Origin of the sequence: uncultured Cardiobacterium sp. (assembly GCF_938028825.1) — a bacterium.
Taxonomy (GTDB): Bacteria; Pseudomonadota; Gammaproteobacteria; order Cardiobacteriales; family Cardiobacteriaceae; genus Cardiobacterium.
The window spans coordinates 1-52043 of record NZ_CALIZP010000012.1; the positions used below are offsets into that span (position 1 = coordinate 1).

A 52043-nucleotide genomic window follows, 5' to 3' on the forward strand; every position below is an offset into this window, starting at 1 on the left:
GATAACGCGGCCGCCGGTGTCCTTGATGGTGAGGTTGACTTGTTGTGCCATGTTGCGTTCCTTTTCGTTGGGGATGTGTACCGGCATCTGCCGGTGTGGTGGTATCACGCCGTTCGTGTTGATCCGCTGTCATCATGAACAGGCAATGTTGCGGTAATAACCGCGTATCTTATCGTTTTTTATGCGGGCTTGGCATCACCGGATGCCGAGTTTGTTGAGCGCGGTTTCCTGTTCGACGGTGAGTTCGCCGACCAGCACTTTGCCCCCGCCGCCGGGGATTTCGACGATGTAGGTCGGCATGGCAATGCCGGAGAGGCGGCGGCGCAGTTCGCGCACGATTTTTTTGCCTTCGGCGAGATTGGTGCGGAAGTGGCCGGTGCCGCGCGCGAGGTCGGGATGGTGCAGGTAGTAGGGGACGACGCCCGCATCCAGCAGGTCGTTCATCAAGCGGGCAAGGATGTCCGCGTCGGCATTGACGCCTTTGAGCAGCACGGTTTGTGCATAGAGCAGCGCGCCGTGCGCACGCAGGATACGCAGGGCGGCGCGGGCGTTCGCGGTCAGTTCGGCGCTGTGGTTGACGTGGATGACGATGTGCAGGCTTTGCGGCAGTCCGTCCAGATGGGCGAGCAGCGCGTCGTTGATAGCGGTGGGCTGGACGACGGGGATGCGGCTGTGGATGCGCAGGCGGCGGATATGGGCGAGGCTGCGGTAGGCGGCGGCGCATTGTTGCAGTTTTTTCACGCCGAGCATCAGCGGGTCGCCGCCGCTGTATATGACTTCTTCGACCTCCGGATGCGCGGCGAGGTAGGCGGCGACCGCGTCGATTTCCGCCCGGCGCAGGGCTTTGCCGCGCCGCCCGATGTGTTCTTTGCGGAAGCAGAAGCGGCAGTACACGGCGCAGACCGGCGAGATTTTCCACAGGACGCGGTTCGGGTAGCGGTGTACCAGCGACGGCAGCGGTGAATGCGGCGCATCGCCGATGGGGTCGCCCAGTTCGCCGGCGGCGACAGTGAGTTCGCGTACATCGGGGAAAAATTGCGCCGCGATGGGGTCATCCGGCGCATCGCCGAGCGCGGCCGCCATTTCGTCGCTCAGGGCAAACTGGTATTCGGCGAGCAGGCGGTGCAGGGTGGCGGGAGGCAAGCCGCGCCGCCGCGCCAGTTCTTCCGGGGTCATTCGGCTTTCAGGCGCAGGATGAGCGCCTTGTCGCCGCGCTCGTTGGCGACGGTGTGCAACACGTCGAAGAGTTCGAGGTCTTGCGGCGGTTGCGGGTTGTTCCGCCCCTGGATGTGGATGTAGAGGTCGTCTGCACCAATGTCGTAGTAGCGGGACACGGCGTTGCCCATTTCGGCAAAACCGTCCCCGCCACGGAAAGGTGCGCCGCCGCCGTAGTAGAGTGCGGTCAGGCTGTTGCTGAACACCCGGCCTTTGCCGTTCTGCGCGCGCGCCCATTCGCCCGCTTCGCGCAGGTAGGTCAGCGACGGGCCGAAGGTGATGATGCTGGCCAGCGCATAGGCGACCAGCAGCCAGGTGAGAATCAGCAGGCGCTGCGGCGGGATGCGCCCGCTTTTGACGCGTTGCAGGGCGTAGAACACCACGCCGGAGGCCAGCCACAGCGTCAGCATGGTGATGGGGGTGTAATAGAGGTCGCTTGGCAGCGCGTCGTAATACATGAAGGCCAGCGCCGCCATCACCCAGAAATAGCCGAGCGAGAAGAGGAAGAAGAGGCGCACCCGCCCTTCCAGCACGGTGTTTATCAGGCGGCGCGAAGCGGCGAGGACGGCGAGCAGCACAACCAGCGGCCCCATGATTTTTGCGGCGTTGACGGCTACCAGCAGCAGCGCAATCAAGAATCCCTCAAATATGCTGATGTCGGCGGGGCTGTTGGCATTGATGAAGAAAGACATATCGTGCCGCTTCAAATCGAGATTTTGCATGAAGGCGGGCAGCCACGCCGCGACCGCTTCCCGCCACGGCGGGACCGCCCAGATAACGCAGGCGATCAGGAGGTAATAGGCGAGGAGGAAACTGCCGCGTTCGCACAAACGCTGCCGCCAGCGGCTGCGCCCCGGCCAGAAAAGGAACAGCAGCGGGAAACCGCCTGCCCAGAACGCGGCGGCAGGGACAAACAGCGCCGCCAGCCAGGCGGTCAGCGCCCAGGCGGCAAAAGCGGGATACAGATGCGCGCGGTAATGGGCGAGGAACAGGTACAGCCCCGCGAGCCACAGCACCATCACCGGCTGGAAGGCGCTGACTTGCAGGCGGACGTCGTTGTATTCAGGATTGAAATTGAGCAGCAGGAAGAGCAGCAGCGTCGTCTGCGGGCCGATACCGGTCAGGCGGGCGATGCGGCAGAACAGCCACAGCGACAGCGTCGAAAACAGCGCCATCAGCGCCACCACCGCGTTGTCGTTTGCCTGCAACGGCGCAAGCAGATACTCAAAAAACGATTGCGCTCCATGCGTGCTGCGCCACAGCGTTTGCAGCGACTCGACATCCAGCACGCACCCGCCTTCCAGCCAGATCCAGACAGACGTCAACAGGGCAAACGCGGGAATGCAACCGTTCAACAACAGGGCGGGACGCTGCGCAACATCCCGCAAGAAAACAGATAAACGCGACAACATTCAGATTTCAAACCCAAAAATGCGCTGGCGCTTCGGATAATCCGCCGGATTGCGCACCTGCGTTTCCAGGAACTCGCCGATACGCTGCCCGATACTCTGCGGCTGAAAAATCTTGACGCGGGCGAGGGCGTGCTGCGCCAGACTGGCGAGGCGGTGCGGATTCAGCAAGATCTTGTCAATAATGGGGATCAGCGCATCCTTCTTGTTGAAAAAAATCGTGTCATGCAAATTGCGCCAGCGGTAAATCATGCGGATTTCGTTACCGGGGTCGGGGGTCAGCACCACCGCGCCGCAGGCCATCGCCCAAATCATCGGCGTCGGGTCATAACGGTCGCTTTCCGGAATAAAGACGAACAAATCCTCGCGCCCGACGATGCCGCTGCTCATCTCCGTCCACAGCGCCTCGCGGGCGCGGGCAAGCACATTCAGCTCCATCTTGCCGGCAAGTGCTTTCTGCAACTGCGCCGCCACCTCCCCGCCACCGTCATATACATGGCAGGCAGGCAACTCGCGCACTTTGGCGCGCGCAAAAAAATGTTCGGGATCATAAATCTGCGGAATCCAGAAGACATCATGCCCCTGCCCGCTGTACTCCTGCGCCACGTCTACATCACTGCCGATCCAGCGCAGCCACGGCATCGCGTGAAAATTCGATTTCATCTTGCGCCGCGTTTCCGGCGGATCGAATTCCGGCCGCAGCATCGCCAGATTCGGCAATGTGCGTAAAAAACGCCCCTGCTGATAAATAAAATCGCCGTCGTACATCAAAACGATGCGGTCGTAATGCGGCAGACGGACGAAATGACGAAAAAAATCATCCAGATTGGCACTTTGCTTGCCATCCAGCGCATAAAGATCACAAGTCCCAACCTGCACGCGCAAAGCGGCATAAAGCGCATTGAGATAAGTCGGCGAGTCTTTGGGTGCGAGCAGGAGAACTTTCATTACATTAGAGTGCTTTGTAATTCAATAATTTCAGGGTGAAGCGGGATTCCCCATCCTTGAGTTGTTGTAATTTTACCAAACGGAGGGGATTTTCGGCGAAGTAAATTTTCGTCTGCCGGTTGCCGCTGGTCTGCACAAACACCTTCACCGGCACCGTCCTGCCGCTCTTGCCGTCCTTCCATTTCTCGTCCGGCAACTGCGCCACCTCATAACTGCGGACGCGGTCTTCGTTGACCAGCGTGTACTTGTGTTCGCCGGCGCGCCCGCGCTCCACATCCAGCGTGCTCTGCACCACCAGGGCGAGAATATCGAGCGCCGGTTCATTCGGGTTGACGTGCAGCTCCTTGTTTTGCGAGCCGATCACCGCCTGAATCCGGCCATTCGCCACATCGCTGTAATTGTAATAAACGAACTGGTTTTCCTTGCCCTGCATCTCGCGGCGGTACGAACCGGGAATCACGCGGTCGCCGGCAATACGGCCTTCCGCCTTCTCGTGAATCTGCCCATAACCGAGCATCTTCGCGGCCAGCGACGGATTGCTGGTCGCCTCCACGCGGTAGCCCAAATCATTGAAAAACGCCTCATGCCGCACCCGGCCCGCACCGACCCCGCGAATCGACAAATCATACTCGGCGACGTAACTCTGCAAGGCGCAGGCAAAGGTGGAAACCCACAAAAACAGGGCAGCGATGCCCAGGCGGAAAGAACGGAACATACAACCTCCACAACAAAAAGAAGCGGCGGATTGTGCCACAGACATCCCGCCCCGACACCATACCAAATTCCCATCTTGCGCCGCGCCGCCGCCCGTTGCGCGGCAATCCGGCAACAAAAAAGGCAGACGCCGCCGTCTGCCTTTTTGCTGCATAACGGGCTCATCCCGCCGGTGCCAGCAGCGCCGTCAGCGCCGCGCCGGGGTCATCCGCCTGCATCAGCGCGCCGCCGACGAGGAAGGCGTGAATGTCCGCTGCCTGCATTTCATCAATGTCGGCGCGGGTGTGGATACCGCTTTCGCAAACCAGCAGGTAATCCGGCGGCAGCATGGCCTTGATGCGTTTTGAGGTGTCGAGCGAGACGGAGAAGTCATGCAGGTTGCGGTTGTTGACGCCGATAACGCGCAGCGGCAGTTTGAGTGCGCGCTCGCATTCGGCTTCGTCATGCACTTCGACCAGCACGTCCAGCCCCAGGTCGTGGGCGACGCGGGTGAATTGCGCCAGTTCGGCATCATTCAGGGCAGCGGCAATCAGCAGCACGGCATCAGCGCCGAGCGCGCGCGCTTCGACGATTTGGTATTCGTCAATAATGAAATCCTTGCGCAGCAGCGGCAGGCCGACCGCGCTGCGGATCAGGCGCAGGTAGCGGGCGCTGCCCTGAAAATATTTTTCGTCGGTCAAGACCGAGAGACAGGCTGCGCCCGCCGCCGCGTAGCTTTCGGCAATCGCCACCGGGTCAAAATTGGCGCGGATGACGCCGAGGCTGGGCGAAGCCTTCTTGATTTCGGCAATCACCGCCGTGCCGCCGACCGCGACCCGCGCCAGCAGCGCTTTCATGAAGCCGCGCGGCGCGTCGTTACTGGCGGCGATGTTTGCCACCAGTTGATCCATATCGATGCGCTGTTTCTGCGCCGCCACTTCCTGCCGCTTGTGCGCGAGGATTTCATCCAGAATCGTTGCCATCATTTCGCTCCCTGCAAACGTTGCGAACAGGCGGCGATGCGGTGCAACTGCCGCGTCGCGCTGCCGTCGCGCATCAGGGCGCGGGCGCGTTCCACCCCTGCCGCCAGATCCGGCACCGCCCCGGCGACGAGGAAGATGGCCGCCGCGTTCAGCGCCAGCATATCGAAGCCCACCGCCGGCGCGCCCGTGGCAAAGACCTGCTCAATCAGGGCGAGGCTCTCCGCCGCGTCCCTGACCCGCAGCGCGCTGTGGTCAGCGTGCTTCATGCCGAAATCCTTGGGATCAACCGCATGCTCGAAGATGATGCCGTCGTCGCGCAGTTCGACCACATTGTTCACCGCCGTGACGCTGAATTCGTCCAGCCCGTTTTGCGCATGCACCGCCAGCACCCGCCTGGCGCCGAGCGCGCGCGCCACTTCGACCATCGGCCACAGCCACGCCTTGCTGAACACGCCCAGCACCTGGTACTTGACTCCGGCGGGGTTGGCCAGCGGGCCCAGGACGTTAAACACGGTGCGGATGCCGATGGCGCGGCGCACCGGCACCACATGGCGCATCGCCTGATGGTACGCCTGGGCGAACATGAAGCCGAAACCTGTTTCCGCAATACATGCTTTCACCTGCGCGGGTTCGAGATCCACGACCACACCTGCCTGACGCAAGACATCGGCGCTGCCGGAAGCGCCGCTGGCGGCGACGTTGCCGTGCTTGGCAATCTTCACCCCGCCGGCAGAGGCAATCACCGCTGCCGCTGTCGAGACATTAAAGAGGCTGGCGCCGTCGCCGCCGGTGCCAACGGGATCCACCAGCACGCCCTCGCCCAAATCGGCAGGTTTCGCCAGTTCGCGCATCACCTGCGCCGCGGCTGTCACCTCGCTTGCCGTCTCGCCCTTCATCGCCAGCGCCGTCAAAAAGGCACCAACCGCTGCCGGATCGGCCTCGCCATGCATCAGAGCCAGCATGACGCTGCGCATTAACTCCGGTGGCACATCCTGGCCGTGCACCAGCAAATCAATCGCTTCCTTCAACATAAAAACCTCATTTTTTAACAAATTGCCAATGTCCGGATTGTAGCGCGCCCAAAGACCAATCACCAACCTGCACCCGCACCAAACGCAGCGTCGGCAGGCCGACCGCTGCCGTCATCCGCCGCACCTGGCGGTTACGCCCTTCGCGGATGACGATTTCCAGCCACGAATCCGGCACCGATTTGCGGAACCGCACCGGCGGCTCGCGCGGCCACAGCGCAGGCGGCGTGATGCGGCGCACTTCGGCGGGCAGCGTCTTGCGCGCCGTCTTCGCCTTCTTGTCGCGCAGCCACACCCCGGCGCGTAACTGCGCGAGCGCCGCTTCATCCGCTTCACCTTCCACCTGCACCCAGTAGCGCTTCGCCAGCTTGAAACGCGGGTCGGCGATACGCGCCTGCAAGCGGCCATCGTCAGTGAGCACGACCAGCCCCTCGCTGTCAAAATCCAGCAATCCCGCCGGATAGACGTTCGGCACGTCCACATAATTGGCGAGCGTCGCCCGCCCGGATTTGTCGGTGAACTGGCATAGCACGTTAAACGGCTTATTCAGCAAAATCAGCATCATCCCTCCGCACAAGAAAACGGGCGGCATTGTACGCTGCCGCCCGCCAAGCGGGATAAATCCCGGCCCCGCCAAGCGGCGTATTTTCTGGGGTTTTACGGTTGCACGGCGACGGTCGCGCGTATCAGTTTTTCCGCATTGGCGAGGGTGTTTTCCACCGCGCTGTACGGGGTGTTGCTGCGCGCCACCACTTGCTCGGCGCGGTTCAGCAGCACCCGCACCCCGCCGTCGATGACGGTGATGAGCACTTTCAGCGGCAGTTGCAGGGCGAGGGTCGGGTCGTTTTGCATCAGCAGGGTGCCGATGGCGGGTTTGCCGTAGATGAGGACGGTTGCGGGCTGCATGTCGAGTCCCGCCGCTTGCGCCGCCGCCTGATGGTCGATGCGGGCAAAGAGGGTCATGCCGTGGTCGCGGATGGCGGTTTCGATGGCGGCGACGGTCGCGGCAAAGTCGTAGCGGCTGGGTATGACCAGCGGCGCATCCTGCGCGAGGGAAGCGGCGGTTACGGGCGGCGGGCAAAAGGCATGCCAGATGTTTTTGAGGAAGTCTTTTGTTTTCATGGCCAGAGGTGGTCGAAAGCCGCCCGCAGGCGGCTTTCGGATTCAGTTTTTGAAGCGGGCACTGTTCATGCCGACGTCAATCATCATTTGCAGGCCGATGGCGAAGCAGCGTTCGTCCAGGCCAAATTTGGGGTGATGGTGCGGGTAGTCGAAGTTGGGCGCGCCAGAGCCGATTACAGCGTAGGTGGCGGGGGCGCAGCGGGCAAAGGCGCTGAAGTCTTCGCCGCCCATCATGCCCGGCAGGCTGACGATGTGTTCTGCGCCGAAGCGGGCGGTGGCGAGTTCGCGCACGATGGCGGTTTTCGCCGGATCGTTCCAGGTGACGTCGTAGCCGATTTGGTAGTCGAGTTCGTAGCTCGCGCCGTTTGCCGCGCAGAGGTTTTTGATGAGGTCTTCGATGGCTTTGCGCGCAAACTGGCGGTGTTCTTCGCTGGTGGTGCGGACGCTGCCGACGAGTTCGGCGCTGTCGGGGATGACGTTCTGCGCATACCCGGCACGGAAGACGGTATTGGAGATGACCAGGGCATCGTGCGGCGAGACGCGGCGTGAGACGATGCTTTGCAGCAGGGTGACGAACTGGGCACCGATGACGACGGGGTCAATGCTGCCTTCGGGCATGGCGGCGTGTCCGCCCTTGCCGCGTATGGTGAGGTAGTAGGCGTCGGTGTTGGCGCTGGCCATGCCGTCTTTGATGTCAAGGATGCCAACCGGCGAGGTGGAAAAGAGGTGCTGGCCGTAGATGAAGTCAAAGTCGTCAAAGTAGCCGGTGGCGACCATTTCCCGCGCGCCGCCAGGCAGCTTTTCTTCGGCATGTTGGAAGATGGCGTGGATTTCGCCGCTGAGTTGGTCGTAGTGATCATCAAAATAGCGGCAGGCGGCCATCAGGATAGCGGTGTGGCCGTCGTGACCGCAGGCGTGCATTTTGCCGTCATTCACCGAGCGGAAGGGCAGGTCGTCGCGCTCTTCCTGGATGGGTAGGGCGTCTATGTCGGCGCGCAGGCCGATTTTGGCGCCGGGTTTGCCGGTGGCAAAGACGACGACGACACTGGTCGGGGTCAGGCGTTCGATGCGGCTTGCGTGTTTGAGTTTACCCATTTCTTCGGCAATGAAGCGGCTGGTTTCCACTTCTTCGAAGGAGAGTTCAGGATGCTGGTGCAGGTGACGGCGCCATGCGGTGAGTTGTTGCAGGTATTGTTCCATTGTGGTTTTCCTGGGTTTAGAGGTAAATGAAGCCGCCTGGGCCGAGTTGCCAGTTCATCAGGTACCAGCCGATAAGCAGCAGGGTCCAGAAGATGGTAAAGGCAATGGTGTAGGGCATGAGTGCGGCGATGAGGGTGCCCATGCCGATGTTTTTGCTGTAACGCTGTGCGTAGGAGAGAAGCAGCGGCATGTAGGGCATCATTGGGGTGATGGGGTTGGTGATGGAGTCACCGACACGGTAGATCATTTGGGTGAAGGCAGGGTGGTAGCCAAGCAGCATCATCATCGGCACGAAGATAGGAGCGAGGATAGCCCATTTGGCTGAGGCGCTGCCAATGAGCATGTTGATGCCCGCCGAGAGGGCGATGATGCCGAGGATGAGGGTGATGCCGTTCTGCCCTTCCAGCAGCGCCGCGCCCTTGATGGCGATGATAATGCCGAGGTTGCTCCAGTTGAAGAAGGCGAGCATTTGCGCGGCGAAGAAGACGATGACGATGTAGGTACCCATGTTTGCCATGGAGTCGCCCATCATGCGCGATATGTCTCGCCCGCTTTTGGCGGTGCCGGCGACGAAGGCATAGACCAGGCCGGGGAAGAAGAAGAGCAGGGCAATGATGAAGACAATGCCGTTCATCAGGGGGGATTTTTCGATGAGGCTGCCGGTCGCGGCATTACGCAGCAGTGCGCCTTCCGGCACGGTGAGGATGAGCAGCAGGACGAGCAGGGCAAGCAGGGTGTAGTTCGCGGCGCGCATGGCTTTGCGTTCGTCGGGGCTGACGCTGCCATCATCGTTTGTTACCACGCCGGCTTCCGGGGTGTATTGCCCCATGCGCGGCAGGAGGATTTTGCCCGTTACCCACCAGGCGACCACGAGCAGCAGGAAGGTGGAGGCTGCGATGAAGTAGTAGTTCATCGCGGCATTGAGCGGCACTTTATCGTCAATCAGGGCGGCAGCGGGTTGGGTGAAGGTCAGCGCGAGTACATCGGTGAGGCCGACGGTGAGGTTGGCGGCAAATCCGCCGAGACAGGCGGCGTAGGCGCAGACCATGCCAGCGATGGGGTGATAGCCCATGCGCAGAAAGAGCAGCGCGGCGATCGGCGGCAGGACGATGATGGCGGCATCGGCGGCCATGTTGCCCATGATGCCGACGAAGATGATGACGGGGATGAGCAGGTTGGCGGGGGCGCGGGCGACAGCGACTTTCATCAGCGTTTCGAACCAGCCGGATTTTTCCGCGACGCCGACGCCGATCATGGCAGCGAGGACGACGCCGAGCGGCGGGAAGCTGGCAAAGTTTTTCACCGCGTCTTCGATGATGCGCACGATGTTTTCGCGGTTCAGCAGGTTGACGGCGGTGATGATTTTGCCGTCGGCGGGGTTGGTGGCGGTTACGCCCGCCAGCGCACACAGCCAGGAGGCGATGAGGATGATGGCGCAGAGGATGATGAAGATGAAGACCGGATCGGGCAGTTTGTTGCCCGCCTTTTCCACGCCGTCAAGAAAACGGGTGAAGAGACTGCGCCGGGACGTGCTGGCTGTCATAGGTTACCTCTTTGTTTTTCATGAATTTTATTGGGATGTTACCGCCGGTTCATGCGGACGCGACAGCGTAGCACGCTTTCTGGAGCTGACAAAGGTTTTTTAGTGAAAAAATGATGATTCTTGGATCTTTATGCTTGGTTTCGTTCTTTACGTGGTTTTTTTATTCTGAATTCAGGCAATAAAAGGCTGAATTTGTTTAATGTGGCAAAGCGGTTGGGACTATCCAGCTGAAAACACCGAATATAAAAAAGCCGCCGCAGTAGCGGCGGCAAGCGGCGATTTGCCGCTTATTTCGGCAGGATCAGCATGGTGTAGATGACGACCACGGTGGCGGCGGTGAGCGACGGCACGCTGTTGCGCTTGACGAGCAGCAGCGGCGAGATTTTGGCCGCGCCGGAGACGGCGACCATCACCCCGGAGACGGACGAGAGGCTGTAACCGGTGTTCGAGATTTGCATCATGGGCGCGATGAGGTACACGGGGTTGAAGCCCATTTGCCCCGCCAGTTTCGGCACGAGTTCGACGAAGGCGAAGAAGGCGGCGTTGCCGGAGCCTGTCGCGATGGTCACGAGCAGGGTAACGACGACGAGGATGAGCATGATGAGGTTGACGCCGGTGCCGATGCCCTGGGCGGCGGTGATGAGCGCATTGACGAAGCCGATGCTTTCCAGGCCGTGTGCGAAAACGCCTGCGGCAATGAGCAGCATGACCACGCCGGAGAAACCTTCCGCCATGCCGCGATAGAGCACTTCGAGGCCTTCGTAGGCTTTTTCCGCACTGCGCGCCCGTGCGTATTCGAGCAGGGCGGTGATGAGGACGGTGAGGATGACCAGCCCGCCCAGGCTGATTTCGGCGGCGATGGTGCCGTCGAAGATGAAGAGGCCGATGATGGGCAGGAAGGGCAGGATGGCGTAGCCGGTCGGGGCATCGGTTTTCAGGGCGGCGGCTTCGGCGGTGTCGATGGCGGCTTCCGCGCCGCCCGTGTTTTGCAGCAGCCCTTCGCGGCGGTCGCAGTAGCGCTGCCAGTAGAAGTGGGCGATGGCGGCACAAAGGAGGGCGATGAAGGACATCGGCATCAGGGTTTTGACGGCGAAGCCGATGATGTCCATGTTCGCTTTTTCCGAGGCGTAGATGACGTCGGCGGCGGTGAGCGAGAGGTTGACCATCATGGTGGAGGAGCAGATGGCGGCGGCGGAGGGCACGCTGATGCCGAGGCGGGTCATGATGGGGAAGAGGGTCGCCATGAGGAAGAGGCCGAGGGCGGTCGCCGAGTTGATGGCAATTGACATCAGCGCGCCGAGCAGGAAGCCGCCGGACATGACGGCGTAGGGCGAGTTCACGTAGCGCAGCGGTTTGTAGAGGATGCGGATGACGACGTCGTTCGCGCCTACGTGCGACATGTAGGCGGAAAAGCCGACGAAGATCATGATGAGCATGCCGAGGCCGCCGCCGCGCTCTTTGAAGAGGTCGTAGAGGTAGTTGCAGATGTCGGAAACAGGATGGCCGCTGGGGGCGTCAATGATGGGGTAGCCGCTGGCCAGGGCGATGGCGAGCAGGACGAGGCCGATGCCGAAAAGGATGCCTTTGGCGTTGTAGCCCTTGACGACAAACCAGCCTGCGGCAAAGACGGCAAGGGTGCCGATGGTGAGGCTGTAAGTTGCGCTATGCATGGTGATGCTCCGGTTAGGTGGGAGGCAAGCGGTGTCCCGGACGTTCAGGGGGAAGAGGGATTATCCGCTGACGGGCGGGAAGAAAGACGCATCACGTCGCGCAGGATGGCATTTAGCCGTTCGTGGTAGCTATCCCCCGTGGCGGTGAGCCAGGCGGCAACATCACTATCCAGCCTGAGGGTGATTTCCGTGGTCTGTGGTATGTAGAAACGTCCACGGATACCGCCGGCCGTTGCTTTAAGCGGTGGCGCGTCGCTGTAATCAATCGTGTCATCGGGCAATGCCGCCAGACGGCGCAGATCGACCTTGTCTTTTTCACTGAGCGGCGGGATGCCGTCATACTCAACCGTACTCATAAATCTTCCTTTCATTTTTGTCTGCTCTACGGGCACTGATGATACGGATAAATTCCATATCTTCATCGTCCTGCAGGGTATGGACAACAAGCATAAGGAGTGTACCGCCTGCATACCCGATGGTTTGCCAACGGCGTTCACCATTTTCTATCCGCTCGGGAAAGGAGACGGCAAACGGGTCATTAAACACCTGCGTGGCAACCTCAAAGCTAATGCCATGTTTGCGGCGATTTACAGCAGCCTTGTGCCCATCCCACGAAAATTTACGTCGCATTGTTTCCCGCGCGCAACGGCCAGGCGCAACAGTTGCGCGCGTCCCTTGTCTAATCGCGCTTGGCAAACTCGCGGCTGATGCCGAGGACGACGTTCGCCGCCTGCTCCATCACATCCAGCGAGATAAATTCAAACGGCCCGTGGAAGTTTTCCCCGCCGGTGAAGAGGTTCGGCGTCGGCAGGCCCATGTAGGAAATCTGCGCGCCGTCGGTGCCGCCGCGAATCGGTGCGGTCAGCGGCGTGATGCCGAGATCGCGCATCACTTTTTCCGCAATATCGATGATGTAGCGGTGCGGTTCGACCTTCTCGCGCATGTTGCGGTACTGCTCGCGGATTTCGACCTTGCCGCAGTGTTCGCCGTAATCGCGCTGCATGGCCGCCATCGTGTCTTTGAGCATCGTGCCGAGGGAGGCGAGTTCCTCGCGGGTGAAACTGCGCAGCAGATAGCGCAGGCGGCATTCTTCCAGTGTGCCCTCGAATTTGTAGAGGTGGATGAAGCCTTCGCGCCCTTCGCTTTCTTCCGGGGTGAGGTGCGCAGGCAGGCGGTTGTGAAATTCGCAGGCGCGGGCAAGGCCGTTCACCATCACGCCCTTCGCCGTGCCGGTGTGCACACTGCGGCCATAGAAGGTCACGACGCCTTCGTCGGCGTTGAAGTTTTCGTACTGCAATTCGCCCAGCGGGCCGCCGTCCACGGTATAGGCGACATCCGCGCCGAAGGCCTTGACGTCGAAATGTTTCGGCCCACGCCCGATTTCTTCGTCCGGGGTGAAGGCGACGCGGATTTTTCCGTGCGGGATTTCCGGATGCGCCAGCAGATATTCCACCGCCGAAAGGATGATGGCGATGCCGGACTTGTCATCCGCGCCGAGCAGCGTCGTGCCGTCGCTTGTGACCAGCGTGTGTCCGTGCAGGCCGTCCAGCGCCGGAAATTCTTTGGGCGAAAGCATCTTACCGCTGCCTTTGAGCGGAATATCGCCGCCGCCGTAATTCTCGATCACCTGCGGCTTCACATTCTCGCCGCTGCATTCCGGCGAAGTATCGACGTGCGCCATGAAGCCCAGCACCGGCACTTTCTTGTCGGTGGTGGCGGGCAGGGTGGCAAAAAGATAGCCCTTGTCATCGAGCGAGACTTCCGTCATGCCGAGCGCCGTGACTTCATCGCGCAACAGCTTCAGCAAATCCCACTGCTGCGGCGTGGTCGGCACGGTATCGCTGGCGGCATCGGAAGTGGTATGCACCTTCACATAACGTTGCAGGCGTTCCAGAAGCGGTTTTCTGAGCGGAATCAAAGCAGACATAAAAAACACCTCACAGTTGAAAATTCGCGCAGATTCTAACACATTCACGCTGAATTATGTGGAAGTGTTACCGCACTTTTGGCTAAATCCACAATGCCGCCACGAAAAACCACACAAGCGATGACAGTTCCAATGCGAACCGCTATCATCACCGTCAACCCCAACCGGAGCTCCCCATGAAAACCAACCACTGGCGCATCATCGACCCCGTGCGCGGCCGCATCCGCCTTGCCATGAGCCTCTCCGTCGCCGCATCCGTCCTGACCGTGGCCGGACTGCTGCTGACGGCACACATCCTCAAACACCTGCTCGACGGCGGCACCGCCTGGGGCGAAGCCGCCGCGCTGGTGGCGCTGACGCTGGCCGCCTGGGGCTTGCGCGCCCAATCCTTCCGCGTCTCGCACCTCGCCGCCTTCCGCCTGGAAGAAATCCTGCGCGAACGCCTCGCCGGCCACCTCGCCCGCGTGCCGCTCGGCTACCTGCACGACCACGGCGCGCCGGCGCTGACCAAAATCATGCAGGACGACGTGCGCGACCTGCACAGCTTCGTCGCCGACAGCACCCCGCTCTACGCCCGCAGCTACGCCGCGCCGCTCATCAGCCTCGTCGTGCTTTACCTGATCGACTGGCGGCTGGCACTGGTAGCCACGGCGGTGCTGGCCGTCGGCCTCGTGCTGTTCGGCATCATGATGAGCCAGGTCGGCCCGGCGCATGCCGCCTACAACGCCGCCCGCGAACAGGTCAACACCGCCGTCATCGAATACGTGCAGGCCATGCCGGTGGTGCGCACCTTCGACGGCGGCGCCGCCTCCTTCGGCCGCTACCAGCGCGCGCTCGACCACTACCGCGACGTGCTCATCGGCTGGTATGCCGATGTCGGCGTGCAGGCGCGCGGCGCGCTGGTGCTGCTCAACCCGGTGCCCACCCTGCTCGCGCTCGCCTGGTGCGGCCTCTACTGGTGGCAGGCGGATGCCCTGCCCTTCCCCGTCTGGCTCGCCGTGCTGCTCATCGGCACCGGCATGGCCGACGCACTGATGCCCTACATCGCCCTCATCCACCTGATCGACAAAGCGAAAATCAGCGCCGAACGCATCCTCTCCATTCTCGATGCGCCCGTGCTGCCCGTACACGAACCGCCGCACACGCCCGCCGGCGCCGATGTCGTCTTTGCGCACGTCAGCTTCCGCTACCCCGGCCGCAGCGAAAACGCCCTCACCGACATCAGCTTCACCGCCCCGGCGGGCAGCCTGACCGCGCTGGTGGGCGGCTCCGGCGCGGGCAAATCCACCGTCGCCCGCCTCATCCCGCGCTTCTGGGACGCCGATAGCGGCCACATCCGCATCGGCGGCGCCGACATCCGCCACCTGCCGCCCGAAACCCTGATGGCGCAAGTGGCCTTCGTCTTCCAGGACAACATCCTCTTCAGCGGCAGCATTGCCGACAACATCCGCTTGGGCAGCCCCGCTGTCACCGATGCCGAAGTTGAGGCCGCCGCCCGCGCCGCGCAAATCCACGACACCGTCGCCGCCCTGCCCGACGGCTACCAAACCCGCATCGGCGAACGCGGCGCCACCCTCTCCGGCGGCCAGCAGCAGCGCCTCACCATCGCCCGCGCCATCCTGCAAAACCGCCCCATCCTCATCCTTGACGAAGCCACCGCCTTCGCCGACGCCGAAAACGAAGCCCTGCTGATGCAGGCGCTGCGCGAACTGATGCGCGGCAAAACCGTGCTGATGATCGCCCACCGCCTGCCCACCATCCGCGACGCCGCACAAATCCTCGTCTTCGAGCGCGGGCGGCTGGTGGAATCCGGCAGGCACGACAGCCTCATGGCGCAAAACGGCCGCTACGCCCGCTTGTGGCGGGCGGGCGAACAGGCGCGCGACTGGCGCATCAGCCCGGGACAACGCGCATGAAACACGCACAAAAAAGCCCCGCGAAGCGGGGCGAAGGTAAAGAGAAAATGGAGCCGGTAAAGGGACTTGAACCCATGACCTGCGCGTTACGAATGCGCTGCTCTACCAACTGAGCTATACCGGCGAAACGCGCGCAATCATACACACAAGCCCCCGCCAAGACAACGTCAACGCGGCTTTTGCATCATCCGGCCTGCTCTGTAAAATCCCCCATCTGGCAAACAGACCGAGTATCCCATGACCCCCTTGCAACACCTCCTCGCCCGTTTCCGCGCCGAAAGCCCGACCATCCGCGACCAGGGCACCGCCTTTGAGCGCCTGATGCTGGACTACTTCCAGACTGAGCCGCAATACCGCGACCTATACCATACCGTGCAGCCCTACGCCGTATGGGCAGCCGCCCATCTGGACGAACTGCATCTGGGCAGCACCGGCGACGCGGGTATTGACCTCGTCGCCACCACCCATGACGGCGAATATCACGCCATCCAGTGCAAAAACTACGCCGCTGATCACACCCTGCAAAAAAAAGATATCGACAGCTTTTTCACCGCTTCCGGCAAAACGTATTTCAGTCACCGCATTATCGTTACGACCACCAACCACTGGTCGAAAAACGCTGCTGACGCGCTGCATGGTCAGCAAACCGCCGTCAGCACCATTACCCTGAGCGACCTGGAAGAAAGCAAAATTGATTGGGCTCGCTACCAAAGCGGGCAAACCCCGCCGCTCAAAGACAAGAAAACCCTGCGCCCGCACCAGGAAAAAGCGCTGAGTGACGTGGCGCGCGGCTACGCACGCGGCGAAACGCGCGGCAAACTCATCATGGCCTGCGGTACCGGCAAAACCTTCACCGCCCTGCGCATTGCCGAGCAGGTCGCCGGATGCGGTAAACGCGTCCTCTTCCTCGTCCCCAGCCTCGCCCTGCTCAACCAGACCCTGCGCGAATGGACACAGGACAGCGAACTGCCGCTGCACAACTTCGCCGTCTGTTCCGACAGCAAAATCGGCAAAAAAGAAGAAGACGATGCCGACTTCATCACCCGCAGCGAACTCGCCTACCCCGCCACCACCAGCGCCAAAAGCCTTTACCACGCCACCCAGCGGCGACACGACGACGCACACATGACCGTCACCTACGCCACCTACCATTCCATCGACGTCATTCATCAGGCACAGGCGGCATACGGCCTGCCTGATTTTGACCTCATCATCTGCGACGAAGCGCACCGCACCACCGGCGCCACCTTCGAAGGACAAGAAGAATCCGCCTTCGTCAAAGTGCACGACAACGACACCATCCGGGGTGCAAAACGCCTTTACATGACCGCCACCCCGCGCATCTATGGCGACAAGGCCAAAGAAACCGAGGGCGTCGTGCTCTATTCCATGGACGACAAAACCCACTACGGTGGCACCTTCCACACCCTCAACTTCTCATCCGCCGTCAGCCAGGGATTACTCGTTGATTACAAAGTCATCGTCCTTGCCATCGAAGAAGCGCACATCAACCGCCGCCTGCAAGGCCTGCTCGCCGACGGCCACAACGAACTCAAAGTAGATGATGCCGCCAAAATCGTCGGTTGCTGGAAAGCCCTGTCCAAATACGGCTTGAGTGGCGAAGAAGGTGCGCTGTACGAACCGATGCGCCGCGCCGTTGCCTTCTGCCAGGTCATCGAAAAAAACTACAAAGGCAAAAAACACAAAGTCAGCTCGCGCCTCATCGCCGATAGCTTCAAAGATGTCGTCAAGGCCTACCAGACGGCGGAAAAAGAAGAATGGCAGCGGGACAACCCCGGCCTGCGCCTGCCACCGCAACTCACCATGCTGTGCGACGCCAGACACGTGGACGGTGGCATGAATGCCGTCAAAAAAGAAGCGCGCCTGCAATGGCTGAAAGAAGAAACCGCAGAAAATACCTGCCGCATCCTCTCCAACGTGCGCTGCCTCTCGGAAGGCGTGGACGTGCCCGCGCTGGATGCCGTGCTCTTCCTCACCCCGCGCAACTCGCAGGTGGACGTGGTGCAATCCGTTGGCCGCGTCATGCGTCTCGCTAAAAACAAAAAACGGGGCTACGTTATCCTGCCCGTCGTCATCCCCGCCGGACTCGACCCTGCCGACGCCCTCGACAAAAACGAAAACTACCGCGTTGTCTGGCAAGTGCTGAACGCCCTGCGTGCCCACGATGACCGTTTCGACGCCATGATCAACAAACTGGAATTCAACGGCAAAGACGAACACAAAATGGAAGTCATCGCCATCGCCGACAAAATCCAGCCCAAAACCCAAAGTGGCGGCAAAACTGCCAGAACCCTGCGCGAAAAGCGGGGCAGCTACGACATCGGTAGCCCCGAAACCCCGCCGCCACGTGTTCAGGAAAACCTGCCATTCGAAGTCGGCGAAATCGAGCGCGCCCTCTACGCCAAAATCGTCAAAAAATGCGGCAACCGCCACCACTGGGAAGACTGGGCGGGCGACATCGCCAAAATTGCCAACACCCACATTGACCGCATCCACGCCATCCTGGCCGACCCCGCCAACCACGCCGAAAAAGCCGCCTTCGCCAACTTCGCCGCCGAACTGCGCGACGACCTGAATGGCGACATCAGCGACAACGACATCATCGAAATGCTCGCGCAGCACATGATTACCCAACCCGTCTTCGATGCCCTCTTCGCCGGCTACAGCTTCGCCGCGCACAACCCGGTCAGCCTCGCCATGCAGGACATCCTCGAACGCCTGCACGACAAAAACTTGCACAAAGAACGCGACCGCCTGCAAGACTTCTACAAATCCGTGCAAATGCGCGCCGAAGGCATCAACAGCGCGGCGGGTAAACAAAAAATCATCGTCGAGCTTTACGACAAATTCTTCCGCAACGCCTTCCCGCGCATGACCGAACGCCTCGGCATCGTTTACACCCCGGTCGAAGTCGTGGACTTCATCATCCACAGCGTCGAAGACATCCTGCGCCGCGAATTCAACAGCAGCCTGCAAGACAAAGGTGTGCACATCCTCGACCCGTTCACGGGTACAGGTACCTTCATCACCCGCCTGCTGCAAAGCGGCATCATCCCGCGCGAACGCCTGCCGCAAAAATACCGCGCCGAAATACACGCCAACGAAATCGTCCTGCTCGCCTACTACATCGCCGCCATCAACATCGAAGCCACCTACCACGACCTGACAAGCAGCGAAAACCAAGCGGCGGCATACGAGCCCTTCACCGGCATCTGCCTCACCGACACCTTCCAGATGTACGAAAAAGGCGACTACCTCAACGAAATGCTGGTGGACAACAGCGCCCGCCGCAAACGGCAAAAAGCCCTGGACATCCGCGTCATCATCGGCAATCCGCCTTATTCCGCCGGACAAGAATCTGCCAACGACAATAACGCCAATATCGCCTATCCGCACCTGGATGAACGCATCCGCCAAACCTATGCCGCACAATCTACGGCGACTTCTACAAAAAATCTAATGGACAGCTACATCCGCGCCATTCGTTGGGCATCCGACCGCATCAAAGAAAAAGGCGATAAAGGCATCATCGGCTTCGTCACCAATGCCGGCTGGATAGATGCCAATACCACCGATGGCCTGCGCCAGTGCCTGGTCGAAGAATTCAGCAGCCTTTACATCTTCCATTTGCGTGGCAATGCCCGCACATCAGGCGAACGCCGTCGCCAAGAAAAAGATAACGTTTTCGGACAAGGCACCCGTACCCCCATCGCCATATCCATCCTCGTCAAAAACCCGCAAGCGACAAAACAGGGGCAAATCTACTACCACGACATCGGTGACTACCTTACCCGCGAAGAAAAACTGGCGACCATAGCGGAGCTCGGCAGCATCAACGGCATCACCGCCCAGCACGGCTGGCAGGAAATCATCCCTGACGAACATAACGACTGGCTCAACCAGCGCGACCCTAATTTTGACAACTACATCAGCTTGGGGGATAAGAAAGACAAAGCAGAAGTTACAATTTTTGATAATTATTCGTTAGGCTTGGGAAGCAATAGAGATGCTTGGGTGTATAACTTCTCTAATTCAAAACTAGAGAGGAATATGCAGACAATGATTAATTGTTATAACCAAGAGACTTATCGTTTTCAGATGGCGCTCAATAACGGATTATCCCCTGATTTAAATGATTTTATTGAAAAAGATGAAACCAAAATTAGTTGGTCTAGCAGTCTGATTCCTAAACTTGAAAAAGGAATTACTGCACATTTCAGTCCAAACAAAATAACTATTGGTATGTATAGACCCTTTTCCAAACAGTTTGTTTATTATGACCGTATGATGAATCATCGTGTTGGACAGATACCGCAAATATTTCCAAGTCCTGATGTCAGTAATCAAGTTATTTCCGTAACCGGACGCGGGGCAACCAAAGAATTTTCCGCATTAATCACAGACCAAATCCCTGATTTGGAGATGATTTCCAAAGGGCAGTGTTTCCCCAAAGATTTATTTGAACCGGAAGAAGACGTAGAAATCGCAGAGCGGACGGACGGACGGACGGACGGACGGACGGACGGACGGACGGACGGACGGACGGACGATTATACCGACGGGCGGCGTAGAGAACTTGGCAATATGTCTGACCGTGACGGGCAGCAAGGGCTTTTCCGTTCTGATGACGGACACCATCCCCGACCTACATTTGATAGGGGATGCTCAATGCTTCCCCCTCTTCCTCTACGAGACGGAGGAAGACGCATGAACACGCCGCAACAAGACCTCTTCACCGCAGGCGGCAGCGCACCGCAAAAGAAACTCGTCCGCCGCAGCGCCATCACCGACGGCGCGCTGGCGCATTTCCAGGCACCCTACACCGAAACCATCAGCAAAGAAGACATCTTCTATTACATCTACGGCCTGCTGCACAGCGAAGAATACCGCGCGCGCTATGCCGACAACCTCAGCAAACAACTGCCGCGCATCCCGCGCATGAAAACTTACGCCGGTTTCGCTGCCTTCAGCCGGGCGGGGCGCGAGCTTGCCGCCCTGCACCTCCACTACGAAACCGTGCCCATCCACACCGGCGTCACCCTCGCCAGCAAGCTGAACCTTGCCCTCACCCCGCAGGCCATTCTCGGCGGCAGCGATGCGGACTTCACCGTGCGCAAAATGAAATTCGCCAAAAAAGATGACAAAACCCGCATCATCTACAACGACAAAATCACCGTGGAAAACATCCCCGTAGCCGCTTATGACTACATCGTCAACGGCAAACCGGCACTGGAATGGGTGATGGAACGGCAGTCCGTCACCACCGACAAAAAGTCCGGCATCACCAACGACGCCAACGACTGGGCGCGCGAGACCATGCACAACCCGCGCTACCCCTTGGAACTGCTGCTGCGCGTCATCACCGTCAGCCTCGAAACCCAAAAAATCGTTCACGGCCTGCCTGCATTGGACATTCTCTGAATATCCGGCGCGGCAGCGGCATCACACAGGAGAACCCCATGAACCCCATCGCCACCTACCGCCTCATCATTCGCGCCGCCGGGCGGCAAGCCCCCGTGTTGCGCCGCTGCCTCGCCTTTGCCGTGCTCGCCGCCGTCATGCAGGGCGCGGGTTTCGCCCTGTTCGTGCCGCTGTTCCTCGCCCTCGCCGCCGGACGGCCCGGCACGGCGGCGGCCTGGCTCGGCGCGGCCAGCGCCCTGCTCGTCCTCTCCTCGCTGTGCCGCTGGTTCGCCCAGGATTACGACTACCGGGGTGCCTGCGCCCGCGCCGGCGACGCCATGCGCCGCCACCTCGGCGAACAGCTGCGCCGCATCCCGCTGCAAACCCTGTACCGCCGCCGCAGCGGCGAATTGAACGCCCTGCTCGCCGGCACGGTGGACGAAGTGTTCAACTACACCCTGAACGTCAGCATGATGCTGATTAACGCCGTCGTGCCGCCGCTGGCCACCGCCGCCGTGGTGCTGTTTTGGGACTGGCGCAGCAGCCTGGTGCTGCTCCTCAGCTACCCGCTCATCCTGCCGCTTTACCATTGGGCCGAGCCGCTCCTGGCACGCGGCCGCAGGCAGCTTGCCGACGCTCACGCCGCGCTGAATGCCGAGCTGCTCGAATACAGCCGCGGCCTGCCCGCCCTCAAAGCGGCCAACAGCACCGGTGCGCACCTGCCGCGCCTGAGCGCCGCCATCGGCCGTGTCGCCGCCGTGCAGCGCGATGCCCTCGCCCACGAAGCCCGCCCCAACGCCCTGCTCGGCTCGGCGGTGGAAATCTGCCTGCTGCTGGTGCTGCTCACCGGCCTCTACTGGGTGAGCGGCGGCAGCCAGAGCGCCTGGCTGTTGAGCGCGCTCATCGTCGCCGGCGCCCGTTTCGCCGAGCCGCTCGGCTACTTCCTCAGCCTGATGGGCGTCTATGCCATGCTGCGCGACGGTTACGGGCGCCTGCAAGAAATGCTCGCCACCCCCACCCTCGCCCGCGACGCCGAGGCCGCCCTGCCCGCGCACTTCGACATCCGTCTGGAAAACGTGCATTTCCACTACGAGGCCAATCCGGAACCCGTGCTGCGCGGCCTCGACCTCACCATCCCCGAACGCGGCATGACCGCCCTCGTCGGCATGTCCGGCTGCGGCAAAACCACCGTCAGCCGCCTCATCATGCGCTACGCCGACCCGCAGCAAGGCCGCATCCGCATCGGCGGCACGGACATCCGCGCCCTTGACCCCGAAGACCTGATGCGCCTGATTTCCGTGGTGTTTCAAGACGTGTATCTGTTTGACGACACGATTGAAAACAACATCCGCCTCGGCAAGGCCGGCGCCACCGCCGCCGAGATCGAAGCCGCCGCCCGCGCCGCCCGCTGCCACGATTTCATCAGCGCGCTGCCCGAAGGCTACCAGACCCGCGTCGGCGACATCGGCGGCAAGCTCTCCGGCGGTGAAAAACAACGCATCAGCATCGCCCGCGCCCTGCTGAAAAATGCGCCCATCATCATCCTCGACGAGCCCACCGCCGCGCTCGACACCGAAAGCGAAGTGGCGGTGCAGCAGGCCATCGACGAACTGGTGCGCGACAAAACCGTGCTGGTTATCACCCACCGCCTGAGCACCATCAGCGGCGCGGAACAAATCGTGGTGCTGGACAAGGGCATCATCAGCGAGCGCGGCACGCACGAAACCCTGCTTACGCAAAACGGCCGCTATGCCAACTTATGGGCGGCAGGCGGCTGGGGAGCAGGCGGTAACGGTTGAGGGGTGCGGCGGTTGAAGCGTTCGGCGGTTTTCCCGCTGCCGGACGCTGTACCATCCCGAAACCGTTCCGCCAGCGGCGGAAGTTTGCCCCGCCATGTGCGGCGGGCTGGCGGCCCGCCGCCATTCCGGGATGGGTGAAGGAGGGAAGAGCGGTTACGCGGACTGGCGCAGGGCGCTGCGGACGCGCATCAGGATGAAACCGAGCAGGTTTGACCCGTGCCATTGCGAGGGATCGTCGTGATACGGGTCGTCCCCCGTCATGCCGATGCCCCAGATGCGGTCAACCGGGCTGGCGCCGACCAGGACTTTGTCGCCGGTCGCGAGCAGAAAGGCTTTGAGTTCGGGGTTCTGGCTGAATTTGGCGAGGTTGCCGTCATAGACGATGCCCTCGCGCGCCGCCTGCCAGCGGTCTTCGTCGAAGTCCGGAATCTGCCGCCTCAGGTCTTTCACCGCGCGCGGCGAGGGGTTGGCAAGGATTTCGCGGTAGGCGGCCTCGTCGTTAAAGAGGCGGGCTTTCTGCGCCATCATGTAGTGTTCGGCGGTCGGGTAGTGCACGCCGTCCACGGTGAAGGCGGCGGGATACCACTGGCTGAATACGGATCTGTCGATATGCTGCGGGTGTTTCGGGATGTGCCCCCAGAAGGTCAGGTATTCCAGTTTCTCGTTGCGCTGAATGGCGGCGATGAGGTCGTCGAGGCTATGGATGGACATGGCTGTACTCCTGTCAGTTGAACAACAAGACGACAGGCAGAACCCGCCGTCGGCCTTCATTGTAGAGGGTTTGCGCGGCATATGGCGCAATTCGCCTTGCCAAATCCCGCCGCTGCATTTAGATTGGCTTTCTCATTTGCAAACCAACGGAGCCTCTCATGTTGAAAAAAATCCTCGCCGCCGCTGCGGCGTCTTTCCTCTTCGCCGCGCAAGCCGTGCCGCTGAAAACCGCGCAGGGTGATGTCGAGATTGCCAAAGTGCCGGAACGCATCGCCGTTTATGACATCGGCGTGCTGGACAGCCTGGTCGCGCTCGGCCTCGGCGACAAAATCGTCGGCGTGCCGGACGGCAAATTCGCCGCCGCATTTACCCTGCCGAACGCCAAAGAAGTCGGCACCCTGTTCGAGCCGGATCTGGAAAAGCTGAACGCGGTCAAGCCCGATCTCGTCATCGTCGCGCTGCGTTCGGCGGGCAAGCGGGATGACGTGCAGAAGGTCGCGCAGGCGGTGGATTTGACGCTGCCCGGCAAGAACCTCTATCAGGAAGGGCTGGAACGCCTCAATGCGCTGGGCGCGGCATTCGGCAAGGCGGAAGAAGCGAAGAAAGTCGGCGACGAGCTGAACGCGCTGCGCGATGCGGTCAAACCGCTTGCCGCCGACAAGGGCAAGGTGCTGGTGGTGCTGGTCAACGGCCCGAAGATTGCGCTGTACGGCCCGGATTCGCGCGCGGGCTGGTTGCAGGCGGAACTGGGGCTGAACCTCGTCCACAACGAGAAAATGTCCGGCCGTCACGGCGATCCGGTGTCCTTTGAATACATCGCCGCCGAAAACCCGGACTGGATTATCGCCCTCGACCGCCTCGCCGCGATTGGCGAAGACGGCGCCAGCGCGAAGCAGACGCTTGATAACGCGCTGGTGAAACAAAGCACCGCCGGGCAGAAAAACCAGATTGTCTATCCGCAAACCAAGAATATTTACATCGACGTCGGCGGCCCGGCGGCGCTGCGCGAAATCTTGCAGGAATTGCAGGCGGCGTTTGCGGGCAAGTAATCTGCCGCAGGGCGGGTACCGCCCGCCGCAGCAATATCAACGGCGGGCCGAAGCCCGCCCTCTCTTTTTTTCAGGAATCCCGCCATGCACACCGAATTTGGCCTGGAACCCTTTGCAGACGCCCGCGATGAGCGGGCGCATCAGCTCGTCACCGCCCACCTCGCGCAAGCCTCGCCCGCCGGGCAGTTCTGCTTCGTGCAGCGCTCGAATTACGACGACAACGCCCACGCGCTGCGCTGGCTGGCCGAGCGTCCCGAGACGGATCGCGCCGCGATGCTCGCCATGTACTGGAATCTGGGCGCGGATTATTTGATGCAGTACGCCGAGGCAGCGGATGCGCCCGCTTATGAGCAGGCCTCCTGGCAATTCTGTCGCCTGCTGGAAGCGCGCTACTGCGGCGGTTTTTATCCGCACGCCGCCGTCTATTTCAATCCGCATGAGACGGACGGCGCTTATCCCTTCGAGTACGACGGCATCACGCGCCGGCGCGAGGCACCGCCTGCGATGCTGGCAACAGTCGCAGGCGCGCAGCGCGTCGATGTCGATGCAGACTTCCCCGATTATGACGACGGACTGCCGCCGGCGGTCGCGGCAGCGGTATGGGCGCTGTACGATGAAGATTGACATGCCAAACCGCCGCGTCCTCGCCGCTGCCGCCCTCCTGCTCGCCCTCGCCGCGCTCAGTGTCAGCATCGGCGTCGCCCGGCTGGACTGGCTGATTTTCTGGGTCAGCCGCCTGCCGCGCACGCTGGCGCTGATTCTCGTCGGCACCAGCATGGCGGTGGCGGGCACCATCATGCAGCTTGTCGTGCATAACCGCTTCGTCGAGCCGAATACGGCGGGCACGGCGCAGGGGGCGATGCTCGGCATCATCCTCACCACGCTGTTCACCCCGCACTGGCCGCTGCTTGCCAATATGGGCGTCGCCGCCGCCTGTGCCTTCGCCGCCATGCTGGTGTTCCTCGCCCTCGCGCGCCGCATCCCGCCGAACGACCCGCTGCTCCTGCCGCTGGTCGGTCTCGTTTACGGCGGCATCATCAGCGCGTTTGCCGTCTATCTCGCCTACCGCTACGAGGCGCTGCAACTGCTCGGCACCTGGCTGTCGGGCGATTTCTCCGCCGTGTTGAGCGGGCGTTATGAATTGCTGTGGCTGGGCGGGCTGGTAACGTTCCTGCTCTATCACTACGCCGATGTGCTGACGATTGTCGGCATGGGCGAGCAGATGAGCCGCGCCCTCGGCATCCCCTACCGCCGCCTGGTGCTGCTGGCGATGGCGGCGATTTCGCTGATGACGGCGCTGGTGGTGATCAGCGTCGGCATGGTCGCCTTCCTCGGCCTCGTCATGCCGAACATCGTCCGCCTCTTCCTCGGCGACAACCTGCGCCGCAGCCTGCCGTGGACGGCGTGGCTCGGTGCGGTGATGCTGCTCGCCTGCGACGCCCTCGCCCGCACCATCCGCTACCCCTACGAACTGCCCGCCAGCACCATCCTCAGCGTCATTGGCGCGGTGCTGTTCCTCTATCTGCTGCTGCGCCCCGCCCGCCGCCCCGCCTGATTCCGCCATGAACAAACGTCTTGCCATCCTTGCCGCCCTCCTTGCCGCATCCGTCCTGCTCTTCCTGTTCTGCCCGCTTGGCGACTGGCGCTTCAACCTGCCGCAGCGCGCGCAGACACTGCCGGTGATGCTGCTGGTCGGCACCGCCATCGGCCTCGCCACTATCGTCTTCCAGACCCTCACCACCAACCGCCTGCTCACGCCGTCCATCATCGGCCTCGACGCCCTCTACCTGCTGCTGCAAATGGCCGTCATCTTCCTGCTCGGCGCGACGGCCTACCTGAAAACGCCGCCGCTGTGGAAATACTACACCGACACCGCCCTCTTGATGCTCGCCGCCGCCCTGCTCTTCGGCCTCTTCCTGCCGCTGCTCGCGCGCGACATTTACCGCCTGCTGCTGGTCGGCATCATCTTCGGCGTCCTTTGCAGCAAACTCACCGAACTGATGGGGCGGATGCTCGACCCCACCGACTACACCTACTACCAGGGCGTCGCCTACGCGCAGTTCAACCGCGTCAAACCCGCCTCATTGCTCCTGCCCGCAAGCGGCTTCATCCTCGCAGCCGCCGGCTACCTCTGGCACAAACGCTACGCGCTCGACATCATCGCCCTCGGCCGCGAACACGCCATCAACCTCGGCGTGCCCTACCACCGCGACCTCTTCTGCCTGATGCTCGCCGTCTCGCTCCTCACCGCGACCGCGACCGCCCTGGCCGGTCCCGTCGTCTTCTTCGGCCTGCTCGTCAGCGCCCTCACCTACCGCCTGATCCCCAGCCCGCACCACGCCGTCACCCTGCCCGCCGCCGCGCTGCTTGCCGCCATCATCCTCGTCCTCGGCCAGACCGTCTTCGAGCGCGTCTTCAACCTCGGCGGCACCTTGAGCGTCGTCATCGAAGGCCTCGGCGGCCTCGTCTTCCTCTACCTGCTCCTCGCCGGAAAACGCCCATGATTACCATCGAACACGCCCGCCACGACATCGGCCACAAAACCATCCTGCACGACATCAACCTCACCTTCGCCGCCCGCCCCGGCATCACCGCGCTCATCGGCCCGAACGGTGCGGGCAAAAGCACCCTGCTCTCGCTGATGGCGCGGCTCATCCCGCTGCAACACGGACGCATCCGCTACGGCGACATCGACATCAGCCGCGCCGACAGCCGCCTCGTCGCAAAAACCATCGCCATCATGCAGCAGCAAACCCGCTTCATGAGCCGCCTCACCATCGACGACCTCCTCACCTTCGCGCGCTACCCCTACCACCACGGCCGCCCCAAAGACGAAGACCGCCGCATCATCGACGAAACCCTCGCCTACTTCTCCCTCAGCGCGCTGCGCCACACCTTCATCGACGAACTCTCCGGCGGCCAGCGCCAGCGGGCGCTGGTGGCGATGGTCTTCGCGCAAAACACCGCCTACATCCTGCTCGACGAACCGCTGAACAACCTCGACATGCACCACGCGCGCAACCTGATGACCACCCTGCGCCACGCCGCCGACGACCTCGGCAAAACCATCATCATCGTCCTGCACGACATCAACTACGCCGCGCGCTACGCCGACACCATCATCGCCATGCAGGATGGCCGCATCACCCACAGCGGCAGCCCGGACGAGGTGCTGCAAGCGGTAAACATCGCCACGCTCTACGACCTCGATGTGGAAATGATCGAACACGAAGGCCGGCGGGTGTGCCTGTACTTCTGATCCCGTACACGGCAAAGACCGCCCGCCGGACGGGGCGACCTCAACCTGCCGCCATCATCCCCTCCCCCGCCTGCACAGGTCTGCCCGTCTTGCCGCGAGAAAAATCTCTTGAAAAACAGCGGATAATCCCTAGCGAATATCCGCTGCAAGGACAAAACTGCCGCCATCGTCTGTCGCGCAGAGGCGTTGCAGGGCGGGCAGGGTGATGGCGAGTTCGTCTGGCAGGGTGTAGGGCGGGTTGATGAGGTAGAGGCCGCTGCCGTGCATGCCGCAGGCGTCGCGCCCGGCGCGGACGTGCAGTTCGGCGCGCAGGTAATCGTGCGGGAAGCGTGCGTGCAGGGCGGCGGGGAAGCGGCGGCTTTCCGCGCGCGCCAGGCAGGGGTACCAGACGAGGTAGCAGCCGCCCGCGAAGCGTTCGTAGGCGGCGGTGAGGGTGTCGAGGACGGTTTGGTAGTCGCTTTTCTGTTCGTAGGGCGGGTCGATGAGGATGACGGCGCGGCGGCTTGCAGGCGGCAGCAGGGCGATGAGGCCGCCGAAGCCGTCGCTCCGGCTGATGTGCAGGCGGCGGCCAAGGCGAAGCGGGCGCAGGTTGTCCTGCAAGGCCCGGTAATCGGCGGGGTGCAGTTCGTGAAGGTGCAGTTTGCCGGGCGGCGGCAGGGTTTTGGCGGCAATCAGGGCGGAGCCGGGGTAGCTGCCCGCATCAGGCAGCAGGGCGCGCAGTTCGTCCCGCCAGGCGGCAAGCGCGGCAGGCAGGCCGGTGGCGGCGAGGAGACGGGTAAAGCCGCTGTCGTATTCGCGGTTTTTCTGCGCGTATGCGCCGCCGAGGTCGTATTGTCCCGCGCCGGCGTGGGTGTCGATGTAGTCGTAGGGTTTGTTTTTGCTGTTGTAGTAGGCGAGCACGCGGCCGAGCAGGTAGTGTTTCAGGAGGTCGGCGTGGTTGCCGGCGTGGTAGGCGTGGCGGTAGCTGAGCATGGCGGGTTCCGTGGATGTGTCCGCGCCATTGTCGCGCCTGTGCCGCGTCGTGGCAAAAGCGCGTTATGGCGTTTTTTCGCTGATGCGGCCTGCGTCGAGGTGCAGGTGCTGGTGATCGGCGAGGGCATCTGGCAGCGGCAGGTCGCCGCCGATGTGGGTGATGTAGAGTTGCGCGCCGCTGTCGGCGAGGAAGTTCAGCAGCATGTGCTGGCGGTGGCGGTCGAGTTCGGCGGCGATGTCGTCGATGAGGATGACGGGGTGGCTGCCGTTGTCGGCGGTGATGAGGCGGGTTTGCGCGAGGAGGAGGGCGCAGATGAGGGTTTTTTGCTGGCCGCGCGAGTAGTGGTGCGCGATGTCGCGCCCGTCTGCGTGGAAACGGATGTCGGCGCGGTGGATGCCGTCGCGGGTGTGTTTGAGCTGGCTGTCGCGTTCGTTGTTGGCGGTGAGTTGTGCGGCGAGGTCGTCGCCCGTCCAGCCGCGCTGGTAGTGGATGTGGATGGGGTCAAGGCCGCCGAGTTCGGCGTGGTAGGTATTGAGCGCCTGTTCGAGAGCGGCGAGGTAGGCACGGCGGTAGGTGTCAATGCGGCTGCCGGTTTCGCCGAGAATGTGGTTCCAGGGCGCGAGATCGGCGGCGCGCCAGTTTTGCCGCAGCGCGGCGTTGCGGTTTTTCAGGGCGTAGTTGTAACGCTGCCAGTCGGGGAGAAAGGCGGGGTTGTGGTAGTAGAGGCCGTAGTCGAGGTAGCGGCGGCGGTGTTCCGGGCCCTGGTCGATGAGGGCGAAGTTGTCGCTGTTGAGTATTTGGTTTGGGGTGAGGGCGGCAAGACCGCTCAGGGTTTTGAGGTTTTCGCCGTCAAGGCGCAGGCGGTGTTCGCGCGCGCTTTTTTCGATGCCGAGCAGGTGTTCGCGCCCGTCGCGCTCGATGCGGGCGATGAGGCGCAGGTGTGGTTTGCCGTGGTTGATGAGGTGGCGGGTCTGGTTTTCGCGGAAGCTTTTGCCGCGCCCCAGGAGGTAGAGGGCTTCGAGCAGGGCGGTTTTGCCGCTGCCGTTGTCGCCGCTGATGAGGGTGCAGCGCGGGTGCAGGTCGAGGGTGGCGGCGGCGAGGTTGCGGATGCCGTCCAGGCGCAGTTGGCGGATGCGGCTCATACGCTGCCGCCCCGGTATTGCAGGGCTTCGGCGAGGTGTTGGCGGCTCACGGTTGGGCTGGCGGCGAGGTCGGCGATGCTGCGCGCGACTTTGAGGATGCGCTGGTAGCTGCGCATGGAGAGGTGCATGCGTTCGGCGGCGCGGTCAAGGAGCGGCAATACGTCCGCTTCGGCGTGCAGGTGGCGTTCCAGCAGGCCGCCGTTAAGGGCGGCGTTGGGTCGTCCCTGGCGTTCGAGCTGGATGCGGCGCGCAGCGGTGCTTTGGGCGCGCAGGTCGGCGCTGGTTTCGGGATGGGCTTGTTGTTGTTCGCGCAGTTGTGCCGGGGTGAGGCGGGCAACGGTGAGGTGGATGTCGATACGGTCGAGCAGCGGGCCGGAGATTTTCTGGCGGTAGCGCGCGATTTGGTCGGGGGTGTCGTTGCAGGCGCGTTCGGGGTCGCCGTGGTAGCCGCAGGGGCAGGGGTTCATGGCGGCGATGAGCTGGAAGCGGGCGGGGAAGTCGCTTTTCATCGCGGCGCGGCTGATGGTGATGTGGCCGTTTTCCAGCGGTTCGCGCAGCATTTCGAGGACGCGGCGGTCGTATTCGGGCAGTTCGTCCAGGAAAAGGACGCCGTGGTGGGCGAGGCTGATTTCGCCGGGGCGGGGGATGGTGCCGCCACCGACGAGGGCGCTGGATGAGCTGCTGTGGTGCGGGGCACGGTAGGGGCGGATGCGCCAGTCGGCGGGGCTGAAGCTGCCCGCCAGCGAGCGCACGGCGGCGCTTTCGATGGCTTCGCGTTCGTCCATCGGCGGCAGGATGCCGGGGAAGCGTTGCGCCAGCATGGATTTGCCGGTGCCGGGCGGGCCGCTCATCAGGACGTGGTGGCCGCCGCTGGCAGCGACGAGCAGGGCGCGTTTGGCCTGATGCTGGCCGATGACGTCGGCGTAGTCGGGGTAGCTGCGCGGCGGGCGGATGGGCGGTGGTGGCGGCGGCGGCCAGTCCCGGCGGCGGTGCAGGACGGCGGCGATTTCGGCGAGGCTTTCCGCACTGTGGACGTTATCGGCGGCGACGAGCGCGGCTTCGTGGTGGTTGTCCGGCGCGGTGATGATGCGGCGGTGCGCATCCGTGGCGGCGAGCGCGCAGGGGAGAATGCCACCGACGGGGCGCAGTGCGCCGCTGAGGGCGAGTTCGCCGTGAAATTCGTATTGGGCGATGTCGTCGGCGGGCAGTTGGTCGGAAGCGATGAGGATGCCGAGGGCGATGGCGAGGTCGTATCTGGCGCCGTCTTTCGGCAGTTCCGCCGGGGCGAGGTTGATGGTGATGTGTTTGGAGGGGAATTCGAAGCCGCTGTTGACGATGGCGGCGCGGACGCGGTCTTTGCTTTCTTTGACGGCTTTTTCCGGCAGGCCGACCAGGGTCATGGCTGGCAGGCCGCCCGCAAGGTGGACTTCGACGCGCACCAGCGGCGCGTGCATGCTGAGGGGGGCGCGGGTGTAAACGGTGGCGAGGGTCATGGACGGCGGTCAGACGGCGACGTTGACGGTCTGCGGGTTGAGAATGGCGAGGTCTTGCGGGGTGATGATGACCTGAAAGCCGCGTTTGCCGCCGTTGATGCAGAGGGTGTCGAGCGCGTAGATGCTTGCTTCGACATACACCGGCAGCGCGGTTTTGCAGCCAAACGGCGAGGTGCCGCCAAAGAGGTAGCCCGTCCATTTGTGCGCCCGGTTGGCGTCTGCCGGTTCGATGTGCTTTTTGCCGAGCTGGCGGGCGAGGTTGCGCGTCGAGATTTCGCAGTCGCCGTGCATCAGCACGATGAGACCGTGGTGGTCTTCGTCGGCGAGGACGATGGTCTTGATGACCTGATGTTCGGGGATGCCGAGTTCGGCGGCGGTCTGCGCGGTGCCGCCGTGTTCTTCGTAGGTGAAGATGTGCGGCTCATAGGCGATGTGGTGCTCGCGCAGCTGGCGGATGGCAGGGGTGACGGGATATTTGTCTTTGTGCATGGCGGGGGTCCGGTCGCGGGTTCGGCGGAAATTTTACAGGGATTCGGCGGTTGCGGTTTGCCCGCCCCGTCCCGGCACCGCCCCTACGGGGGCGGTTTTCCGTGCCGGATTACTGCGCGCCATCCGTGTTATGGGCGGCACATTTGCGGCAGGTAGCGCGGGCTGATGTCCGTCTTGCACTGCCAGCGTTTGCCCGCGCGGTCGTAGTGCAGGGTGATGGTTTCGCCGTCAACGCTCTGGTTTTTGCTTTGCACGGTGATGCGGATGTCGCCGTTTTCGACGCGGACGTGCTCGCCGGGGAGGTATTCGGCGTAGGTTTGCGCCGCTTTTTTCTGCCCTTTTTTGCCCGCTTTCGCCGGGGCTTCGGCGGCAAGCGCTTCTTGCAGCGCACGGGTTTCGTAGAGGGCGCGGGCGACTTCGGCGCGCACGGTGTAGTCCTGATACGCCGGCAGGGCGATGGCGGAAAGGATGCCGAGGGTGGCGATGGCCGTCGTGCTGTTGCCGAGGCTGGCCAGATCGTCGAGGCCGTTTTGCAGGTCGAGCGAGAGGGTGGGATTCGTGCCGCCGCCGTCAAGGCGCAGGGCAATGGTGCCTTGTTGCGGCAGGTTGGCACCCGCAGCGTCGGGCAGTTGGGCGAGGTCGAGCGGGGTGCCGGCGAGGTCGGCATACATTTGCAGGCGGCGCAGGCCTTCGTAGTAGCTGTCACGGCTGAGGTTGCGCTGGTTCTGGATGTAGGCGTAGCTCACGCCGTCGAGGTCGAGGTGTTCTTTTTGCAGCCAGTCGCCGAGGGTGGCATCGCTGCCGCCTGTTTTGGCGCGCGCCATGAGCGGCTGCGGCAGGGTGGCGATGAGGAGGTTGTCGCCTTCGTCGCGCAGGTAGTAGTGTTCGCCGATGTTCAGCAGCAGTTTGAGGAAGGCATCTTTGCCGGGGTCGGGGGTGTTGCCGGCGCTGAGAAGGCTGAGGGTGTTGGCGAGGGTGAGGTGTTCGATGTCGCCGTTTTTGCTGCGGTTTTTCAGGATGTTTTTCTGTTGGAGTTTGTCGAGGAGGGCGTCCAGCGCGGGTTTGGCACTTTTGGGCAGGACGAGGAAGCGGCCGTTGTCGTCGCTGAGGTAGTGCAGGGTGCCGAGGGCTGCGAGGTCGTCGGCGCTCACGCCGAGGGCTTGTTGCAGGTTTTGTTTGAGCGCGCCGTTGCTGCCGAGGAGGGCGTCGAGCCGGGCGTCGTCCGGCGGGGTGATGGCGGCGAGGGCGGCAACATCGCCGTGGTAATGCAGGGTGGCGAGGTTGTGCGCGGTAGCGGCGGGCAGGTTGAGCGGGGCGTTGTCCGGCAGGCCGAGGCTGAGTTGCAGGCGCGGGCGGCCTGCGGCAGCGGCCCAGGCGAGCGATGCTTGCTGGGCGCGGTCGAGGCCGAGTTTGTGCAGGATTTCCTGTTGTTCTGCGGTGGCCATGCGGATGAGCGGGTTTTGCGGGTTGGCCCAGAGGTAGAGGCCGTTGTGCCCGGGGTCGAGGCGGTTTTCCTGGGCGGCGAAGGGCGCTTTGCCGTCGTTTTTGCCGATGAGGGCGAGTTGGGCGTCGGGTTTGTTGTCGCTGTTGATGGCGAGCAACAGGCGTTTTTGTTGGTCATCAAAGCGGTAGGCGATGGTGGGGGCGCGTTTGTCGGTGTTGTTCCGGATGCGGTCTGCGCTTACCTGCCACGGTGCGGGGAAGATTTGTTGCAGGGTTTTTTGGAGTTCTGCCGCGCTGTCGTGGTTGCTGTGGCTGGCGATGAGGACGGTCATGCTGTCGTTATTGGTGATGAGGGCGGCTTCGAGCGGCGAGGTGAGGTGGGCGAGCAGCGGGCGCAGGACATTGGCCGCTTCGGGCGGCAGCAGGGTGAGCAGTTGTTGTTGCAGGGCGCTGCGGATGGTGCCGCTTTCTTTTTTGTAGGCGTCGCTCTGGTACACGCCGCTCGCGGGCAGGGTGTTTTCTTCGAGGAACCAGATGCCGGGGACGCGGGCGTAGGCGGCGGTTTCGGCGGGCAGGGCGGTGTACAGCCAGCTTTGCTGCGGGGTTTCGCCGTGGGCAAGGGTGGCAAGGCTGAGGCCGAGGGCGGCGGCGAGGGTGCGTTTGTGCATGGGGGTTCCTTATTTGCGGGCGTTTGACAGCAAAACGGGCGACCTTGCCGGCCGCCCGTTCGGGTTGGAGGGGTTAGAAGAGTTCCGGCGCGCTGACGATGTTGAGCTTGTCGTCAAGGTCGAAGATGAGCGGGGTGCCGGTCGGCAGGTTGAGTTCGAGGATTTTTTCGTCGCTGATGTTCAGCAGGTATTTGATGAGCGCGCGCAGGCTGTTGCCGTGCGCGGCGATGAGGACGTTTTTGCCCCGGCGCAGTTCGGGGGCGATGTTGCTGTCCCAATAGGGCAGGACGCGGGCGATGGTGTCTTTCAGGCTTTCGCCGACGGGAATTTCGTCAGCGGGCACTTCCCGGTAGCGGCGGTCGTTTGCCGGGTAGTGCTCGCTGTTTTTGTCAATGGCGGGCGGCGGCACGTCGAAGCTGCGCCGCCAGATGTGCACTTGTTCGTCGCCATATTTGGCGGCGGTTTCGGCTTTGTTCAGCCCTTGCAGGCCGCCGTAGTGGCGTTCGTTCAGGCGCCAGCTTTTGTATTCGGGTATCCAGAGCTGGTCGCAGTGTTCGAGCAGGAGGTGCAGGGTCTTGATGGCGCGTTTTTGGTAGGAGGTGAAGGCAACGTCAAACTGGATACCTTTTTCTTTCAGCAGCTTGCCGCCGGCGATGGCTTCTTCGACGCCTTGCGCGGTGAGATCGACATCCACCCAGCCGGTGAAGCGGTTGGACAGGTTCCATTCACTTTGGCCGTGGCGGGAGAGGACGAGTTTCATGGGATGACTCCTTTGTGGGTTGGGGGATTCGCGTTAGAGGCAACGTTTCCTCAGGAATTGTAGTCGCATCGCGGAATACGGGCAATCCGGCGGCATGGTGGCGGTAAAAGGGGTATGATGCTGTGCAGTTTTTTATCAGGCTGGTATTTATGCGGCAAAGTATGACCGCCTTCGCCCGGGCGGTAGAGGAAAACGGGCGCTGGCGCGTCAGCGTCGAGCTGAAATCGGTCAACCACCGCTTCCTCGAAGTGCAGATGAAGATGATGGATGCGCTGCGCCACCTGGAAGGCGGTATCCGCGAGCGCTTACAGGCGGCGGTGCAGCGCGGCAAGGTCGAGGTGTGGATTTTCGTGGAAACGCTCTCCGATGCACGCGCGCAGCGGCTCGATGGCGTGGCGCTCTCGCAATGGTTGCAGGCGCTCGCCGCCGCCGATGGCAGCAATGTCCTCGGCAAACCGTCCTGGGGCGACGTGCTGGCCCTGCCCGGCGTGCTGGTGCGCGAACGCGACAGTGAGGACGCGCTGGACAACATGATTCTGCGCCTCTTTGCGCAGGCGCTGGACGATTTCCTCGCCATGCGCGCGCGCGAAGGTGAAGCAATCACCCAGGTGCTGGCGCAGCGGCTGGACGACATCGACGGGCAACTGGCGCATATCCACGCCCATCTGCCGCGCGTGCAGGAAAAGACGGCGGCACAGCTGCGCGAGCGCCTCGCCGCCCTGCGCGCGGAAACCGATCCCGCCGTTGCCGGGCAGACGCTCGCGGTCCTCCTTTCGAAAATGGACGTGCTGGAAGAACTCGACCGCCTGCGTTTCCACGTGGAAGAGGCGCGCAAGACCCTGCAGCAGGACGGCGCCATCGGGCGGCGTCTGGACTTTTTGATGCAGGAATTTAACCGCGAAGCGAACACGCTTGGCTCGAAAGCCGGTGACAACGTGCTGAGCCAGGCCGCCGTGGACCTGAAAGTGCTGATCGAGCAGATGCGCGAACAGGTGCAGAATCTGGTTTAACTTCAATCCCCAACCCAAGAGGAGACAACACCATGGCAAAAGTTGGAATCATCGGCGCCGGATTCGTCGGCGCCACCGCCGCCTACGCGATGATGCTGAACGGCACGTGCAGCGAAATCGTCCTCATCGACGCGAACGAAGCGCGTGCCAAAGCCGAAGCGGCGGACATCGCCCACGGCGCCCCGCTGGCGCGCGGCGTGCGCGCCTATGCGGGCAACTACGCCGACCTCGCCGGCGCGGCGCTGGTCGTCATCGCCGCCGGTTCGAGCCAGAAACCGGGCGAATCGCGCCTCAACCTGCTTTCGCGCAACGCCGCCATTTTCGCCAGCATCGTGCCGCAAGTCGTCGCCGTCGCGCCCGATGCCGTGGTGCTCATCGTGTCCAACCCGGTGGACATCATGACCGGCATCACCCGCGCCCTGCACCCCACCCCGGAACTCGTCATGGGCTCCGGCACCATCCTCGACAGCGCCCGCTTCCGCCAGCTCATCGGCGAGCGCGCCGGGGTGAACGCGCGCTACGTCCACTCCTACACCCTCGGCGAACACGGCGACTCCTCCGTGATGTGCTGGAGCAGCGCGCTCATTGCCGGCATGCCCGTCGCCACCTTCATGAGCGAGCGGCAAATCCCGTGGGGCAAAAAAGAAATGGACGACATCGCCACCAGCGTGCGCGGTGCGGCGCTCGCCATCATCGCCGGCAAGCACGCCACCTACTACGGCATCGGCATCGCGGTGAACAGCCTGGCGGATGCCATCATCAACGACCGCCACGCCATCTTCACCGTCTCCGGCAGCAGCGCCTTCGACGATGTCTGCCTGTCGCTGCCGCGCCTCGTCGGGCGTCGCGGCATTCTCGACACGCTGATGCCGCCGCTGAACAAAGAGGAAAGCCTCGCCCTGTCGCAGAGCGCGCAAATCCTCTACGACGCGCAGGAAGGCGTACTTAAAGACGGCAAGCTCGTCTGCCTGTAACCCGCCATCACCGGAACGGGCACCCGCTTGGGTGCCCGTTTTTTTATGGCGTCGCCGCCAGCCGCTGCGGCAGGAACATCGCATCGCCGTAGCTGTAAAAGCGGTAGCCGTGGGTGATGGCGTGCCGGTAGGCGCGGCGGATGTTGTCGTAACCGGCGAAGGCGCTGACCAGCATCAGCAGGGTGGATTCGGGCAGGTGGAAGTTGGTGAAGAGGGCATCGACGACGCGGAAGCGGTAGCCGGGGGTGATGAACAGGCGGGTGTCGCCGCTGTATGGCGCAAGATTGCCGCCCGCTGCCGCGCTTTCCAGGGCACGCAGGGCGGTGGTGCCGACGGCGACGACGCGGCCGCCGCGCGCGCGGCAGGCGGCAACCGCCGCCACCGCGTCCGCGCCGACGGTGAGCCATTCGGCGTGCATGATGTGTGCGGCGAGGTCTTCGTGGCGCACCGGCTGGAAGGTGCCCGCGCCGACGTGCAGGGTGATTTCGGCGGTACGTACCCCGCGTGCAGCGATGGCGGCGAGCAGGGCGTCATCGAAGTGCAGCCCGGCGGTGGGGGCGGCGACGGCACCGCTGTGCTTGGCGAACACGGTCTGGTAGCGCTCGCTGTCGCTTTCCTGCGCGCGCCGTTCGAGGTAGGGCGGGATGGGCATTTCGCCGTATGCGGTGAGGATTTCCTGCCACGGCGCGCCGTCGCTGTGCAGGGTGAAGAGGGCGTCATCGCGCCCGCCGACGCGGAGGGTGGCGTCGCCGACATGCAGGGTGCCGCCTTCATGCGGGCTTTTCGAGGCGCGGATGTAGGCGGCGGCTTCGTGCGGGCTTTTCAGGCGCTCGATGAGGATTTCGACCTTGCCGCCGCTGGCCTTGTGGCCGAAAAGGCGGGCGGGGAGGACGCGGGTATTGTTGAAAACGAGCAGGTCGGCGGGGGTGAGGCAGTCGGGCAGGTCGCGCACCCGGCGGTCGGCGAGGTCGAGATGCGCGGCGTCTGTGGCGCGGGCGACGAGCATCCGCGCCGCGCTGCGTTCGGGCAGCGGGTAGCGGGCGATTTGGCTGTCGGGCAGGTCGTAGTGGAAATCGGATTTGCGGTAGGGCATGGCGGTGGGACGTAAGAAAAGGCGGTATTGTTGGGCCGGGCGGGGGTTTTGGCAACGTTACACTTCGCGGCGTGCCGCTGCCAGCACCTGCTGCGCGGCGGTGATGCCCCAGTACGCCGCTTCTTCAAAGACGGAGTAGCCGCTCATGTCGCTGTGCGCGAAGTGCAGGCGTGAGCGGTGCGCGCGCAGGGCGCGCAGTTGCGGGTCGTCGAGGTAGCCGGGGGTGGGGATGCGCATGGCGTGGGCGCGGATGGTGAGGTCCACGCTGTCCACCAGGCGCCGGAAGTGGCGGCCATAGACGGCGCGCAGGTCGGCGGCGGCGTAATCGAGCAGCTCGCCATCGGGCGCATGCAGCAGCCATTGCCGCACCGCCGGCGGGCTGTCGTGGGCGAGGGCGCGGTAGGTGGTGAAGAGGACGCGCGGCGGTTTGGCGACGCGGATGCTCTGGTTGCTGCCCGCGATGTAGCCCAGCGCCGGACTGCCGTAAAGGATGTTGTCCCAGGCGAGCGGGTGGTCGTCGGGCTCGCGCGGGAATTGGTGCAGGGAGAAGTTGCCGATGAGCCACGGCGCGTAGTCGCCGCTGCCGTCGAAGCCGTAGCGGGCGGGGTCGGCGATGAGGCGGGCAGCGATGTGGAGCGGCATGGCGCTGATGACGTGGCGGGCGCGGAGGTGGTGGACGCTGCCGCTGTCGTTGTCGCGCAGGCGGACGGCGACATGGTCGGGGTGTTCCGCTATGTGGATGGCGGCGGCGTGCCAGGCGGCGGGGCGGGTGAAGTGCAGGACGGGCGCGGGCGGCAGGGCGGCGAGGCGGTGCAGGCCGCTTTTCTCGCGCAGCAGGCGGGAGAGGTGGGCGAGGCCGTCCGGCCAGGTAAGGACGGCGTTGCCGTCGTGGCCGCGCGCGGCGAAGTAGTGCAGGCCGGCGTAGGCGGAGACGGTGGCGATGCCCCGGCCGTAGTCGTCGCGGCAGCAGTAGTCGAGGTACCAGAGCAGGGTCGGCGAACGGTAGCCCTCGCGCGCGAGCCACTCGGCGAAGGTGAGGCGGTCGAGCGCGCGCCAGTCGCGGTCTTCGCTGGAACGGACGAGGGGGATGGCGAAGGTTTTGCGCCCGTCGCGGCCGCGCGCGTGTTGCAGGCGGCGGATGAGGGCGTGGAAGCGGCGGCTGTCGCCGTCTTCCTGCGGCAGCAGTTCGTCCTGCCAGCGGTTCTGGTAGTAAAGACGCTCGACCGGGGCATAGACGAGGTCGGTCTCGCGGTAGAGCGGACGGGCGGGGTCGCTGGCGTCTTCGAGGATGCCGAGGTCGGCGAGCATGGCGCGCAGTTCGCGGCTTTCCTGCGAAGGCAGGGCGAGGTAGTGCGCGCCGCTGGGCGCGCGCAGGTCGCCGTTCTGATAGGCGGCGTTGTTGCCGTCGCGCTCGATGCCTTCGGCGAGGAGGATGTCGCCTTCACCCGCGCGGGTCAGTTGCCACAGCGCCGACAGTGCCGCCGCGCCGCTGCCGAGGATGAGGATGTGGCAGTCGTGCGTGCCCTGCGGGGCGGCGTTGGCGAGCGCGCCGTCGCGCAGCAGGTGGCCGAGCGGCAGGCCGACGCGGTTCACGCGCAGCGCGGGCGGCGGGTTGAGGCGGGTATGGAGGTGGCGGGCGGTGGCGGCAGCGGCACCGATGGCGGCGGTGGCGGCGAGGAAGCGGCGGCGGGCGGGTTTCATGGGCAGTGGAGGGAGGGAAAAACGGCGCGCATTGTACGGCGTTGGCGGCGGCTATAATCGCCGCCCCCATCCACGGAGCCCACACCATGCCCGCCCCCCATGCTTACCGCCAACTCGAAGCCATCCGCTACCGCCTGCCGGTGTACCGCCCGCACGGACGCGTGCCGCAGGCCGCCGCCAACATCCTCGCCATCGCCGACGGTTTCGACGTGTACTGGTTCGACGCCTTCGGCGTGCTCAACGTCGGCCCGGTCGCCATTGACGGCGCGGTGGCCGCCGTCGCCGCCCTGCGCGCGCAAGGCAAGCGCGTGTTCGTCCTCTCCAACGCCGCCAGCGTCGGCAAGGTGCATATGGTCGAGCGCTTCGCCGGGCTGGGCTACGACTTCACCGCCGAAGAAATCGTCACCAGCCGCGACGCGGTGCTGGCGATGCTTGCCGACTACCCGCGCGGGATGACCTGGGGGCTCATCGGCCTCGCCGAGCGGCAGCAAGACCTCGACGCCCTCGGCATCCGCACTGTGCACCAGAACACCGCCGGTTTCCACGCGCGCGCCGACGGCTACCTCTTCCTCGCCACCGCCGACTGGGACGCCGCCCGCCAGCAGGCGCTCATCGCCGCGCTGGACGCCCGCCCGCGCCCCGTCATCCTCGGCAATCCCGACCTCATCGCGCCGATGCCCGATCACATCAGCTACGAGCCGGGCAGCTACATCCTCACCCTGCCGGATGCGCTCTTTGCCAACGTGCGCGTCTGCGGCAAGCCCTTCCCCGCCATCTACGACATCGCCGTCAGCCGCCTCGACCGCTACGACCCGGCGCGGGCGCTGATGTGCGGCGACACCCTGCACACCGACATCCTCGGCGGCAATGCCTATGGCGTGCAGACCGCGCTTTTCACCGCGCACGGCTTCTATCGCGGTCTCGATTACGCGCATTACATCGCGGACAGCGGCATCGTCCCCGATTACCTCCTGCCGCAGTTGTAGCGCCCTGCGGCAGGCATTGCCGCCCGTCCACGGCAAAAGCCGCCCGCAGGCGGCTTTTTTGTCGCGTACGGCACGCCGCCGCTCTTCGCGTCATCAGCGCGCTGGCGGTGTGCTGCGGCGCGGCGCGGGTGAAGCGGTATCGGCGGTGTGCTGCGGCGGGTTCAGCAGGCTTGCACCAGCGCCACTGCTTCTTTACCGAGGCGGCGGATGGCCGCCCAGTTGCGCGCGGCGAGCAGGCTTTTTTCCACCATCCACGAGCCGCCGCAGGCGATGACGTTTTTGATGGCGAGGTAGTCGCGGATGTTTTGCGCGTTGATGCCGCCGGTCGGCATGACGCGCAGCATGGCGTAGGGCGCGAGCAGGGCTTTGAGCATGGGGATGCCGCCGCTCGCTTCCGCCGGGAAGTATTTGACGGTGTCGATGCCGTGTTCGAGCGCCGCTTCGATGGCGGTCGGGTTGTTGATGCCGGGGGTGATGGGGATGCCCATGTCCCGGCAGGCCTTGACGGTGTTGGGGTTGAAGCCGGGGCTGACGATGAAATCCGCGCCCGCCTGTTGCGCGGCTTTGGCCTGGGCGGCGTTGAGGACGGTGCCGGCGGCGATGAGGATGTCCGGATCGGCAGCGCGCAGGCGGCGGATGGCTTCGGCGGCGGCGGGGGAGCGGAAGGTGATTTCGGCAACGGGGATGCCGCTTTCCCGCAGGGCGGCACCCAGCGGTACGGCGTCGGCAGCGTCATCCAGGGCGATGACGGGGACGATTTTGACGGCGCGCAGTTTTTCGGTGAGGGTGGTGATGTTCATGTGGGTTCCTTGGGTTTGTGGGTCTGTTTGGGTTGTGCTCACGGTAAGGGGTTGTCCTTTTCCGCGTCTATGCTGATGTTTTTTCGGGCAGCACGGTTTTTGTCGCGATTGCGATGATTAACCCCCACCCTACCCCCTCCCCCATAGGGAGAGGGGCTTTATAAGCGGCTGTGTTCTGCCGCGATGATGGCGCCTTTGTGCTGGATGACGCGGGCGGCGAGGCGGTTGCCATTTTTGCAGCTGGCGACGGGGTCGGCGCCTTGCAGGCGCGCGGCGAGGTAGCCGGCGTTGAAGGCGTCGCCGGCGGCAGTGGTGTCCACCACGTCATCGACGCGTTCGGCGGGAACGCTGATGCGGCTGTCGCCGCTGGCGCAAGTCGCCCCCGCCGCGCCGTTTTTGAGGACGATTTCGCGCACACCCGCCTGTTGCAGGCGGACGATGGCGGCTTCGGGGGCGGCGTCATGCCACAGGGCCTGTTCGTCGTCCCAGGTCATCAGCGCCAGTTGCACATGCGGCAGCAGGCGGGCGTAAGCGGCGCGGGTTTCGGCGGGGTTTTGCCACAGGGCGGGGCGGTAGTTGCCGTCGAAGGCGATGGGGACGCCGCTGTGGATGAGGGTGTCAATGAGCTGTTCGCGGTCGGCAGGCGGCAGGATGGCGAGGCTGATGCCGCTCAGGTAGAGGTGGTCGTAGGCGGCGAGTGCGGCGGCGGTCTGCGGCCAGGCGGGGTGTTGCAGGAGGTGGCGCGCGGCGCTGTTGCTGCGCCAGTAGAGGAAGGTGCGTTCGCCGCTGTCATCGAGCTGGATGAGGTAGAGGCCGGGCGGGTGCGCGGGGTCGGTGTGGACGTGGCGGGTGTCGATGCCGTCCGCTTCCCAGCGCGCGCGCATGCCGCGACTGAGCGGGTCGTCGCCGAGGGCGGTGATGTAATCGACGCGCAGGGCGTCGCGGCGGGTGTTGCGGGCGAGGTAGGTGGCGGTGTTCAGGGTGTCGCCGCCGTAGGTTTGTTGCATGGTGCCGAAGGGGGTACCGTTCAGTTCGATCATGCATTCGCCGATGATTGCGATGGTTTTCATGGGGGATGGTTATCTCGCTTGGTGGCGGGACGGGCCGGAACCCGCCCCGCGAAGGTCATGCCGGCAGGTGTTTTTGCAGGGTGGCGCGCACCGCGCCGTTGCCCGCCAGCATGTCGCGCAGGTAGTCCTCCACTTTTGCGCCGAGGCCGGCGTCGTAGAGGTTGACGCCGAAGATGTCCGCGTTTTCCAGCAAGGCACGGACGTTGCCGAGGTTGTTGCTGCCGACGCGCACGCCTTTGAGTGTGGCCTGCGCTTCGGCGAGGCGCGGGTCGGGGCTGCAGGTGAAGGGTTTGCCGTTGTCATCCACGCCGAGCAGGTAGCGGCACCAGCCGGCCAGCACCAGCGGGATGGCGGTGAGGTGGGCGGCGTTTGCGCCGTGTGCCTTGATGGTGTGGCCGAAGCGGATGGCGAGTTTTTGCGAGGTGTCGGTGGCGATGCGCTGCGGGGTGTCGGGGATGTAGGGGTTGGGCAGGCGGATGTTGACGACTTCGTCGATGAATTGTTGCGGGTTCAGGATACCGGGATCGACCACAACGGGCAGGCCTTCGCGGTAGCCGACGGCGCGGGCGAGGCGGACGAGGTCGGCATCCTGCATTTCGGCGTGGATAGCGGTGTAGCCGAGCAGGCAGCCGTAGATGGCGAGCGCGGTGTGGATGGGGTTCAGGCAGGTGGTGACTTTCATGGTCTCCACCTTGTTGACGGTGTCGCGGTCGGTGAAGAGGACGCCTGCCTTTTCCAGCGGCGGGCGGCCGTTCGGGAAGTCGTCTTCGATGACGAGGTATTCGAGTTCTTCGGCGTTGACGTAGGGCGCGGTGTAGCTGTGTTTGGCGGTTTCGACGGGCGCGATGTTTTCGAGGCCGTCGGTGGCGAGCAGCTGGGCGATGCCGCTGTCGGGGCGCGGGGTGATTTTGTCGATCATCGTCCACGGGTAGCTGACCTGTCCGCTTGCCAGCCACGCGACGAAGTCGGGCGGGACGTGCCCGGTCTCTTGCCAGCCGTGCGCAAATTCGAGCACGGTGGCGCGCAGTGTTTCGCCGTTTCTCGACATGTTGTCCATGCTGACCAGGGCCAACGGTGCGCCGCCCTGCTGCCAGCGGGTGTAGAGCAGGGTGACGAGGTTGCCGATGTAGCTTTGCGGGCGGGCGGTGCCGTTGGCAAGGTCGTGCGCGACTGCCGGATGGTAGTGGCCGTTTTGGTCTTTGATGGCATAGCCTTTTTCGGTGATGGTGAGGCTGACCATTTGCAGGCCGGGGTTGGCGGCGATGTCGCGCAGGCGGTCGAGGTCGTCCCGCATGGTCAACGATTCGATGACGCTGGCGAGGACAATTTTGTCGAGGCTGCGGTCGCCTTTGAGACGGACGTAGATGCTGAGGTTGTCGTGCGGGCGGTAGGTTTTTTCGATGATTTCTTCGTCGTAGCCTTCGGCGACGATGATGCCGGTCTCGGCGTCGCGCCGGTCGAGCAGTTGTTGTTGCAGGTGGGCCAGGAAGGCGCGGAAGATGTTGCCCGCGCCGAGGTGCAGCCAGCGCGGCGCAGTGAGGGTGGCGGCGCGCACGCACGGGATGTCGTAGAGCGGCAGTTGGTAGCCGCGTTCTTGCCAGTGGGCTTTATTGAGCAGGCCGTTGTAGGTGAGTTTCATGGCGTTGTCCCGTCAGGCTTTTTGTTTTTCGCAGGCATCCCACACGCCCTGCACATACATGACGCCGAGGGCGCGGTCATAGAGGCCGTAGCCGGGGCGGCACTGTTCACCCCAGATGTGGCGGCCGTGGTCGGGGCGCCAGTAGCCAGTGAAGCCGACGGCGTGATAGGTGCGCACGATTTTGGCGATGTCGAGCGAGCCGTCGCTACTCAGGTGCGAAGTTTCGATGAAATCGCCGTTGGCGAAGCGCTTGATGTTGCGGATGTGGGCGAAGGGATACGGTCGTAGAAATCACGAATCATCTGCGGGATGTCGTTGGCGGGATTCGAGCCGAGCGCGCCACTGCACAGGGTCAGGCCATTGCTGGGGCTGTCCACCATTTCCACGATGGCTTTGAGGTCGGCATAATCCTTGACGATGCGCGGCAGGCCGAAGATGGAAAACGGCGGGTCGTCCGGGTGGATGCCCATCTTGATGCCCGCCGCTTCGGCGGTCGGGATGATCGCTTCGAGGAAGTATTTGAGGTTTTTGCGCAAATCGTCTTCGCTTACGTCTTTATAAGCGTCAAAGAGCTTGTCGAGATGCGCGAGCCGCTCCGGTTCCCAGCCGGGCAGGGTCAACCCTTGCGAGCCTGCGGCGACGCTTTTCACCAGCTGTTTCGGATCAAGGTCTTTCATCGCGCCGTGGTCGTAGAAGAGCGCGGTTGAGCCGTCGCCATTTGCGCTTGGGTGGAAGAGGTCGGTGCGCATCCAGTCGAAAACAGGCATGAAGTTGTAGCAGACAACCTTGACCCCGTGTTTGCCGAGATTTTTCAGGCTTTCTTTGTAGTTTTCGATGTACTGCTCACGCTCCGGCAGGCCGAGCTTGATGGCCTCATGCACGTTGACGCTTTCGACGACGTCAATGTTGAGGCCGTATTGCGCCGCCTGTTCCTTGACTTCGATGATGCGGTCTTCCGGCCAGGCGTCGCCGGCGGGCAGGTCGTGCAGCGCCCAAACGACGCCGGTCATGCTGGGGATTTGCCGGATGGCTGCGAGGGATACGGTGTCGTTGCCTGCGCCGTACCAGCGGAAAGTGGTTTTCATATCAGCTCCTTACCATTCAAGAAGAATTTTGCAGACTTTGCTCTTGTCCGTGCGCAGTTGCTCAAAGGCACGGGCAATATCGGTGAATTTGAAGGTGTGGGTGTGCATCAGCGCCGGTTTGATTTTGCCGGCTTCAAAGAGGGCGATGACTTCGGGGAAGCGGTGATTATTGACGCGGGTGCCGAAGACGTTGATGCCTTTTTTGGTGAACGCCGCCTGCGGGATCTCCGATGGCGTGTTGCCGGTGCCGAGGACGACGAAGCGACCGGATGGTGCGAGCAGGTCAAGCGCGTCGAGGATGCTCTGCGGCGAGCAGACGGCATCGGCGAGGACGTGCGCGCCGTCGCCGTTGGTGAAATCCATGACGGCGGTTTTCAGGTCTTCTTCCTTGACGTTGACGGTGCGATCCGCGCCCATTTCGCGCGCCAACGCCAAACGTTCCGGGAAGACATCGGTAATCAGCACTGCTGCCCCTTTGGCGCGCGCCACCTGCATGATGGCAAGCCCTGCCGGGCCGGCGCCGAAGACCACCACCTTGTCGCCGGCAGCGGTGGAAGCGCGGGCGTTCACTTCCGCGCCGACAGAATACGGCTCGACCAGGCAGGCTTCCGCTTCGCTCAGTTTGCTCTTGTCGAGCTTGTACACCATCTGCCGCGAAGCCTTGAAATACTCGGCGAAGCCGCCGTCGCGGTGCACACCGGTGACTTCCAGATCCTTGCAGACATTATGGTGACCGGTGCGGCAGGCATAGCAATGGCCGCAACTGTTGACGATATCGACCGAAACCAGATCGCCCGGCGCAAGATCATCAACACCGCTGCCGACCGCTTCAACGATGCCGGCAAATTCATGGCCGATAATGCGTGGATAAGTGGCGAAGGAATTGCTGCCGCTAAAAATCCCGATATCCGAACCGCAAATACCACCATAACGGACTTTGATTAACACATCATCCGCCGCCGTGATTTCCGGTTTGGGCATATCGACAACTTCCACGGCAAGCGGCGCTTGCACTAACACAGCTTTCATCACATACCTCTAATTTTTCAGTAAAGAAGGCAACCAAGTGGACAATGCCGGAATATAAGACACCAGCATCAGCACAATCAGATTGGTCACAATATAAGGAATCAAGGCCTTGACCACCCGCATCAGCGGTTCGCGGGCAATATTGGCGCAGACGAAAAGGCAAACCCCAACTGGCGGCGTTGACAGGCCGATCATTAAGTTGAGCACGGCAAATACAGCAAAATGAATCGGGTCAATACCAACACCTTGCGCTACGGTCAAGAGCGGGATAAAGAGAATAATCAGCGCGGCAATTGTCTCCATAAACATGCCGACCACAAGCAATACCAGGTTCAGCAACAAAATAACCAAGTACTTGTTGGTCGTCAGCGACAATACCGCATTGGCAATCATCTGCGGAATATGCTCGGAAACAAGAATCCAGCCGAAGACATTAGCCGTACCGACCAAGAGCAGAATGGCCGCCGAAGACACAGCACTATCAATCAGCAATGCCGGAACCTTTTTCAGCGGTAATTCGCGGTAGATCAAATGGCCGACCGCAATCGCATAAACAGCAGCAACGATGGAGGTTTCCGTTGGTGTGGCGAAACCGCTGACCATGCCGCCGACAATCAAGGCCGTCATCGCGAGAGCCCAGAAAGCACCCAAAAATGTTTGCCACAAGTGTATCCAGCCCTGCCAGGGATGGCGCGGATAATTATTACGTACAGAAAGAATGTAGGTAATGATCAACATCCCCACGCCGAGCAATAAGCCGGGAATAATGCCGGCAATAAACATCTTGCCAACGGAAATACCCGACAGCGCGCCGACGATAATCATCGGCACCGAAGGCGGAATAATCGGGCCAATCGTTGAGGAGGCGGAAGTTACTGCGGCGGAAAAATCTGCCGGATAACCGGCGCGTTTCATTCCCGGAATCATCATGCCGCCGATGGAAGCGGCATCAGCCAGCGCCGTGCCGGAAATACCGCCGAAAAGCATAGAAGAGGCGACATTGGTCATCCCCAAACCGCCGCGCATCCAGCCGACGCCTGCTTGGGCGAAACTGATAATGCGCGGCGTAATCCCGCCTGCATTCATCAAATTCCCGGCAAGTACAAAACCCGGGATACAAAGCAGGACATAAATATCCATACCGGCAAACATCTTTTGCGGAATCACTACCAGCGGAATCCCGGCATGCAAAATATTAAGCCAGCGATGCCACGCCAAGCGTGATGGCAACCGGTACACCAATCAGCAGCCCAATCAGGAAAACTGCCGCTAATAAAAACAGGCTCATGGCAACTCCTCTTCTTCTCTCAATTCAGGATGCCCATCCAATTTGCCACACAGCATGCCGACAATGCGGATGCCGGAAGTCAATGCGAGAGTAACCAGCAAAATAAAAATGCTGGCATGAATATAGGCCATTTTGATAGAGGGCATGGAAGGCGAAGTCTGCATCATGCCAATCTTAGTAAAACGCCAGGCGGGTTCAATCAGTATAACGGCAAAAACAAAAACTGTAATAGCAGCCAATAAACGCATAGCCCACGGTAGTCGCCCAGGTAAATGTTCAGATAATAAATCTACATTGACCATTGCTCCCGTCCACAGCGATAACGCCGCCCCAAAGCCACCAATATAAAGCAGAGCATAGCGGGTAACTTCTTCCGTCCACACCGGCGAACCGCCGCTATTGAAAGCTCGCATGATGACTTGAATCAATACCGCTGTCATCAGCACGACGAAGGCAAGACCTGTCAACCAGCGCAAAATACTGCCCACAAGTTGGATCAATCTGGACATGGTTTGTTTCCTCTCGGGGGAAAGCACGGAGTCATTCCCCGGGCAATTACTATCAGGGATGATCAGCAAAAATCTTTTCGACAATAGGACGAATATCTTTGCCCGCATTTTCCAGAACGGCGGTTTTAGCTTTTTCCGCAAAAGCTTTCTGATCCACCGGCACAAAGGTCATGCCTTTTTCTTCCAGTGTCTTTTGCAACTGCGCTTCATCAGCAAGAAATACCTAGCGTTCATATTGCTGTGCGGTTTTCGCGGCTTCCAGCAAGGCTTTCTGGTCGGCCTCAGGCAATTTGTTCCAGGTAATTTCGGAAATGGCGAGATAAATCCAGGAGCGGACGTGCTCGGTTTGGTTGACGTATTTCTGCACTTCATACAGCGTGGCGGAATCAATCAGCGACAGCGGGTTTTCCTGAGCATCAATCGTGCCATTTTGCAACGAAGTGAACACCTCGCTGAAGGCCATCGGCGTCGGCGAAGCGCCGAGCGCCTTCCAGGTTTGCACGAAGAGTGGCACGTTCGGCACCCTCAGCTTGATCGCCTTCAAATCATCCGGTGTCTTGATCTCGCGGTTGGCGGTGAGATTGCGCGGGCCACGGGCGAAATAAGTGAGCGGGCGTACCTGCGCCTTGGCGATGATGTCGGCCTCAATATCCTTGCCGATCGGGCCGGAAGCGACCTGATCCATGTATTCCAGCGACTGATAGGCATAAGGAATGGCGAGCAGGGCGGCTTTGGGCGACCAGTTTTGCAGGCTCTCGCCGGTAATCGTCATATCAACCGTGCCGAGCTGCATACCGTTAATCAAGTCAATTTCCTTGCCGAGCGAGTCGTTCGGAAATACTTGCACCTCGATGCGGCCATCGGTCAATTTGGCAACTTCTTCGGCAAATTTCAGCGAGCCCTTGTGCCAGGAATGCTGCTCATTGGCGATGTGGCCGAGTTTCAGCGTCACTTCTGCCTTGCCCCAAGCCAGTGGTGATACACAGGCGAGCAGGCAGGAGGCTGCCAGCGCTGTAAACGTGCGTTTCTTCATCTTCATCATTCACCTCACTCTTAAACGGATTATGGACATGCAATGACTTGCACGGATTGATAAACCAAAAAAGCCTGCTGTTTTGCCGCCAGGGCGAAAACACCGGACGAATTGTGTCTATCTCAGGCGCTATATTGCCACTATCCGACAGCAGGCGCAATAAATGGTTGACCAATATCTACGCAGCGTTTGACCGGCGTCTGTGGCTGTTCAGGGATAGTAGCGCGCCAGATGGGCGAGGTAATCCTGCGCGCTCTGTGCCACGGCGGCGCGGGCGCTGTCGTCGTAGGCGGCATTGCTGTCAATGCCGTGCCAGTAAAAGGGCGACTGCCAGGCGGCGCGGCAGTAGCGCAGGGTGAGTTCAAAGGGGCGCAGGGCTTCGGCGACGGTGCAGCCGACAGCACCGTCAGCGCGGTAATCGGCGGCAGGCGTGCCGAGCGAGACGGCAATCCCCGCTTTTTTGCCGGCGAGGGCGGTGGCGCGCGAGCCGTAAGCCCAGCCGTGGGTGAGCACATCGTCCAGCCATTGTTTCAGGAGCGGCGGGCAGTTGAACCAGTACACGGGGAATTGCAGGACGAAGGCAGCGTGCGCGTCCACCAGTGCCTGTTCGGCGGCAACGTCAATGCGCCCGCCGGGATAACGGCGGTAGAGCGCGTGCACGGTGTAGCGTCCGGGATGCTGCGCCAGCGCGTCCGCCCAGGCACGGTTCACGGTGGATTGGGCGAGGTCGGGATGGGCGAGGATGACAAGGGTCCTCATGCGCTGTGTGCCCCGATAAAACGGGAAAACGGGGCGGTCAGGGCTTCATCGGCATTGACGGCATAGATTTCCGACATATGCGTGTGTTCCATCAGGCGGTAGGCAGGGAGGGCGCAGGCTTCTGCAAGGCGCAGTGCCTGTTGCTGAAAATCAGCCGGATCGTGCGCGGCGTAGGCGATACAGAGCGGCACACCGCAGGTGGTCAGTCCGGGCAGGGCGGAGCGGGCGGGGTACTGCGCCGGATCATCACCGAAATAGGCGCGTACTGCCGCCGTGTTGGCCGACTTTACGTCGTAAGCCCCTGTACACAAATCATAAATCCCGGATAGCAGCACGGCGGCGCGCACACCGTCATCCGCCCGGCGCAGCGCCGGATGGGCGAGATACTGTGCGATATGCACCGCACCTGCCGAATGCCCCATCAGGATGACGGGCGCGGGATGGTGCGCCTGCAACCATGCCAGCGCCGCCGCCACATCGTGCTGTGCGTCCGGCCACGGATGGGCGGGGGCGAGGCGGTAAGTCATGTTGGCGGCATGACAGCCGTGACGCAGTGCCCACAGTGCGACATTGTCGTAAAACGGGCTGTCGCCGCTGCGCTTGTCACCACGCACAAAACCGCCGCCATGCACAAACAGCAGTAGCGGGCGCGGGCGGTCATCACCAGCAGGCAGGAACAGGTCAAGGCGGTGGCGCGGGTCGTCGCCATAAGCAAGGTCGCGTTGCACGGTCACGCCCACATACGGCTCGCGCATCTGCAACGGCGCATAGAGTGCGGCGGTGGCGGCAGGCTCGATACCATCGCCCAGCGTACGCAGGGCAGCGGCAAGCGGGGCAGGGATATAGGTGTAAACATCAGTCGGCAGCATGGGAATCCTTTGGTACAAATGCGGGGTGCAGCATACAATCCCGCGCATACGGCGAACAGTACGCACACCCGCGTAAGCCACTTACCCCAAGGAAAGCCCATGTTGCACACCCCCTGCCAGAAAGAAGCGCAATCACTCGCCGATACCGGCTTCGGCTACACCCTGTCGCTCATCGGCGGCAAATACAAAATGGTGATTCTCTACTGGCTGGGCAACGAATCGCCGACCCGCTTCAATGCCCTGCAACGGCGCATTGGCGGCATTTCCTACAAGACGCTGGCTGCCACCCTGAAAGAGCTGGAACGCGACGGTCTCATCTCGCGTACCGAATACCCGCAAATCCCGCCCAAAGTCGAATATGCGCTGACTGCGCGTGGCCGCTCGCTGCTGCCGGTGCTCAATGCCATGTGCGCCTGGGGGCGGGCGCACCGCGAAGCGGTTCGGTGAAGGAGGCGTCTCTCGGCGGGCGTTTTTAGAACCTACACCACCAGATGCGCCATGATGCGGCAACAGCCGCGCAGCTATGCCGCATCATGATTTGTCTAGCGGTACAGGTTCTCAATGTGGCACTCCGTGACGACCCCAAGGTCCATCACCTCAATCCACACAGCGATGAAACCCAGCAAATTCGCCGCTTGGCGCCGTTTTTAACGGACAAGCGCAGTAAAAAAAGCGTTGCGCCGGCTGATGCGCGCGCAACGGCGGGTTGAGACGGTTATCGGACAACCGGCGGTGCGTTTCAAAATAACGGCGACAAAAACAAGGAATTCGTGGCATTTGAGCCACCGCGTGATAGCAAGGATTTGGCACATTCGGTACGCGTGGTTTTGTGCTCGCTGCCAGACTATCCGCCGCTGCAATCCGGGATGCTTTTTCCATAAGTTGGGAGCGGCGTAGAGTTTCACTTCACAGTTGGCCGGAGGCGGCTGGCATCCAGCAACCCCTTCGGGCGGTTGTCCAGATCGTTTCAATTCACAGCCGCCCGAAGGCGGCTGCGGCAATTTCACGACATCGGCATTCAGGTGTTCCGGGTTTCAATTCACAGCCGCCCGAAGGCGGCTGCGCAATATCCGCATCGCCGCCGAGAGCGCCGGCAAGTTTCAATTCACAGCCGCCCGAAGGCGGCTGCTAAAGGCAATCTGTGCCCCCGATAAAATCTGCGAGTTTCAATTCACAGCCGCCCGAAGGCGGCTGCATATTCCGATAGAGGCAATTCCTCCTCTGTGTAAGTTTCAATTCACAGCCGCCCGAAGGCGGCTGCGCCGGTGCTGTCAGGAATACGGACACATCCACCGCATGTTTCAATTCACAGCCGCCCGAAGGCGGCTGCCCGTATC

Annotated in this window: 43 protein-coding genes, 1 tRNA gene, 3 pseudogenes and 1 CRISPR repeat array; of the genes and pseudogenes, 13 read left to right on the forward strand and 34 right to left on the reverse strand. The window is 62.5% G+C overall.

The features are described 5' to 3' along the window. Positions 1 to 195: 195 nt before the first annotated feature. The 14 genes from Q0562_RS01195 to pepT form a co-directional block, all read right to left on the reverse strand. A complete protein-coding gene (locus Q0562_RS01195) occupies positions 196 to 1176 on the reverse strand; it encodes a KamA family radical SAM protein (RefSeq protein ID WP_298640039.1) in 981 nt (326 codons plus the stop codon). After that, positions 1173 to 2540, reverse strand: coding sequence for a hypothetical protein (locus Q0562_RS01200; protein WP_298640042.1), 1368 nt, complete (start codon positions 2538 to 2540; stop codon positions 1173 to 1175). The genes Q0562_RS01195 and Q0562_RS01200 overlap by 4 nt, the downstream gene beginning before the upstream one ends. An 87-nt stretch (positions 2541 to 2627) precedes the next feature. Then, positions 2628 to 3572: a glycosyltransferase gene (locus Q0562_RS01205; RefSeq protein ID WP_298640045.1), complete on the reverse strand. Its 945-nt coding sequence runs from the start codon at positions 3570 to 3572 to the stop codon at positions 2628 to 2630. Positions 3573 to 3576: 4 nt separating this feature from the next. Next, the gene (locus Q0562_RS01210) at positions 3577 to 4287 is read right to left on the reverse strand and encodes a hypothetical protein (RefSeq protein WP_298640047.1); all 711 of its coding nucleotides are present in this window, start codon (positions 4285 to 4287) and stop codon (positions 3577 to 3579) included. Positions 4288 to 4447: 160 nt separating this feature from the next. Next, positions 4448 to 5251 (reverse strand): indole-3-glycerol phosphate synthase TrpC, encoded by an 804-nt coding sequence (gene trpC / locus Q0562_RS01215; protein WP_298640050.1) that lies wholly within the window; start codon positions 5249 to 5251, stop codon positions 4448 to 4450. Continuing rightward, a complete protein-coding gene (trpD, locus tag Q0562_RS01220) occupies positions 5248 to 6279 on the reverse strand; it encodes an anthranilate phosphoribosyltransferase (protein ID WP_298640052.1) in 1032 nt (343 codons plus the stop codon). The genes trpC and trpD overlap by 4 nt, the downstream gene beginning before the upstream one ends. A gap of 7 nt (positions 6280 to 6286) precedes the next feature. Then, a complete protein-coding gene (locus Q0562_RS01225) occupies positions 6287 to 6841 on the reverse strand; it encodes a pseudouridine synthase (protein WP_298640054.1) in 555 nt (184 codons plus the stop codon). 92 nt (positions 6842 to 6933) lie between these two features. After that, the gene (locus tag Q0562_RS01230; protein ID WP_298640057.1) at positions 6934 to 7398 is read right to left on the reverse strand and encodes a DUF302 domain-containing protein; all 465 of its coding nucleotides are present in this window, start codon (positions 7396 to 7398) and stop codon (positions 6934 to 6936) included. Positions 7399 to 7440: 42 nt separating this feature from the next. Beyond that, positions 7441 to 8598: an amidohydrolase gene (locus Q0562_RS01235; protein ID WP_298640060.1), complete on the reverse strand. Its 1158-nt coding sequence runs from the start codon at positions 8596 to 8598 to the stop codon at positions 7441 to 7443. Positions 8599 to 8614: 16 nt separating this feature from the next. Next, complete coding sequence (locus Q0562_RS01240; RefSeq protein WP_298640062.1) at positions 8615 to 10141, reverse strand: AbgT family transporter; 1527 nt, start codon at positions 10139 to 10141, stop codon at positions 8615 to 8617. A gap of 287 nt (positions 10142 to 10428) precedes the next feature. Next, entirely contained in the window at positions 10429 to 11811 is a 1383-nt protein-coding gene (gene dcuC / locus Q0562_RS01245; RefSeq protein WP_298640065.1) for an anaerobic C4-dicarboxylate transporter DcuC, read from the reverse strand. A 44-nt stretch (positions 11812 to 11855) separates the two neighbouring features. Next, positions 11856 to 12167, reverse strand: coding sequence for a BrnA antitoxin family protein (locus tag Q0562_RS01250; RefSeq protein ID WP_298640068.1), 312 nt, complete (start codon positions 12165 to 12167; stop codon positions 11856 to 11858). After that, positions 12154 to 12441 carry a BrnT family toxin gene (locus tag Q0562_RS01255; protein WP_298640070.1) on the reverse strand — a complete coding sequence of 96 codons (288 nt, stop codon included), beginning with the start codon at positions 12439 to 12441 and terminating at the stop codon, positions 12154 to 12156. Before Q0562_RS01255 ends, Q0562_RS01250 begins: the two co-directional genes overlap by 14 nt. A gap of 49 nt (positions 12442 to 12490) precedes the next feature. Next, positions 12491 to 13738, reverse strand: a complete 1248-nt coding sequence (gene pepT, locus Q0562_RS01260) for a peptidase T (RefSeq protein ID WP_298640073.1) — start codon at positions 13736 to 13738, stop codon at positions 12491 to 12493. A gap of 176 nt (positions 13739 to 13914) precedes the next feature. Between pepT and Q0562_RS01265 the strand changes: the two genes are divergently transcribed. Beyond that, complete coding sequence (locus Q0562_RS01265; RefSeq protein ID WP_298640075.1) at positions 13915 to 15654, forward strand: ABC transporter ATP-binding protein; 1740 nt, start codon at positions 13915 to 13917, stop codon at positions 15652 to 15654. 48 nt (positions 15655 to 15702) lie between these two features. On the opposite strand, the gene Q0562_RS01270 is transcribed toward Q0562_RS01265, so the two are convergent. Further along, positions 15703 to 15778 (reverse strand) — tRNA-Thr (locus Q0562_RS01270). A gap of 113 nt (positions 15779 to 15891) precedes the next feature. Between Q0562_RS01270 and Q0562_RS01275 the strand changes: the two genes are divergently transcribed. Both Q0562_RS01275 and Q0562_RS01280 read left to right on the forward strand, forming a co-directional pair. After that, positions 15892 to 21096 carry a type ISP restriction/modification enzyme gene (locus Q0562_RS01275; protein WP_298640077.1) on the forward strand — a complete coding sequence of 1735 codons (5205 nt, stop codon included), beginning with the start codon at positions 15892 to 15894 and terminating at the stop codon, positions 21094 to 21096. A gap of 38 nt (positions 21097 to 21134) precedes the next feature. After that, positions 21135 to 22874, forward strand: a complete 1740-nt coding sequence (locus tag Q0562_RS01280) for an ABC transporter ATP-binding protein (protein ID WP_298640080.1) — start codon at positions 21135 to 21137, stop codon at positions 22872 to 22874. A gap of 153 nt (positions 22875 to 23027) precedes the next feature. Here the strand turns inward: Q0562_RS01280 and Q0562_RS01285 are convergent, their stop codons facing one another. Further along, positions 23028 to 23585: an NADAR family protein gene (locus Q0562_RS01285; protein ID WP_298640083.1), complete on the reverse strand. Its 558-nt coding sequence runs from the start codon at positions 23583 to 23585 to the stop codon at positions 23028 to 23030. 158 nt (positions 23586 to 23743) lie between these two features. On the opposite strand from Q0562_RS01285, the gene Q0562_RS01290 reads away from it, so the two are divergent. The 5 genes from Q0562_RS01290 (at position 23744) to Q0562_RS01310 (ending at position 27893) form a co-directional block, all read left to right on the forward strand. Next, positions 23744 to 24634, forward strand: coding sequence for a siderophore ABC transporter substrate-binding protein (locus tag Q0562_RS01290; RefSeq protein ID WP_298640085.1), 891 nt, complete (start codon positions 23744 to 23746; stop codon positions 24632 to 24634). An 84-nt stretch (positions 24635 to 24718) separates the two neighbouring features. Next, positions 24719 to 25258, forward strand: a complete 540-nt coding sequence (locus Q0562_RS01295; protein ID WP_298640088.1) for a DUF4274 domain-containing protein — start codon at positions 24719 to 24721, stop codon at positions 25256 to 25258. Position 25259: 1 nt separating this feature from the next. Further along, the gene (locus tag Q0562_RS01300; RefSeq protein WP_298640090.1) at positions 25260 to 26189 is read left to right on the forward strand and encodes an iron chelate uptake ABC transporter family permease subunit; all 930 of its coding nucleotides are present in this window, start codon (positions 25260 to 25262) and stop codon (positions 26187 to 26189) included. A 7-nt stretch (positions 26190 to 26196) separates the two neighbouring features. Next, entirely contained in the window at positions 26197 to 27138 is a 942-nt protein-coding gene (locus tag Q0562_RS01305; RefSeq protein ID WP_298640093.1) for an iron chelate uptake ABC transporter family permease subunit, read from the forward strand. Beyond that, positions 27135 to 27893, forward strand: coding sequence for an ATP-binding cassette domain-containing protein (locus Q0562_RS01310; protein ID WP_298640095.1), 759 nt, complete (start codon positions 27135 to 27137; stop codon positions 27891 to 27893). The genes Q0562_RS01305 and Q0562_RS01310 overlap by 4 nt, the downstream gene beginning before the upstream one ends. Positions 27894 to 28022: 129 nt before the next feature. Here Q0562_RS01310 and rlmJ read toward each other — a convergent pair whose 3' ends face one another. The 6 genes from rlmJ to gpmA form a co-directional block, all read right to left on the reverse strand. Further along, complete coding sequence (gene rlmJ, locus Q0562_RS01315) at positions 28023 to 28865, reverse strand: 23S rRNA (adenine(2030)-N(6))-methyltransferase RlmJ (RefSeq protein ID WP_298640098.1); 843 nt, start codon at positions 28863 to 28865, stop codon at positions 28023 to 28025. 63 nt (positions 28866 to 28928) lie between these two features. Further along, on the reverse strand, positions 28929 to 30008 hold the full coding sequence (gene recF, locus Q0562_RS01320) for a DNA replication/repair protein RecF (RefSeq protein WP_298640100.1): 1080 nt from the start codon (positions 30006 to 30008) through the stop codon (positions 28929 to 28931). After that, a complete protein-coding gene (locus Q0562_RS01325; RefSeq protein WP_298640103.1) occupies positions 30005 to 31501 on the reverse strand; it encodes a YifB family Mg chelatase-like AAA ATPase in 1497 nt (498 codons plus the stop codon). Before Q0562_RS01325 ends, recF begins: the two co-directional genes overlap by 4 nt. Before the next feature lie 9 nt (positions 31502 to 31510). Further along, the gene (gene ybaK, locus Q0562_RS01330) at positions 31511 to 31990 is read right to left on the reverse strand and encodes a Cys-tRNA(Pro) deacylase (protein ID WP_298640105.1); all 480 of its coding nucleotides are present in this window, start codon (positions 31988 to 31990) and stop codon (positions 31511 to 31513) included. Between the two features lie 128 nt (positions 31991 to 32118). After that, on the reverse strand, positions 32119 to 34101 hold the full coding sequence (locus tag Q0562_RS01335) for a pilin (protein WP_298640108.1): 1983 nt from the start codon (positions 34099 to 34101) through the stop codon (positions 32119 to 32121). 73 nt (positions 34102 to 34174) lie between these two features. Next, positions 34175 to 34861, reverse strand: a complete 687-nt coding sequence (gpmA, locus tag Q0562_RS01340) for a 2,3-diphosphoglycerate-dependent phosphoglycerate mutase (RefSeq protein ID WP_298640111.1) — start codon at positions 34859 to 34861, stop codon at positions 34175 to 34177. Between the two features lie 149 nt (positions 34862 to 35010). On the opposite strand from gpmA, the gene Q0562_RS01345 reads away from it, so the two are divergent. Both Q0562_RS01345 and Q0562_RS01350 read left to right on the forward strand, forming a co-directional pair. After that, entirely contained in the window at positions 35011 to 35871 is an 861-nt protein-coding gene (locus Q0562_RS01345; RefSeq protein ID WP_298640114.1) for a YicC/YloC family endoribonuclease, read from the forward strand. Positions 35872 to 35903: 32 nt separating this feature from the next. Next, on the forward strand, positions 35904 to 36845 hold the full coding sequence (locus Q0562_RS01350) for an L-lactate dehydrogenase (RefSeq protein ID WP_298640116.1): 942 nt from the start codon (positions 35904 to 35906) through the stop codon (positions 36843 to 36845). 43 nt (positions 36846 to 36888) lie between these two features. Here the strand turns inward: Q0562_RS01350 and queA are convergent, their stop codons facing one another. Both queA and Q0562_RS01360 read right to left on the reverse strand, forming a co-directional pair. Continuing rightward, positions 36889 to 37938 (reverse strand): tRNA preQ1(34) S-adenosylmethionine ribosyltransferase-isomerase QueA, encoded by a 1050-nt coding sequence (gene queA, locus Q0562_RS01355; protein WP_298640118.1) that lies wholly within the window; start codon positions 37936 to 37938, stop codon positions 36889 to 36891. Between the two features lie 57 nt (positions 37939 to 37995). Further along, on the reverse strand, positions 37996 to 39639 hold the full coding sequence (locus Q0562_RS01360; RefSeq protein WP_298640121.1) for an FAD-dependent oxidoreductase: 1644 nt from the start codon (positions 39637 to 39639) through the stop codon (positions 37996 to 37998). Positions 39640 to 39725: 86 nt separating this feature from the next. On the opposite strand from Q0562_RS01360, the gene Q0562_RS01365 reads away from it, so the two are divergent. Further along, positions 39726 to 40625 (forward strand): HAD hydrolase-like protein, encoded by a 900-nt coding sequence (locus Q0562_RS01365; RefSeq protein WP_298640124.1) that lies wholly within the window; start codon positions 39726 to 39728, stop codon positions 40623 to 40625. 161 nt (positions 40626 to 40786) lie between these two features. Here Q0562_RS01365 and Q0562_RS01370 read toward each other — a convergent pair whose 3' ends face one another. The 10 genes and pseudogenes from Q0562_RS01370 to Q0562_RS01425 all read right to left on the reverse strand — a co-directional run bounded on the left by Q0562_RS01370 (position 40787) and on the right by Q0562_RS01425 (position 50706). Then, positions 40787 to 41419: a bifunctional 4-hydroxy-2-oxoglutarate aldolase/2-dehydro-3-deoxy-phosphogluconate aldolase gene (locus Q0562_RS01370; RefSeq protein ID WP_366144668.1), complete on the reverse strand. Its 633-nt coding sequence runs from the start codon at positions 41417 to 41419 to the stop codon at positions 40787 to 40789. A gap of 164 nt (positions 41420 to 41583) precedes the next feature. After that, on the reverse strand, positions 41584 to 42495 hold the full coding sequence (locus Q0562_RS01375; RefSeq protein WP_298640132.1) for a sugar kinase: 912 nt from the start codon (positions 42493 to 42495) through the stop codon (positions 41584 to 41586). Positions 42496 to 42550: 55 nt separating this feature from the next. Continuing rightward, the gene (locus Q0562_RS01380) at positions 42551 to 44134 is read right to left on the reverse strand and encodes a mannitol dehydrogenase family protein (RefSeq protein ID WP_298640135.1); all 1584 of its coding nucleotides are present in this window, start codon (positions 44132 to 44134) and stop codon (positions 42551 to 42553) included. Between the two features lie 12 nt (positions 44135 to 44146). After that, positions 44147 to 45219 (reverse strand): annotated as a pseudogene (gene uxuA / locus Q0562_RS01390) (mannonate dehydratase). A gap of 9 nt (positions 45220 to 45228) precedes the next feature. Then, entirely contained in the window at positions 45229 to 46248 is a 1020-nt protein-coding gene (locus Q0562_RS01395; RefSeq protein ID WP_298640141.1) for a zinc-binding alcohol dehydrogenase family protein, read from the reverse strand. Positions 46249 to 46257: 9 nt separating this feature from the next. After that, positions 46258 to 47536 (reverse strand): annotated as a pseudogene (locus tag Q0562_RS01400) (TRAP transporter large permease). Continuing rightward, complete coding sequence (locus tag Q0562_RS01405) at positions 47533 to 48045, reverse strand: TRAP transporter small permease (RefSeq protein WP_298640146.1); 513 nt, start codon at positions 48043 to 48045, stop codon at positions 47533 to 47535. The pseudogene Q0562_RS01400 and the gene Q0562_RS01405 overlap by 4 nt, the downstream one beginning before the upstream one ends. Positions 48046 to 48097: 52 nt before the next feature. Further along, positions 48098 to 49078: pseudogene (locus Q0562_RS01415) on the reverse strand (TRAP transporter substrate-binding protein). Positions 49079 to 49288: 210 nt separating this feature from the next. Continuing rightward, positions 49289 to 49837 (reverse strand): NAD(P)H-dependent oxidoreductase, encoded by a 549-nt coding sequence (locus Q0562_RS01420; RefSeq protein ID WP_298640152.1) that lies wholly within the window; start codon positions 49835 to 49837, stop codon positions 49289 to 49291. Next, on the reverse strand, positions 49834 to 50706 hold the full coding sequence (locus Q0562_RS01425; RefSeq protein ID WP_298640155.1) for an alpha/beta hydrolase: 873 nt from the start codon (positions 50704 to 50706) through the stop codon (positions 49834 to 49836). The genes Q0562_RS01420 and Q0562_RS01425 overlap by 4 nt, the downstream gene beginning before the upstream one ends. A 99-nt stretch (positions 50707 to 50805) precedes the next feature. Between Q0562_RS01425 and Q0562_RS01430 the strand changes: the two genes are divergently transcribed. Both Q0562_RS01430 and Q0562_RS01435 read left to right on the forward strand, forming a co-directional pair. Continuing rightward, positions 50806 to 51153, forward strand: a complete 348-nt coding sequence (locus tag Q0562_RS01430; RefSeq protein WP_298640157.1) for a helix-turn-helix domain-containing protein — start codon at positions 50806 to 50808, stop codon at positions 51151 to 51153. Between the two features lie 44 nt (positions 51154 to 51197). Continuing rightward, entirely contained in the window at positions 51198 to 51416 is a 219-nt protein-coding gene (locus Q0562_RS01435; RefSeq protein WP_298640160.1) for a hypothetical protein, read from the forward strand. Positions 51417 to 51604: 188 nt separating this feature from the next. Then, positions 51605 to 52036: a CRISPR direct-repeat array (repeat unit 32 nt; unit sequence GTTTCAATTCACAGCCGCCCGAAGGCGGCTGC). Positions 52037 to 52043 lie beyond the last annotated feature (7 nt).

Excerpts from the sequence above, each read along its gene's own strand:
- Q0562_RS01195 (WP_298640039.1), bottom strand. The coding sequence starts at position 1,176 with ATGACCCCGGAAGAACTGGCGCGGCGGCGCGGCTTGCCTCCCGCCACC.
- Q0562_RS01205 (WP_298640045.1), bottom strand. The coding sequence starts at position 3,572 with ATGAAAGTTCTCCTGCTCGCACCCAAAGACTCGCCGACTTATCTCAAT.
- Q0562_RS01210 (WP_298640047.1), bottom strand. The coding sequence starts at position 4,287 with ATGTTCCGTTCTTTCCGCCTGGGCATCGCTGCCCTGTTTTTGTGGGTT.
- trpC (WP_298640050.1), bottom strand. The coding sequence starts at position 5,251 with ATGATGGCAACGATTCTGGATGAAATCCTCGCGCACAAGCGGCAGGAA.
- trpD (WP_298640052.1), bottom strand. The coding sequence starts at position 6,279 with ATGTTGAAGGAAGCGATTGATTTGCTGGTGCACGGCCAGGATGTGCCA.
- Q0562_RS01225 (WP_298640054.1), bottom strand. The coding sequence starts at position 6,841 with ATGATGCTGATTTTGCTGAATAAGCCGTTTAACGTGCTATGCCAGTTC.
- Q0562_RS01230 (WP_298640057.1), bottom strand. The coding sequence starts at position 7,398 with ATGAAAACAAAAGACTTCCTCAAAAACATCTGGCATGCCTTTTGCCCG.
- Q0562_RS01235 (WP_298640060.1), bottom strand. The coding sequence starts at position 8,598 with ATGGAACAATACCTGCAACAACTCACCGCATGGCGCCGTCACCTGCAC.
- Q0562_RS01240 (WP_298640062.1), bottom strand. The coding sequence starts at position 10,141 with ATGACAGCCAGCACGTCCCGGCGCAGTCTCTTCACCCGTTTTCTTGAC.
- dcuC (WP_298640065.1), bottom strand. The coding sequence starts at position 11,811 with ATGCATAGCGCAACTTACAGCCTCACCATCGGCACCCTTGCCGTCTTT.
- Q0562_RS01250 (WP_298640068.1), bottom strand. The coding sequence starts at position 12,167 with ATGAGTACGGTTGAGTATGACGGCATCCCGCCGCTCAGTGAAAAAGAC.
- Q0562_RS01255 (WP_298640070.1), bottom strand. The coding sequence starts at position 12,441 with ATGCGACGTAAATTTTCGTGGGATGGGCACAAGGCTGCTGTAAATCGC.
- pepT (WP_298640073.1), bottom strand. The coding sequence starts at position 13,738 with ATGTCTGCTTTGATTCCGCTCAGAAAACCGCTTCTGGAACGCCTGCAA.
- Q0562_RS01265 (WP_298640075.1), top strand. The coding sequence starts at position 13,915 with ATGAAAACCAACCACTGGCGCATCATCGACCCCGTGCGCGGCCGCATC.
- Q0562_RS01275 (WP_298640077.1), top strand. The coding sequence starts at position 15,892 with ATGACCCCCTTGCAACACCTCCTCGCCCGTTTCCGCGCCGAAAGCCCG.
- Q0562_RS01280 (WP_298640080.1), top strand. The coding sequence starts at position 21,135 with ATGAACCCCATCGCCACCTACCGCCTCATCATTCGCGCCGCCGGGCGG.
- Q0562_RS01285 (WP_298640083.1), bottom strand. The coding sequence starts at position 23,585 with ATGTCCATCCATAGCCTCGACGACCTCATCGCCGCCATTCAGCGCAAC.
- Q0562_RS01290 (WP_298640085.1), top strand. The coding sequence starts at position 23,744 with ATGTTGAAAAAAATCCTCGCCGCCGCTGCGGCGTCTTTCCTCTTCGCC.
- Q0562_RS01295 (WP_298640088.1), top strand. The coding sequence starts at position 24,719 with ATGCACACCGAATTTGGCCTGGAACCCTTTGCAGACGCCCGCGATGAG.
- Q0562_RS01300 (WP_298640090.1), top strand. The coding sequence starts at position 25,260 with ATGCCAAACCGCCGCGTCCTCGCCGCTGCCGCCCTCCTGCTCGCCCTC.
- Q0562_RS01305 (WP_298640093.1), top strand. The coding sequence starts at position 26,197 with ATGAACAAACGTCTTGCCATCCTTGCCGCCCTCCTTGCCGCATCCGTC.
- Q0562_RS01310 (WP_298640095.1), top strand. The coding sequence starts at position 27,135 with ATGATTACCATCGAACACGCCCGCCACGACATCGGCCACAAAACCATC.
- rlmJ (WP_298640098.1), bottom strand. The coding sequence starts at position 28,865 with ATGCTCAGCTACCGCCACGCCTACCACGCCGGCAACCACGCCGACCTC.
- recF (WP_298640100.1), bottom strand. The coding sequence starts at position 30,008 with ATGAGCCGCATCCGCCAACTGCGCCTGGACGGCATCCGCAACCTCGCC.
- Q0562_RS01325 (WP_298640103.1), bottom strand. The coding sequence starts at position 31,501 with ATGACCCTCGCCACCGTTTACACCCGCGCCCCCCTCAGCATGCACGCG.
- ybaK (WP_298640105.1), bottom strand. The coding sequence starts at position 31,990 with ATGCACAAAGACAAATATCCCGTCACCCCTGCCATCCGCCAGCTGCGC.
- Q0562_RS01335 (WP_298640108.1), bottom strand. The coding sequence starts at position 34,101 with ATGCACAAACGCACCCTCGCCGCCGCCCTCGGCCTCAGCCTTGCCACC.
- gpmA (WP_298640111.1), bottom strand. The coding sequence starts at position 34,861 with ATGAAACTCGTCCTCTCCCGCCACGGCCAAAGTGAATGGAACCTGTCC.
- Q0562_RS01345 (WP_298640114.1), top strand. The coding sequence starts at position 35,011 with ATGCGGCAAAGTATGACCGCCTTCGCCCGGGCGGTAGAGGAAAACGGG.
- Q0562_RS01350 (WP_298640116.1), top strand. The coding sequence starts at position 35,904 with ATGGCAAAAGTTGGAATCATCGGCGCCGGATTCGTCGGCGCCACCGCC.
- queA (WP_298640118.1), bottom strand. The coding sequence starts at position 37,938 with ATGCCCTACCGCAAATCCGATTTCCACTACGACCTGCCCGACAGCCAA.
- Q0562_RS01360 (WP_298640121.1), bottom strand. The coding sequence starts at position 39,639 with ATGAAACCCGCCCGCCGCCGCTTCCTCGCCGCCACCGCCGCCATCGGT.
- Q0562_RS01365 (WP_298640124.1), top strand. The coding sequence starts at position 39,726 with ATGCCCGCCCCCCATGCTTACCGCCAACTCGAAGCCATCCGCTACCGC.
- Q0562_RS01375 (WP_298640132.1), bottom strand. The coding sequence starts at position 42,495 with ATGAAAACCATCGCAATCATCGGCGAATGCATGATCGAACTGAACGGT.
- Q0562_RS01380 (WP_298640135.1), bottom strand. The coding sequence starts at position 44,134 with ATGAAACTCACCTACAACGGCCTGCTCAATAAAGCCCACTGGCAAGAA.
- Q0562_RS01395 (WP_298640141.1), bottom strand. The coding sequence starts at position 46,248 with ATGAAAGCTGTGTTAGTGCAAGCGCCGCTTGCCGTGGAAGTTGTCGAT.
- Q0562_RS01405 (WP_298640146.1), bottom strand. The coding sequence starts at position 48,045 with ATGTCCAGATTGATCCAACTTGTGGGCAGTATTTTGCGCTGGTTGACA.
- Q0562_RS01420 (WP_298640152.1), bottom strand. The coding sequence starts at position 49,837 with ATGAGGACCCTTGTCATCCTCGCCCATCCCGACCTCGCCCAATCCACC.
- Q0562_RS01425 (WP_298640155.1), bottom strand. The coding sequence starts at position 50,706 with ATGCTGCCGACTGATGTTTACACCTATATCCCTGCCCCGCTTGCCGCT.
- Q0562_RS01430 (WP_298640157.1), top strand. The coding sequence starts at position 50,806 with ATGTTGCACACCCCCTGCCAGAAAGAAGCGCAATCACTCGCCGATACC.
- Q0562_RS01435 (WP_298640160.1), top strand. The coding sequence starts at position 51,198 with ATGCGCCATGATGCGGCAACAGCCGCGCAGCTATGCCGCATCATGATT.